A 57188-nucleotide genomic window follows, 5' to 3' on the forward strand; every position below is an offset into this window, starting at 1 on the left:
GTGGTGGAACCGAGAGAAGCGTCCGTCCGCTTTAGTGACGAGCGCATCCAGGCTCTGGCCGCATGGTATTTGCGTGGACGAAGGTACCGTGATGCATTAGCGATTCAAGTCGATTATGTGAAACTTCTGCTTCAAGAGCGTTGGGGCATCCCATATTACAAAGAATGGCCGGAAATTGCCGATCAGCTAAAACGAAAAACGACCCTTGAAGGAGACATGGGACAATTTCTCTATGATTTATCCCATGTATTAAATCAGGAGAATATCAGCAAAAAAACGTGGAAGACATGGTCGAAAAAGATAGATAAACTGCGGGAAGAGGTGGAAGAAGGATGAGAAATGAGCTTGCAGCACTGCTGGAGAAATATGAGCAGCGGATTCTTGGTCAATCTATTAACCTGAAATTCTTGCTGTCTGCGGTTTTGGCAGATGGGCATGTCTTGATCGAAGGAGTGCCTGGGACGGGAAAAACACAGATGGTTCGGACACTGGCTGATTTACTTAGCGGGACATTTAACCGGATCCAATTCACCCCGGATCTCTTGCCAAGTGATATTACCGGCAGCACGATTTATAATATGCAGGAAAGCAGCTTTCAAACGATCAAAGGACCGGTTTTTTCCAATATTTTATTGGCTGATGAAATTAACCGGACTCCGGCCAAAACGCAGGCCGCTTTACTCGAAGCGATGGAGGAAAAACAGGTGACCATTCAAGGAGAGACGTACAAACTCCCGGATGTGTTTTTTGTGGTCGCGACCCAGAACCCGATTGAATTTGAAGGAACCTATCCCCTGCCGGAAGCACAGCAGGACCGGTTTTTGCTGAAACTGCAGATTGACTTTCCTTCTTTGGAGGAAGAAACCAATGTATTGAAACAGGTGCTTGAGCCGGGAGATGCGCAAAAGGTGATCGATGCGGTCGTGGACATCGATACCTTTCAGTCGATACGCCAAGAAGTGGAGGCCTTGACATTGAATGATGAGATGTATGATTACATCATGCAGATCGTAAGGCGCACCAGGGATATGGAGGCTGTCCGGTTTGGTGCGAGTACGCGGGCAGCGATTTCCATCGCCAAGGCGGCAAGAAGCTGGGCGTATCTGACAGGAAGGGAGTATGTCACCCCGGATGATGTGAAAATGGTTGCGAAGCCGGCGCTCAGGCATCGGCTGCAATTGTCGCCGCATACGGAATTGGAGGGAGTTGGCCTGGATGAAATCATTGAAGAACTTGTGGGAGCGGTTGCTGTTCCGAGATAGGGGCATTGTACCTGACGTGCGGCTACTTATCTTGTTTCTCGTGTTTTCTGCTGGCGCGGTTTTCCTGACTGTTTTTGCCGATGTTTCGTGGGTTTGGCTGTTCGTCATCAATGGGCTGCTAATTTTGCTGAGCCTGCTGGATTTGTTGGGGTCTCCGAGAAAAAGGGAGCTTTCATTTAAACGGGAAATGCCGGATGAATTGGAGCGCGGGCTTGCCTCTGACATTAGTATAACTATCAATAATGTCTCACGCTATCCTTGTGATGTCAGGATCATCGACGGGCTGCCGCAGTCGTTCCGTTCTCCATTTCCACTCAAAAGCACTGTCGACGCGCAAGATTCGGTCAAATTGGTTTACCAGCCCATCGCCCCGGAAAGAGGCAAATATGGTATCACGACTATTTTCATCCGATACCGGAGCCGATTAGGGTTATGGCAAAAGCAGCTGGCTGTCCGTGATGAGCACTCCGTCAAAGTAATTCCTGATTTGACCGAAACCAGGCAGTATCTCGAGAGTCCGCAGCAATTTTTATTATATGAAGGAACAAAAATCCGCAAACAGCGGGCGGAAGCTGGGGAATTCGCGCAAGTTCGCAACTATGTGGTTGGAGATGACCCGCGAAAAATCAACTGGCGGCAAACAGCGAAATTGCAGACGGTGATGGCCAATGAGTACGAACCGGAACACGGGAAGTATGTCACGATTTTGATCGACTGCGGCAGGATGATGGGGGCAGAGCTTAAGTCAGGCAATCGGCTGGAAAAGGCGTTGGAAGCAGCAATCACAACAGCCGCCGCAGCACTGAAAAACGGTGATTATGTCGCGGTGCTGGCATTTTCCAAAGAGATCAAGGTCTTTGTGCCACCAGCAAAAGGGATGAATCAGCTGCAAACTATTTTGCAAGCTGTCTACAACTTAAAAGTCGATGCAAGTGAGTCGAATTATTCGGCGGCGATTAATTATTTGTCCGTGGCTTTGAAAAAGAGAAGCCTGGTTCTTTTGTTCAGTGATATCCAGATATTTTTGCATGAAGAAAGTGCCTTGTATCAGCTGAAACGCCTGCGGAGACGCCATTTATTCATGATGATCGGGGTAGAGGACGAGGAGCTTCTGGCCAAAACAAGACAACAGCCGGATCACGCCAAGTCCCTGATGGTCAAAGCCATGGCGCAGCAGCAAATCCAGCTGAAAAAACGCGGCAAGGCAACCTGGGAAAAGCAGGGGCTTTCCATGGTGGAGGCCAAGGAAGAGCACCTGGCAACAGCAGCCGTCTCCGAGTACGTCCGGGTTATGAATGAAGGTTTGCTTTAGCCTGATTCCGCTGAAGAAGCATTTTCCCGCTTGCCATGTATAAAAGAAAAGCAAGCAAAGTCAGAATCGCAACGGCATATTTTGCTTCCAGGGAAAGTGAAGCAGGGGTAATGAACCCTTCAATAATACCGGCAATGATAAACAGCGGGATGGCGCCGAGCAGTAACTGCACCGAGCGTTTGGCCTGGCGCTTTAACTGATAGCCGCGCGAATACGGACCTGGGGCGAACAGTTTGTATCCCATCAGCAAACCGGCACCGCCTGCAATGAAGATGGCCAAGAGTTCGATGACACCATGCGGGACAATGTAAGCCCAGAATTCGTATGTCATACCGTAGTTCCAGAACAAACCTGCCAATGCGCCGACGACGACTCCGTTAAGCACCATAACATAGACGGTCAGGATGCCGAACGTGATTCCTCCTGCGAACGCGAGGAAAGCGACTTGGATATTGTTCGTCATGATTTGCGCAGAAAACAGCGAGGCATCAATAGAACCATGGTTGGCGCCCAATTGTTCCGGATCGACTGCCCCTGCCATTTGTTCGGGGAGAAGCGCATACAGATTCAACGGATCATTCAACACCGCAAGAAAGGCAGCGAGCCACCCTGCAGCAAACAGGATCATGGCCACTGCGGCAGCTTTCCACTGACCCATCAAGAGTCCGATAAACGTCGTTGAGAAAAACGTCCGTATCTGCCGGAAACTGGAGACCTGATCTTTATACAGCAGATTATGCGCTTTGGCCACCAGCTCATTCAAATAGGCGGTCACCTCTTCATCGGCAAAGTACGTCTGACTGTAGGCCAGATGCTGGGCGGCCTTCTGGTAAAGCTGGTTAAATTGGTCGATATCCTGCCCTGTCAGGCTTCGTTTATTTTTATTGAGGCGAGTGATGAAGTGTTCAAGCTGGTTCCAGTTCTCGCGATTTTGCTTAATGAATGTGTTGATATTCACGGCTGCGGCACCCCCTTTCCGACGCTTTGTATCTCAATTATAAATTGTCTTGACGGTAATTGAAACCTTCGAATCACAAAAAGGAGAAAATATAGATGGAACAAGAACAAGTCACGGTGAAAACCCCGGAATATGTATCGCTCAATTTTAAACTTGCCGGTCTTGGCAGCAGAGCCGGAGCGATGATCATTGATCAGCTGATCCTGACAGTGCTCAACATTTTGATCATCGTTGGACTGGTCTTTACCATGCAATCGGATTTTATGGACATCACAACTTCGCTTCTTCCGCTGACCATCACTATTATTTTGATCTTTGTCATCTATTGGGGATACTTCTTCGCTTGGGAATACTTTTTCGGCGGCAGAACACCTGGTAAAAAGGTGCTCGGAATCCGCGTGATACAGGAGAACGGCCACAGCATCACCTTGCTTTCCAGTGTGCTCCGCAATCTGCTGCGGATTATCGACATGCTGCCGTCAGCTTATTTTGTCGGGATGATCTGGGTTTTCTTCCATTCTAAGCATAAGCGGATCGGTGATTTGGTTGCAGGAACCATTGTGGTGCATGAGCGCGGAGGAAAAAAAGATAAAAAATCCGATCCCTTTAATAAGGAAATCAGGGAAAGAGGACTGACGAAGGAAAGCCTGTCCCTCGATGACTGGGCACTCCGCTCGCTTGGAATGAAGGAGTGGAAGCTGCTGCAGACCTACAGGGAACGCGTTTTTCAGGTAGATGATACAGAAAGAGTGGTATTGACAAGAAAATTGGCCGGGGTACTTTTTCCGAAAATCGGCTTAGATCCGGAAACCATGCCGTACCGGGAAATGGAGGATACTTTGCTTGTGTTGTATCTGATTTTAAGTGAAGAATGGGAATTTGAGTGGTGATTTGCGGGGGGAAGCTGTCGGGGGTTGGAAAGGTCCTGGCAGCTTTTTTCTTTTTAATAAACAGGATGACCGTGTTTAGAGGAAGGAGCGAATGAAACATTTTGAGGAGACTGATAATCTAGCGGTAGGAAGCATCGATCGATTATCATTGTTAGGCCTGTCATGAGGAAGAGCAAATTGCCTATTACATTGTAAGAGAATTGCATAACAATATTGAGAAAGAGCAATTAGACCAATAAAGGACGCCTTTGTTCATATCTGGCATTTCTTAAGTTGTATAGTTTACTGCAGAAAAAAACTTTTTTCTTTTTGTGTAGGTAATCTGCACTTATTTGTTTTTATAATTTTATGTCTATTTCTTGAGACGACTTTATAAATACCATTCCTTATACTCTTCGGAATTAATTTTAGAAATAATAAGGGGATAAATAAATTATTAGCATCAGCAAGTAAGTGTATTATTGCTTCAGAATGATAATATCTGTTGTCTTTAGTTATATAAACAATAGTATCTGGTGATACATTATTTTCTTTGTTTTTGATAGCCCATTCTGATTCAAAATCGGTAATTTTTAAATCAGTATTTTGATTGACTTTTAATACAAAGCGAATAAAACCACTACACATATTACATTCTCCGTCATATATTAATATGCTCATATTAAAACCCTTCCCTTACTTATTTTATATAATACCTAAATTCGAATAAAGACATAAGATAGAACCACTCCAGCCATGTTTTAGAGCCACTTTTGCCATAGAGTGAGCCAGCATGCTTTGACATTGATACAGCAACACTTCAATGCAGAAAAAACAGCCTTGAGGACGCCATCCACATAAATGGCGTACCACGTACAATCACTTCTAAGGTGGTTGGTATTATGGTAGTGTTTATCAATGAGTGGCTCACCTTTGTAATAACTGGCTCATTTTCTTGTCACCGATGGATCAATTGCTATTTATCTCTGCCTCCCGTTAGTTTTCTTATTATTTATTTTTGGCTTAGATATTATAACTATAATCAAAGTGAGCAAATTTAAAGCAAAGAAGATTAAATAATATATACTCGTAGTTCCTTCTAAAAGGTAAGTCCCATATCGCAGAGTATTAATTCCTAATACAATCAATAATAAGATAAATATTTTTTTATAATTCATATTTATTCACCACCTATAAAAGTTAGTAAAGGAGCAAGTATTTATAAAAGCTACCTTCGTTCCTATTTTGTAATGATAGAAATGACATCTCACTTTTGCGGTAATGGAAGATAGCTTCTAACGAATTGATTGCCATATTTTTTCTCTAGCATTAGAGTATCCATTGCTTAATGTATACCCTTTTGTTCATTAAGTGATCGAGGTGTCATTGCAATAACTTTATTTTTAACGAAATTATAGGCAAGCTTATATTCCCTATCGTTTAAAAATGCTAAATCTAAAGCCAGCATAATCATTCCAAATTGGACTAAACCCATTAATATTGCAATACCTAAATGAAAACCAATAGACCCAACTAAAACCACGTATCTTGTGTATTTATTGAATACTAAAAACGGAAATAGAAATTGGAGAAACATAGCTGAATACGCTCCAATTGTTAGCAACATCGGAGAACCAGTTACGACCTCGGACAAGAAGCTAGTAAGATTCATATTAAAAGCATCAAGGTTTAATACATAATATAGCGCTGTTCCATGTAACCACATATCTCCTTGTATCTTAAAAAAACCTGCAAAGAAATATAATATACACGTTTGGATCAGAACCAATGAAAGGAAAAGGTTGTGTGTTATTCTACCAAACATACTATAACTTGGTTTCTTAGGGAATAAGGAGAAATAGGCAGAGTTGTTAGTGAAAATCATATACACAAGAACAATAATTAATATGTTACTCCCGCCGTCGCCCAAAAAGGGGCTTGCCTTATATAAAATAAATACAAATATATATACAATAAAATTAAAATAAATTGTTCCTAAACCTAAAGTATAAAGTAACATGATTATAATACCAAAGAAATAAAATATAGTAAAAAATGTAGGGTTATGTAAAAATTCAACGTTTGGGTTCAAAAAATAAGATTGCCAAAGGTCTTCTTTTATAGGATAAGAAAGAAGTAACTGCCATAATAAATGCAATCCTATAGTTACTCTTATTATGCTTAACCCAATTAAATGATGCTGGTTGTTGGTTGCCTTATTGAATAAGATATTGGTTTTCATTTTATCCCCCTCTAACCAGTTGATTTGTTTTAAGTTTAGGTAAATAAAAAAGTTGGTATTTAGATTCCTCTTCTTCCCCATATTCCGCGAAAAATTCAGAAGAGATCCTTATTTGTATATTGGATATATCTGAAAAATACTGTTTATTAAAATACGTATATACTAAACCGTATAGTGAATTGACTGTTCTATTTGTTTCAAGAAAATCTTTAATATCTTTTTTCTCTACTAAACCTTCTATATAACTTGATTGATTGTTATTGGCAGTTTCAAGATTCAACTGCTCCAATATTTGCTTATCTTCCTCTTCGATTGACTTCATAAGGTTTTCAGAGGTTCTTATTACATTACCTTGCATTTGAACTAACGCACCTGAATAAAAATGGTAATGAGAGAAGTAATTATTTCTTGACTTTTCATGAACTAAGTCTGAAAAACTAATCCAACTGGTTTCTTGGTTATCTCCATATGATAATTTCACTTCAGCTTTTACGTTAGTATTTGCTGGATTAGGAGCAAACAGAGTCCAAGTTTGACTAAATAAAGGGGTCATATAAGAGTTGATAACTCCACTAAAATTATTTTTAAGAGGTGTTATTGGAAAATTATAGGCTACAGTAATAGCACTATGAAAAATTACAAAAGACAATAATATATAGAACCAAGTTTTTAGTAATTTATTTTTCATTTTTACTCTCCTTTTTTAAGAAGATAGGTGTTTTATAACAAAATGCAACTGTGAACTGTAAAATATCTACAGTTCACAGTGGCAAATTTTAACATTATCGACCGAATGCAGTAACATTTTCATCCTCAGTAGATTCAAGGCTCTGGCCAAGATAATTCGTCCCTCTCTCATAACTATCTGCTACTGCTTCGTGTCCTCCAGCATCCTGGTAAACGCCATGCATATAGGTAACTGTGCCTTTAACAGCATCGTAGAGTAGACCTCCAGCTAAAGCACCAGCCGCAAAAGCTGGGATAGCCTCTGGGGTTACTTCATTATTCACCAATGCGTTGCTATTGTAATTAACTTCATGCTGTTCAATATCGTCCGTCTCTTCATCAGCTGCGCTAACACTTATTGTTCCTAGAAACACTCCAAGAACAAGAGTAATAGCTGCTAAAATAGTCCATTTCTTTTTCATAGAATCCCTCCGTTGTGTAAGTATAGTTCTTAGCTCTTAGCTCAGGTTTTTAAAACGAGTCTCATAGTTTTTTTCCATGGATTCCCCCCTTCAAGTAAATGGTGCCACAAATAGGTAAAAGGATATTTACGAAATTCGTTTAAAGCTCCAGCACCTGAGAGAACTGACATACAATGACGTCGAATGACTTTTTCTTGTCGTTTGGCGGCAAATTAAAGTAAAGGCAATTGCTGAGTCATCCTGATCGGCGCTGTCCCAGATATCGCCTGTTCAACTAGTATTAATGGCTGGCACTCTATCATCTGATTTTTCTTCATAAGTTCATATTAAATTGTTTACGGGCCTAAAACTTAAAGAGTGAACAAGTAACATTAAATACTATCGACCAAACTCATTCGTGCTAGAAGTTTCTTTAGACGAAATTTCTAGTTGCTCATCCAATTGTTGATTATCACCAGTATGATATATCATCTGATTAGCTACACTAGAGGAAAACCAGCCAGTAAGAGCATCAGGTTGAGCTGCTTCGTCGATTTGTTGATTATCATACTCCACCTCGTACTCATTCATACTATATTTGGAATAACTTGTTCCAGCTACAGTACTACTAATGCCTAGCATTATAACGGCTGACAGTAAGCAACTTATGACTACACTTCTTTTCCTCATGAATGCATTTTCACCTCCTTATGGTTATTAGCAAAATCTAGTTACGATAATTTATTTCCAGTAACCCACCTCCAACTATTAAGGATAATGGTGGTTACATAATTGCTGATCCAATTTGTAACCTATTCTTAAATAAGGTGTAACACTAAAACTCTTAAACCCATTTTACAATAGACAGTTTATATTGAGTAGTGATAAAATTACCACAAGACATTGTTACTTAGAGCAGTTTTTAGAGTCAATTTGATCAACCACAAAAAGGGGGATAAACTATGGTCAAAGGGGAAAAATTACGCTATCATAGAATACAACGTGGACTTACTCAGAAGAAATTGGCCGAGGGAATTTGTGATTTAACTTATGTTAGTAAGATTGAAAACAACAAAATCGAAGCTCCAGAGCAAACCTTAGTTGATTTTTGCCAAAGGCTAAACATTACACTTAAAGAACTCACGGAGGATATAGACGAAGGGTACAAAAGGTTACTTAATGAATGGTATGCTCAGATTAAACATAAAGATGAAAATGCTGCAACATCAAAATTCACCCAACTAAGAGTCGAATTCGAAACAGTAGACGATCCCTTCCTTCTGAGTCATTATCATCTGTTTCGTTTGTATTACTTTCTACAAATTAAGGACCGAAAACAATGCGAAGACACGTTAAATAACATCAAGAACCTACAAAACTATATCACCTCGGAAATCGAATTTGATTATTACTTCATACTTGGTTTATATGAATACCAGTATGGTAGTTTAAACAAATCTAAAGCATACTACACAAAAGCAGAAAAGACCGCTGAAATGCAAAAGATTGAGGATCCGGAATTTTTGTATTACATGTCTTTGACTCTTAGCCGACTTCAAGATGTTACACATTCAACCCTGTATGCATTTAAAGCTTTAGAATTATATAACCAGGCCATGAACTTTGAAAGATGTACAGACTGCCATCTGTTACTTGGTATTAACTTTAATCATGTGAAAAATTACAAGACAGCCGAAGAGTATTTCCAAAAAGTCCTGAATGCGGCAGATTACAATAGAAAAGCAAAAATCATCAAAGGTAAGACCTACCATAACTTGGGCAATATTTATGCCAAACAAGGTGAATCGAAAAAGTCGATTGAATATCTCCTTAAAGCTCTAACATTCAAAACAGAGCCTGGTCAAAAATTGAATACGCTTTATCTGCTAACTAAAGAGCACTACCTAACAGGTGATGAAGGAGATGCTAAGGAATGGCTTTTTAAAGGGTTAAACCATGCAGAAGAATCAAGTGATCAAGACTACCAAATTAAGTTCAATCTACTAAAACTTCAATGGCTCGAAAGTAAGAACTCTGATTTATATCGATCCAAACTTGAGGATGCTATTTCCTTTTATAAAGAGCGCGACCCTGATTTTGCCCATGAGTGTACCGAACTGCTGGCTGAATCTTATGCAAGAAGTCATTTTTATAAACAGGCATTCGAATATCTTCAATCTGCCAAATATATAAAGTGAAGGGGGGTGAATTCAAATGAAAAAATTACTTTCGTCGACTGTGTTAGCTTTTATTTTGGTTTTCGGCATTATTTCCACAGTCAGTGCAGAGGAATCTGATTATCCTGATTCACCGCAACCACCCGTTATCGAAGTTGATTCAAGGTAAGTCTTACTTTCCGCCAGTAAATCTTCTGGCGGAATTTTATTATGGGGAATGACTCAAGAAACACCAATTATATCATGCCAATGAGAGGTTTAGTTATTTTACTGGTATAACATCTAAAATTAATGAATAATTGTGGAGCAAAGGGATAGATTGTATACAATATAATGTGGGTAATACTAAAGCTATGATTTCAATGTTAGAAGATGAAAATGGAGATGGTTTTATGAGCAAGAAGTCTTTTGGAGATTTAATGGATACGTTAAAAACAGCACCAGGTGGTAGCGAACATCTTAATAAACACTCAGTATAATGGGAAAGAAAATATTAAAGCGCAGACTCCATTTGGGGTTAACCCAAAAAGAGGTTATCGAGGCGGTTCGCGCTAATGATGAGAAAATAATACAAGCCACATTATCTAAATTAATTTCCCCATTTGCATTTTCCCCAAAAAAAAGTTATAATGGACAATGCCGTGCTAAGCGGGGAGGTAGCGGTGCCCTGTACTCGCAATCCGCTATAGCGAGGTCGAATTCCCATCCGAGGTGTGGCGGCTTTATGGCTGCCTCAAGGGATTGGTGTTGACGTCCAGGTCCCGCGCAACGGAAACCCATGAATCCTGTCAGGTCCGGAAGGAAGCAGCAGTAAGTGGTCATTTCCGTGTGCCGCGGGGAAGCCTGAGCCGAGCCATGAACTTGAGTAACGCATAGGGCCGTCGCATCAACGGTGGGTGCACGGTTTACATATGTTAAAGAAACCCCTTGTCCATTCCCGGGCAAGGGGTTTCTGATTTATTACCGAGGTGTATTATCAGGCAAACACTTCCTGTAAATCCACTTCCAATCCCTCAAATACCTCGGAGAGAACGATGTCATCTTTTTTATAGCTTTTGCTGTTCGTGATATCATTGTCCTCCAGCACGTAAACCCGAATTTGTTCATTGAGTGGATCGACAAGCCAATATTCCTGAACACCGCATTGTTTATATAAATCAAGCTTCTTTAACATGTCTTTGCTTCGCGTGGAAGGCGATAATACCTCAACAACAAGGGTGGGCGTCCCCTTATATTTGCCTTTCTCGTCCAGGTTGTCCTTGTCGCACATGACCAAAATATCCGGCTGGACTACGTTGATGTTGTCTTCCTCCTTAACGAAAGTCACATCAAATGGAGAGGTAAGCGGCACACAGTTTTTTCCTTTAAACCAGATGTGAAATGCACCGAAAAGTTCCCCTACAGCATACTGGTGCTTGTAGGACGGCGAGGCCAGATTGTAGATGACACCGTCAATTAATTCAAATCTTTGCACCGATTCCTCCGTCAGTTCCAGAAATTCTTCATACGTCACCCAACTCGATGATCGATATTCTGCCTGCCCTTCTTTCAAAACGTCTGCGTCATGACAAGGAATGATTTTGGCTGCATCTTTTCCGTTCTTTGTAACAATAATCTCTTCATTGGCTTCTACAAATTTCAAGTATTTTTCAAAATTTTCCTGCACATTGGTTGAAGGCACTCTCATTTTCCGCACATCTCCTTATTAGCCAATTTATGAATAGAGGATTTTTTCAGTGTGTGTTTCTGATTTTAGGAAGTAAAATGAAATCAAGCAAACACTTCCTGTAAGTCCACTTCCAATCCTTCAAACACCTCGGAGCGAACGGTGTCATCTTTTTTATAGCTTTTGCTATTCGTGATATCATTGTCTCCCAGCACGTAAACCCAAATTTGTTCATTGAGTGGATCAACAATCCAGTATTCCCGAACACCACATTCTTTATATAACTCAAGCTTCTTCAACATGTCCTTGCTTCTCGTGGATGGAGATAATACTTCAACAACCAGGGTTGGCGTCCCCTTATACTTGCCTTTCTCATCCAGTTTGTCTTTGTCGCACATGACCAAAATATCCGGCTGAACCACGTTGATGTTGTCTTCTTCCTTAATGAAAGTCACATCAAACGGAGAGGTAAGCGGCACACAGTTTTTTCCTTTGAACCAGTTGTAAAATGTACCGTGAAGTTCGCCCACTGCATGCTGGTGTTTATAGGAGGGCGATGCCAGATTATAGATGACCCCATCAATTAACTCAAATCGTTGTTCCGAGTCCTCCGTCAATTCCAGAAATTCTTCATACGTCACCCAACTCGATGATCGATATTCTGCCTGTCCTTCTTTGACAACGTCTGCGTCATGACAGGGAAGGATTTTGGCCGCGTCTTTTCCGCTTTTCGTCACAATGATCTCCTCATTGGCTTCCACAAATTTCAAGTATTTACCAAAGTTGTTTTGCAGCTTGGTTGAAGACACTCTCATTTTCCGCACATCCCCTTATTAGCTAATTTATTAATATTATACAAATTATTAGCTATTTTATCAATCGTAATTAGCTAAAACTAAAATTGGCAGGGAAATTTTGGTCACGACAGCTTTGTGTTTAATTTTTCGAAACGGACAAAATAAACCCTGTGAGCGGATGGCAGGCCTTTCGCTTAACCTTACATGAAGGAGTGCTGAGGATGAACGATAACCGGAATGAGCGTCGTAACCGCAATAACCGTCAAAACAACGATAATGTGGAATTTGCGAATGAATTTCTTGACGATCTAAATGAAAATCGCGACAACAACCGAAACAACAATCGTGATAACTTCAACCGTAACGACAAGCGCGACCGCAACAACCGCCGCTAATCGCAGCATACGAAAAACCTGTATCCCATCGTACGGATACAGGTTTTTTACATATATTTAACGTAAAACATGAAACATTTTCATAACCTCCTCCGTATTACAGGTAGCTTGCAATATTGGAGGTAGAAGCATCATGCCAGAACCGGCAATGGAATTAATCAATCTGAGAAAAACAATTGGCAAGAAAGAAATTATCAAAGGATTATCTTTTCAAATTGAAAAAGGAGAAGTATTCGGCTTTATCGGGCCCAATGGTGCGGGGAAAACGACAACGATCCGCATGATGGTCGGACTGATGAAAATTACCGATGGCGATGTGCGAATCCAGGGTTCAAGCATCAAAAGCAACTTCAAAGAGGCTGTCCGGGAAGTTGGGGCAATCGTGGAAAATCCGGAAATGTACCCGTTTATGACAGGTATGCAAAACCTTACCCATTTTGCTCGCATGATCCCAGGTACGACAAGTGAGCGGATCCAGGAAGTCATCGCACTTGTCGGGCTGGAGAAAGTGATCAAGGAAAAAGTCGGGCGTTATTCGCTGGGGATGCGTCAGCGGCTGGGTATCGCGCAGGCCCTTCTGCACCGGCCATCTATCCTGATTTTGGACGAACCAACCAACGGCCTTGATCCGGCGGGCATCCGGGAAATCCGCCAATACATCCGCCGCTTGGCTCAGGAAGAAAATGTAGCGGTAATTATCTCAAGTCACCTGCTGTCCGAGGTGGAGCTAATGTGTGACCGCATCGGCGTGATTAAAAATGGCGAAATGGTAGCGACAGAAAATGTGCGGGACACGGAGGCTGCTGCTTCCGGGGAAGAACGAGCCCACCAGGTACAAATCGAGGTATCCCCTGCAGGAAAAGCGGCAGAACTCTTGAAGTCCGAGTTTGCCATCCCGGCTGCAGAAGAAGATGGCTGGCTCCAATTCCAAAGTGAAAAAGAACAGATGCCGGCGATCATCCAAACCCTCGTCCAGCATGAAATCGCCATTTACCAGGTGAATGTGTCGAAAGCAACGTTAGAGGAGAAATTCTTTGATCTGATTGGAGAGAATACGATTGAATAACTTTATCAAACTTGTTGGCAACGAACTAGGGAAAATTTACATACGAAAATCAACGTGGGCCATGTATATCATTATTGCGGTGCTCGTTATCGGCGGGGCAGCGCTCAGCTATTCATTTGTCGATACCGGCGAGGAATATCAGGGAGATGACTGGCGCGAGGTGATGCAGCAGGAAAACGAGGAAATCATGAGCGAGATGGAAAACGCGGAGTCGCAATCGGGATTTAATGTTGCGATGAACCCGATGCAGTTGGAAAAGAATAATTTCCACCTGGAAAACGACATCCAGCCGACAGGATATGGCACGTGGCAGTATGTGCTGGAGAACCAGGGCCTTTTGTCCATCGTTAGCCTCTTGACGATTATTGTAGCGGCAGGCATTGTCACCCATGAATTCAAATGGGGTACGATTAAGCTGCTGCTGATCCGGCCGATTTCCCGATCTAAGATATTGCTTTCCAAGTTCACCGCCGTGATTATCTTCGCACTGGTGACGCTATTATTTTTACTGGTTTCCTCCTGGCTCACCGGAGCTGCTTTCTTTGGCATCGAAGGCTGGAACCCGTCTGTCGTCATGCAGCAGGGAGGCGAATATGTCCTGGTTGAGGTGGGCAGTGAAATTATAACGGAATATGGATTAGGCATGGTCAATCTGGTGATGATGACGACCTTTGCGTTCATGATTTCCATCGTATTCCGCAACAGCTCTCTGGCCATCGGGACGGCGATTTTCCTGATGCTGGCCGGAAATACCGTTGTCGGGATATTTAACCAATACGACTGGGCAAAATATATCCTTTTCGCCAATACGGATTTGAGTCAGTATACCAATAACTTTGGTCCGCCTATTGAAGGAATGACGATGGGCTTTTCGATCAGTGTGCTTGTTGTGTATTTTGTTATCTTTATGGTGTTGTCGTGGCTTGTGTTTACGAAGAGGGATGTTGCAGGGTCATAGGATGACTTGATTAAGAGAACACAGGGATCTCCTTTACTGGAGATCCCTGTTCACCTACCCTTTTAGATAATAAGGAATAAGGTAAAAAACATGTACATACACCTCTTATGAAGGGGGGGTGTCTATGAGAAAAAATCTTATCGGTTTTGTGATCGTCATCCTCATTTATGGTTCCATTCCAATTTTCGCAAACGTAACAGATAAAACAGTAATTGCTAAATCTGATCAACAAATTAAAAATGAATTAGAAAAAAGTATGGAAGAAACGAAAAAACAAAAAGAAAAGCTCGAACTATTATTTATAAAAAGCTCAAAAGAATTAAATGACAAAGGCTACGAGGTAGGATTAAGTTACTCCCACGCAGATCGTATGTTAACCGCACAAATTAAAGATGAGGCCATCAAAAGTCAGATTGAAAATATAATAGCTGATACTGCAAAAGAGGTAGAATTTGGTGATTTTGAAATAAAGTTTAGGGTTTTGGACAGTAAGATTCCGCTTAATAAAGAGGATGAAAAGTTAAGGGAATCAATCGATAAGGTTTCCAATGTTGTTTCAGATGTATTAAAGGACAAAGGATATGACTTTGCCTATTCCATATTGGTTAAACCAGAGAAAGAAATCATCATTGAAGCGACAGATAAAGGGTTGGCAGAAGATGATGAACTCGAAAACCTCATTTCTAATGCCATTTTATCTGAGACCAATATGGATTTTACCGTTAAATTAGAGGAAAAAAGCGAAAGTGAAATAAGAGATATGGAATGGCACCCTGTATTTGCTGCAATAATGGAGGAAACAAGTAAGAAATTCAAAGAATACAGAGGATTTGCTTCTTCGTTCCATCCTATGCCTTTACAGATCATTATTAAAACCACAATAAATGACAGTTGGTTCGTGAACGCCGATCGAAAGGTTAAGCAAATGGAAAATTATGTAGGTAACATAATTGAGCTGAAAATGGAAGAGTTATCGATTGGGGAAGTTCCATATGAGATTATCATCAGGGATAAAGGCAATGAGAGAATAAATTAAGGAGCAGGCAGCCATCGCCCTATGTTAGATGACCGCCTCCCCTTAGACAAAGGTCATGGGAAACCATGGTCTTTTATACTTGGAAACGCCCGGTTGCAAAGCAAAATTGCGGAATTGTAACTTTATATTGGAAGAAGGGGGGCGTTTTCCTTTGCGAACCTGCCCCTTCCACTTCAGTTTGCAGTACTAAGCCCCCAACACCACCGGAATAGCAACAGCCAAAAGAATAATCAGTACTAAGAATATCCAAACCAATGGCCGGGCAACGTTTATCGTCCATCCTACCCCAAACCGTTTTTCAATAAATAAGGCAGGATCATCATTATTGAAATAAAATTGGCCAAGCTTCCAAAAACGATCGTCATCCCGATCAATGACCCCTTCCTTTTCACCATCACTCGCAACGATTCTGCTTCCCCCCTGCCCCGTTGTAAAAGAAAGCACAATTGCACCGACGGTCACAGCTAAACCAAAAACGAGTGGGACAATGGTTAGAATCTGTGCATTCACCGGAACAATAAACGATAGCTGGATGACAAAGAATAACAGTGTCAGTGCCGTTCCTGTGATAATTATAAACCCTGACCAGCGCCGCCTGAAAATAATGTTTTGCTGCATCGATTTTTCAGGGTTTTCTGCGCTTAACTGCTGCTTTACTTTGCCTATGATCACGTTAATTAACAGGAAAAGCAAGGTCAGGTAAAGCATCATGACTGGCATGACCATTACGGATCGATAGGATTTGGCAGACCAGTTGGTGACGTTGCCATTAAAATCATACTGCATCGGTATTCGTTCTGGAATTCGATCATAGAGTAATAATGTCATGATCAATGTTCCAAATGAAATCAGGAATGGGATCGCAAACCAGCCGTTGGAATGAATCAGCTTTTTATCGCGAAAACGCATATCAACCGCTACCTGCTGTGACCTGTGTTCCGCCCATTTTTCCTCCGCTTTTAATCGCTTCATTTGGTAATGGTACTTCAAATAGACAACAAACATACTCACCAAATAAACAACTAATCCTGCACTAAAACCAATTGCTAAAAAGTCACTGCTTCTTGTCATCGCGTCGGCAAACAGCAGGAAAGCAACGAAAACGATCATGCCGATCATTCCGGTCACCATGGCATATTGCTTACGCATGGCCCTCAGTTTTGAGCTTTGATAAACATCTTCCGGAATAGAAACCCCAAAGCTTTCTGTTCTCCTTGTTAGATAAGGCATAAACATTGTGGCAGCAAACACAGGCAATAGAATGAGAAATAACATAAAAACAACGGATTGCCCCATTTAATTTTCATCCTTTCCGTTTGTAAATTCGCTGTATATTTCACTGCACAGCATCAAAAATTCTTCTTTCCCTACCCCGCGGCAAACGGACTCGGCAATGAGCGGGTGTAAGGTGGCGTAAAGTCTTTCCCTGTAAGCATTGTCTGCCTGCGGGACCCCTTCTGGATTGATTACCACTCCTTTTTGGCGGTGGATTAAAATAAAGCCTTCCTGTTTCAACTGCTGATACGCTTTATTTACCGTGTGCAGGTTGATCCCAAGATCGGCAGCAAGTGCACGGACAGAAGGCAGTCCTTCCCCCGGCAAGAACTCCTTTTTAGCAATACCTGCAATGATTTGATTTTTTACCTGTGCATAAATCGGCTCATCTGCTTGTAAATCAAGAGTTATCATCACAACCTCGTCACATCCTAAATCATTTTGTAATAACTGTTATACATATTATATAACAGTTATCGAAAGTATGCAACCTAAATTTTGTTCATGAGAAAACAGAAAATGAAGTGGACAAAGTTAGTCTGTGAGTAAACATGTATTTTTTCTATAATCGAAATGAAACCATGAATAGGTGGCATATCCGAAAACTTTCCCAAATGTTTTACCACGAAGGTTCACATACACCCCTGAAATCGGGTATAATTAGGAGAGAACCTATAAGGGGAAAATCCATATGAGCTATCAAGCGCTGTACCGCGTCTGGCGGCCGAGGCAATTTGCCGACGTGGCAGGACAAACACATATTACACGAACACTGCAGAATGCGATTGTGCAGGAGAAGTTTTCCCATGCCTATGTTTTCTCTGGTCCGCGGGGGACAGGAAAGACTAGTGCGGCGAAGATTTTTGCCAAAGCGATTAACTGTGAGCAGCGCCCGGTGAAAGAGCCATGCAATGAGTGTGCGGCCTGCCGGGGGATTCAGGATGGCTCGATTTCCGATGTCATTGAGATTGATGCGGCGTCGAACACGAGTGTCGAGGACATCCGCGATATCCGTGACAAGGTGAAATATGCCTCCAGTTCTGTGCCGTATAAAGTATATATCATCGATGAAGTGCACATGATTTCTACCAGTGCTTTCAATGCCCTGCTGAAGACCCTGGAGGAGCCGCCACCGCATGTCGTGTTCATCCTGGCAACGACCGAACCGCATAAAATCCCACTGACAATTCTCTCCAGATGTCAGCGTTTTGATTTCAAGCCGATTTCCAATCAAGCGATGGTCGAGCGAATGCACACGGTGATTGACGCGGAAAACATCTCCGTCTCCGCAGAAGCGATGGAGACCGTGGCCCTGGCTGCAGAAGGCGGGATGCGAGATGCATTGAGCATTCTCGATCAGGCCATCTCCTATAGTGAGGAGACGGTGGAACTGGACGACATCCTGGCAGTGACCGGCGGGGTTTCTCAGGGAATTCTGACAGAGATGGTCCAGGCCATGCACGAGCAGGATGTCCAGCATGCCTTGAAATCACTCGACCAGCTCATCCAAAATGGGAAAGATCCCGGCCGATTTGTCTATGATCTGATCTATTTCATGCGGGATCTGCTGCTGTATAAAAGTGCCCCATCTCTGGAAGGCCTCTTGGAGCGGGCGCGGGCGGAAGAGAGTTTTCGCGTGCTTGCTGAGGCGGTATCGACCGACTGGGTGCAGGAGGCGATTCTCCAATTAAATCAATGCCAGCAGGAGATAAAATGGACAAACAATCCGAAAGTCTTTATTGAGATTGCGATTTTGACGATAACCAATCGCCATCATCAGGCCCAGCAGCCTGCAGCAGGCGAGGATTCCGGAGAAGTTTCCAGGCTGACCAATAAACTGGCTCAGCTGGAAAAAGAAGTTAACCTGCTGAAAGAAAATCCCGCCGTGCACGCACAGCCTGCGCCGAGACGGGAAGCACGCAGACAGGCACCAGCCCGGGGTACAAAAAATGGCTACAAGATTCCATATGACCGGATTCGCGATGTGCTCAAGGAAGCAGCCAAGCCTGAATTGAAGAAAGTGCAATCCGAGTGGGCCAACTTTTTAAATAAATTGAAGACAACCAACGCGCCGGCACATGCGACGATTCAGGACAGCAAGCCGGCCGCAGCTTCCGAAAAGGCGGCGGTGGTAGCATTCAAGTACGATATCCATTGCTCCCTGTTTCTGGATCACCGGGAAACGGTCGAATCTGTACTGGCAAATGTGCTTGGAAAAGAGCTGACGATCATCCCCATTCCGGAACAGGCCTGGACAGAAGTTCGCAGCGATTATTTAAATAACCAGGAACAACAGGCAGCCACAACCGAACCACAGCAGGATCCACTTGTTGATGAGGCACGAAAGCTCGTCGGGGATGACCTGCTGGAAGTCCATGACTAAAACAAAAGCGGAAGCGCCCGGTTAGCGACGTATGGGCTGGACTGAGCCGCAGGAGATAAAGGAAACACGACGAACGTAGTGAGTCGATGTTGACTTATCGTACGGAGGTGAGGGAAGTCCACTAGTCGCTGGGCGCTGGAGCTGGACGTGGCTTACCTTATTGTGAAATTTATAGAGGAAAAACTAGATACTGTTTTATTTCAAAATGAAAAAATCAAAGGAGGTATTTTCCATGAAGGGAAATATGAATAACATGATGAAGCAAATGCAAAAAATGCAGAAGAAAATGATGAAAGCACAGGATGAACTGCATGAGATGAACTTTCAGGCATCAGCGGGCGGTGGCATGGTAACGGTTCACGCCAATGGGAAGAAGGAAATCACCGAGGTAGAAATTAAAGAGGAAGTCGTTGATCCGGATGATGTAGAAATGCTGCAAGATCTGATCCTTACGGCTACGAATGATGTGCTGAGTCAGATTGAGGAGACAACAAACGAAACGATGGGACAATTCACCAAAGGGATGAATATGCCTGGAATGTTCTAACGTTCTAGGAGGCAAATAGATGTATTATCCAGAACCAATTTCCAAACTGATCGACAGTTTCACCAAATTGCCGGGAATCGGTCCAAAAACCGCTGTCCGGCTGGCTTTTTTTGTATTAAATATGAAAGACGATGACGTGATGGACTTTGCCAAAAACCTGGTCAATGCCAAACGGGAACTAACACACTGTTCGGTTTGCGGGCATATCACAGACCAGGATCCATGCGCCATCTGTGCGGATACGTCACGGGATGGCTCAATCATCTGTGTCGTGCAGGATCCAAAAGACGTGATCGCGATGGAAAAAATGAAGGAATTCCACGGGAAGTACCATGTGCTTCACGGCGCCATTTCTCCAATGGATGGCATTGGGCCAGAGGATATCAATGTGCCTGATTTAATCAATCGCCTGAAGGATGAAGAGGTAGAGGAAATCATTCTGGCCACCAATCCGAACATTGAAGGGGAAGCAACCGCCATGTATATTTCACGACTTGTGAAGCCCTCCGGAATCAAGGCCACACGGATTGCCCATGGTCTGCCGGTTGGCGGCGATTTGGAATATGCAGATGAAGTGACATTATCCAAAGCATTAGAAGGAAGAAGAGATATCTAGATACGAAGTCAGGGTGGAGTGCATGGGGAAGAAATTAAAGAAGCGAGACATCGATGACGAACTCCTGGAGGCCTTCTACGCAGCGGAACAGGACTGGAAACAAATCAAGGCACTGATGGAGCATAGCGTTGACGCACCTGCAAGCACCCGTCAGCTGGAAGCCATCGCCCAGGCTAAGTATATTTTTCTGCTGCGGGAGGTTCGCCATCGGAAAATTAATGCGTTTCGGATTAGGAGCTAGTTTTATAGAATACATTGGAGGCAAGGGACATAGGGTGGAGTGTCCCTTGGTTTTTTTGTAGGAGCACATTTATTGCAAACTGTTGGAAGTAAATTTCTAAAATGGAGGGGCTTTCATGAAAAAGCTGCTAATACTGATGGCTTTGTTGCTGCTTATGGCATGTTCTAATGGAGAGACCGAACAGCGTACATACACTGCAGAGACCGAGCATTGGCGGGGGGAAATTGTGCTGGAGATTTATGAACCCGCGGCAGACATAACGGAGAGTGCGCAGATGGAGGCTTACTATACCGGGGAGTCAAATGGTACATTTGAGTACAAGGTGCACGCGGAATGGATGGAAAATAACTATATGACCGGCGAAGGATCGCTTCCATCAAAAGAGGAACCATGGGAGCAGGAATTTAAAAATTATAACTTCCTGGCTGGATACCAACAGGGGCAACAATTCACCATTGAAGTGACGTGGATGGAAAATGGCGAGGAAATGACTGAGACACTGGTATTTAAGGAAAAAGAAAGCTGACGCAGGGGGACATGGGAAGACAACCATGCTCCCTTTTTCTTTTAAAAATTTGTATTAGAATGAAAGCCGATGACGTGATGGCTTGATTATTTGTGTCGTGCAGGATCCAAAAGACGTGACCGCCAGGAAAAAATTCTATAGGACTAGGAGCTAGTTTTATAGAATACATCGACGATAAACAATGTCAAAACACTAATGAACCCCTAACTTTCCTAATTTAGGAAAATTAGGGGTTAAATTAATGAAAAAATGATAAAAAACCACCAAAAACAACTAACATTTTCCCAACAATATTCTATCAATATTTTATTGCAATTTACAAAATTATAGTTTATATTAAAGACATTATATCAAAGGAGGTGACAAATATGACAAGTTTACTAGATCTTCAAAAAATGGTTGTGACTAGATCTTTTAGTAGCGGTGGCGTGTCCCCATTTGGATCATGCACTAGTTACAGTTGCAATGGTCCAGTTCAGACTGGAACATAAAATCCAGAAAAACTAGCAAAAATGTATCCGTTTACATTTAAAAGTGTCATGATTAAAATTCGCTAGTATTCCGGTTCAATTCCTGTTATCTCTGTTATTGTCCATTCAACTGCGCATAGCCAGTGGAGTTAGGTTAAATTTTCATTTAATATCCAGTATGTTAGCTGTTTTAGGGCTATATCAAAAATTGGAATCAAAAAACACTATTTACCGGAGAGTGAATGAATTTAATAAGGCCGAGTATATTATATACTCAGCCTTATCTTTTAATTTATTTTAATAGAATAAGGTGAGAATAAATGTTACCAGTGGAATATTCTAATCATGCCGTAGCCTATAAAAATAACACATCATTTTATATGTTAGATAATACTTTTAGACATCACGAAGATAGTTTTATAAATCTTGTTGATTTCGATAAAAGCAAGGTTGAAATTTATATTAAATACCCTTGGACTATGTTTTTTTTCAATAAAAATATCTCCGAAGAGAGAACAGCAGGTTGGAAAATACATATTTCTTCAACGATTGATAACTATGAAGAAGTGTTTAAGGTTGTAGCAACTTACTGTATCAAAAATGAAATAAACTTCAAGTTCATAGCGGATTTAGACAAATTTAGGGAAATAAATGGAAAGGCGGCTAATAGAGCAAGTCACGGTAAATTCATTGTTCTATATCCTGCTGAAGACTCTATCTTGACAGTATTAGAAGATTTGTATCATAAAACAAAGGATTATGAAGGCCCTTATATTCTTTCTGATAAGCCATATAGAAATTCGAAGGTTTTGTTTTATCGATATGGTGAATTTAGTCCAATTAGAAAAGTTTCAGAACGGGGTACAATAGAAACATTTATTAAAAACAATAAAAATAAACTCGTTCAGGACATGAGAGTACCTTATTATCATATTCCAGAATGGGTTGAAGATTTGAAGGTTCCAATAGAAACAGAAAAGGAATCATTGTTTTTGTTAAAATACATACCTAAAGAGGCCTTAAATTTTTCCTCTAGTGGAGGAGTATATCTTGTAGAAGATCATAATGAAAAAGAATTGATTGCGAAAGAAGCTAGGCAGTATTCAGCCTTGGATTATGCGGGGTTGTATGCACCTGAAAGATTAGTAAGAGAAAAAGAATTTTTAATAAATTTAGAAAAAACTGGAATTACTCCAAAAGTACATGATTTTATTTCAGAACATGGAAATGGATATTTAGTAGAAGAGAAAATTAGAGGTGAATCTTTAAGAGTATATACTTATACAAAAAATCCTTTAATAAGTTTAGAGCGAGATGTAGCGGAAATAAATAAATATTATGATAACATATTTGATATTTTTTGCCAATTAATTGAAAAAGTCAATATTATTCATGCGCACGGTATAGCTCTTTACGACATATCAGATGCAAATGTTATATTGGAGAAAAAAGAAAATGGATCTTTTAATGTTAAATTAATTGATTTAGAACATTCTATGTTTCTTCATGAAACAGATGAACTAAGAGTAGATACAATTGGTTATCGTTCTAAAGAGAATAGTCTAATTAAAAAAGATTTAGACAAGATAATGCTAATAGGTATGGTTATGATATACCCCATTAATAATTTGTATGCATTGGATGAAAACAAAAAAATTGCATTATTAGAATGGGCAAGAAAAAATATTCCTTATTTGTCTGACGAATATATTGATATTTTATTAAACCATTTTCATACTCAAAGTTTGACTAATCATAACAGCAAATTATCTACTAAGTATATAGGAACGGATTTAATAGAACTTACAAATTCAATAGTAGATTTATTTGATTTTTCAACAAAAGAAAAAGGCTATTATATCCCTGCTGACCCACATATTTTTAATACAAATCCGTTCAGCATTTGTCATGGAATCTATGGGATATTGATTGGCACATATCAAACATATAGTAATTTAGGTAAGCCAAATCCCTTTCAATTAAAAGAAATTAGTTTAGAAATTTTCGAAAGAGAGTTTCCTAGTATAAAGAATTTGCCGAGAAGCTTGTTAATCGGAAGCTCAGGAATTATAGTCTATTTATTAAAAATAGGTTTAATTGATGAAGCTCGGGTTTTATACAAGAAAGCAGCTGTGCAACCGGCCCCTTTGTTAAATGATTTGTTTTATGGTAAAGCTGGATTAGTAATTATGCATTTGTATTATTGGTTGAAAACGAAAGATCCTGATTCTAAGAAGCAAGCGTTGATTCTGTCAGATGAACTGATAATAGGGGATGAGCTAGAATACGCCGGTCTTTATGAAGGGAAAGCGGGAGTCTCCCTAGCCTTGTTATTAACGTATACTGTGACCTCTGAAAGAAAATATCTGGAAGCATCAGAAATAATATTAGAAGAAGTTTTGGATCTGCTTTATACAAACAGAATTGGAAATATAACTATTAATAGAAAGAAAATTGGTAGTGGGGAAACTGTAGAGTCCGCATTTTTATATAATGGGCTTTCCGGTATTGGAATGTTATTGATTTCGTTTTATCGTATAACAAGGAATTCAGAACATAAAAAATACCTCGATAAAATTGTGAAGGGTTTAGAACATAAGATTCAATATTTCCCGAGTTTAATGAGAGGACTTGCGGGAGTTGTTGACTTCTTGATCTCTTATTATCAATTGGTCGAAGAGAACCCCCAGGTGTATGAAAGTATAGAAGATAAAATTTCTACATTTAGACTATTTGAAGTGGTTGGTGAAAATGATGGTAAATCTTTAGGGTTTCCTGGGGAGCAAGCTCTTAAAATCTCTCATGATTTTTATACCGGATCAATGGGGATTGTTTCTGTTCTTAGTAGATGGATATCATTTACTAGCCATAAAAAACTAACCACTAGTACTGATGTAGTTTTGTCTATAGCAGAAGAAATAATCAATCATCAAAAAAACAAAATTAGCAACTATTGATTGGGATGAAAGCAATGAAGTTAATGATTAGACACGGGACTGCAAAATATGTAATTTTTGTTTTGATTGGTTTGGTTGTTGTATCCATTGAAGGGTTGTTGTTACCAGAGACCATCCGACTTGTTATTGAAGGATTAGAAAATGGAAGCTTACAAGAACTTGCATTCGGAGTAGGCTTCGGTATTGTAGGTTTCCTGATCCTTGGCCTTGGATCATATTTTTATCAATGGAGCATAGCAAAATTAATAAAGAATTTTAATGTCAGTGTGAAAACAACTGTTTATGAACACCATGTTCATAAACATCAAAAAGGTTCAGAATCTAGATCATCGGATGTACTTTCTTTTCTTCAAAATGATGTTAAATTGTTAGAGAATAATTATATTATGGCTTGGATTATATCGATTCAAACTATTGTTTTAGCAAGTGTAGCCAGTGGATATATTTTATCTGTTAATGTTACGTTAGGTTTTATCTTTATCGTTTTTGCTTTAGTCACAATGATTTTTCCGAAATTAAATCAAAAGAAAATTGAAAACAGCTCTAAAGATTGGAGTAAGGCTAACGAGGATTACACCAATGAATTAGTTGAAGATATAAAAGGTGTTGAAACAATTATTGGTTATCAACGTGAGATAACATTTTTTGAGCGCTTAAAGCTTAGCATTACTAATGCAGAAGTTAAAAATGTTAAGATGACTTTGGCTCAAGCCTTAGCAAGTCTAACTGCCTACATCGCATCACACATCTTAAGCTTGATCCCGGTCTTTATTGGAGGGCTATTTGTCTTTAATGGTTTACTGGAAGTGGAGGCGCTAGTAGCGGTATATATCGCTAGTGACCGCATTGCTAATCCACTATCTGTTGCTGCTGAAAATATTGACAAGTTGTCTACAACTAAGGGCATTCGTAAAAAACTCTCGATAATAGAAGAGGAAAACAACGCATTTAAACAAAACGATAATCATTCTCTTGAAAGTATACTTCCCTTCGAAATTCGAGATGGTATCGTACAATTTGATAATAATTTAATATTAGATAGATTCGATCTGGAGATCAATGCTGGAGAGAAGCTGCTGTTACTTGGTGAGTCTGGATCTGGTAAAACTACTATTTTGAATTTAATTCAGCAAAATATTTCCTTAACAGAGGGACAGATAACATATGGAGGGGAAATTGAGCGAAGTACACGCGCTGTTAATCGAAATATTAGTTATATACGTCAAACGCCCATGATATTTAATGAGACTTTAGAGTTCAATATCACGTTAGGTGAAGACTTTGAACCAGAAGAACTATATCAATCAATTAAGGCTGCGGGCTTGTCATCTGCCGTTAAAGAAAGGGGTCTTGACTTTATCGTCGGAGAAAATGGTCAAAACCTTTCGGGAGGTCAGAATCAGAGAGTAGAAATCGCACGTGCGATCTTAAGAAAACGTGAGTTGTTAATTGCGGATGAAGTGACTGCAGCGCTTGATAAAGAAACTGCCCAGGGCATTCATAATACGCTCTTCAGCTTACCTCAAGCTATTATTGAAGTTAGCCACCATGTTAAGGAAGAGAATTTTGCTGATTATGACCGTGTGTACAAAATTGAAAACAAAAAGTTAAACTCAAAAATATACACAAGAGAGTTCGCGACTGATTAATGGATACTGTTTGCAGCGAGACATTAGTATCTCTGGAATAAGAACTGAAGTAGGGGACATGGGGTGATTTGTCCCTTTTTTTTATAAAGAAAAAATCATCGGAGGACGTTAAATGACGCTCATTAATGCTGATTTTCAAGGACTACATGTCAATACTATAGGTGAAGGAGAACCCATTGTTTTTCTGCACGGCGGGCCTGGAAGCGAACAGCAATTTTTTCTACCTCATGTTCTGCCCCTATCTCAACAGTTTAGGCTGGTTTTTTATGACCAAAGAGGCAGCGGGAAATCAGACCCCTCCATAGACAACCAATATTCGATGGAAGATGAAGTAAACACGTTGGAATTAGTACGGAAAGAATTAAATCTGGAAAAAATGAACCTGTTCGGGGAGTCATGGGGTTCTATGCTGGCTCTCTTATATGCGACTGCTTACCCGGAAAGGGTGAATAAGATTCTTCTGACTGCTGCAATAGGTGTTACGGCGGAAGGGTTTAAAACCTTTGGAGCAGAATTAGAAAAAAGACTGTCAGAAAAAGATAAAACAAAACTCGCCAATTTAGAGGAGGGTCTTAAAAGGGGAGAAGTATCAATGGAAGAGGTTTTATCCATTCTTGACAGATACTATGTTTACTCAGAGGAAGCCTTAAAGCAAAAAGCAAATACAACCATTGACCCAATCGTTAATGATGCGATTGGAAGAGACATCTTGGAATATTATGACGTAACCGATAGAATAGATGCCATTCACCATATCCCTATCTTAGTTGCACAAGGCAGCTACGACATTTTACCTCCCAAATTAATAGACAAATTATTGCTGGAGCATATCCCTTATGCAAAGTTAATAGAAATAGAGAATTGCGGGCATTGGACCGTTGTGGAAAAGCCGGATGAAATGAATAGAATTGCTTTTAATTTTTTCGAGTAACAGGTGCTGTTAAATTTGGAAAAGCTGTTCTTTAAATCCTCTTCTCGCCATAAAAATAAGGTGAGGTGGAGGAATGACAAAGCAGCAGATTTCTATATTACTTTTAGCCGCAACCTATGTCGGAACGGTCGTTGGGGCAGGGTTTTCATCAGGGAAGGAAATTGTCACGTTTTTTAGTGTCCATGGTGCTTTAGGGACCATCGGCATTGCAATCAGCGGAATTTTGTTTATTGTGGTCGGGATTAAGATGATGATTATTTCCTCCCGCATACAGGCCTATTCGTATCAGCAATTAAACGAGTATTTATTCGGCAGGAAGGTCGGCAAAATCGTCAACCTCTTCATTTTTGTCGTGGTTATTTGCGTCACTTCTGTCATGCTATCAGGGGCGGGCGCTGTGTTTCAGGAACAGCTCGGCCTTCCCTTCCAGATGGGGATTATCGCCACACTCATCTTCTGTTACATCGTTGTATTGAAAGGGCTAAAAGGTATTTTTGCCATCAACTCCTATATCGTACCATTGATGATTTTGTTTGGGATATTTGTGGCGGCTTCTATCATCAGCCAGCATCCACATGAACTGATCGGACAAGTTCTTCCTACAAAGCTTCCGGAAAGCATGTCCTGGGTTGGTTCTCCATTCGCCTATGCTGCATTCAATTTGATGACGGCTCAAGTCGTGCTCGTGCCACTGGGAAAAGAAATCCGGGATGAACATGTTCTTAAATGGGGCGGTTTTTGGGGCGGATTGGCTCTCACTTTTATATTGCTGGCCATTCATCTTTCATTATCTTTTTTCCCGGAAACATTTCGGCACGATATTCCGATGGCTGAGATCATCAGACATTTTGGCATGGTCATTCATATCTTGTACGTATTCGTGATTTATGGGGAGATATTCAACACAGTTGTTGGAAACATTTTCGGGGTTTCACGCCAGATGAAGGCAGCACTTGGTCTTTCTTTTCGCACGAATGTTTGGATCATTCTGTTCGTGATCTTTGTCATAAGTCAGGCAGGGTATGGCACGCTGCTTTCAGTATTGTACCCGCTGTTCGGTTATATGGGGTTGGTCTTCCTGTTCTTTTTACTGTTTAAGAAAACGCCGGAAAGATAACTCCTCAGGGGGGAATTCATTTGGAATGGATAGAGATTTTGACCAAAATTCTCGTGATCAATTTAATTTTAAGCGGAGATAATGCGGTCGTCATCGCTATGGCAAGCAGAAACCTTCCGGAACATTTGCAGAAAAAGGCAATTCGCTGGGGAACGCTCGGAGGGATTACTTTACGAATTCTGTTTACGTTTCTGATGGTTTTTCTCTTAAATTTGCCGTTAATTCAACTCATTGGCGGTATCCTGCTTCTGCTTGTTTCCTATAAATTGCTGGTGGACAAGCATGAGGAAAAAAAGATAAAGGTCGGGAATTCCCTGCTGGATGCTGTTATGATCATTATTCTCGCTGATTTGATTATGAGTTTGGACAATGTGCTCGCCATTGCAGCAATTGCCAACAATGATTTGTTTCTTATCATGATTGGCATTACCCTCAGCATCCCTATCATCCTCATTGCAAGCCAATTTATGATGAGACTCATGCAAAAATATGCAATCATTATTTATATCGGCGCCGGACTGCTTGCCTGGACAGCAGGAGATATGATGCTAAAAGAACCACCCGTACGTCAGTTCTTTGAAACAAATGGAGTGTCTGAGTTGCTGTTTTTAACTGGGGTTACGGTGATTATCATGGTGTTGGGATGGATTAGACGGAAGCAATTGGAGCTTCATCGGCTTTGATTGCATCCCCATCCTCTAGTAAGAGGGTGAACAACACTTTACCACCCCAACTATTTCTTGTTCTTTTTCCTCTTCTCCCATCATAAGTACTAAAAAGGGACAAGTTAAAGGGGTGGGTTTGCGTTGAGTTCTGCGATTGTGATTTCGGTGATGATTGCGCTTGTTGTTGTGTTGCTCGTCATTGGGGCGCCGTCCAAGCCGATGCGATTTATTGGGCAGTCTGCGGTGAAACTGGGGATCGGCATCCTGTTTTTATTCTTTTTAAATGTATTTGGCGGCGCGATTGGGCTGCATATTCCGATTAACTTCTTCACTGTTGTGGTGGCGGGATTTTTAGGTGTATTTGGGGTAGCTTCTCTTTCTGCCATTCATTTGTTTTTGCTGCCATAAACCAAAAACAAGCCGTCTGTCGTGGACGGCTTGTTTTCATTTTATCTCCCTGTAAAACTGCTTCAGGAAATCCTCCATGAATTGGTGGCGTGCTTCCGCTAATTCATAACCTTTTCCTGTATTCATCAAATCCTTCAATTTCAGCAGCTTCTCATAAAAATGGTGAATGGCTGTGGATTCGCCGTTGCGATATTCCTCCACGGTCATCTCCTCCCGCACTGGCAACTGCGGATTATGGATGGCTTGTCCTTTCTTGCCGGAATAGACGAAGCAGCGGGCAATGCCAACAGCGCCGATCGCATCAAGCCTGTCCGCATCCTGGACAATTTTCCCTTCCAGCGTTTCCATGGCTTGTGAGTTTCCGCCCTTGAAGGACATGGTCTGGATGATGGAAAGAATATGCTCCCTGTCCGCCTGGCTCACCTCCTGTTGCGTGAGCCAATCGCTGATAAAACGCAATCCCTCTTCCTCGCTGGCGACGACTTTATCATCGGCCAGGTCATGCAGCAAGGCAGCGAGGGTTACAATGAATGTATCTGCTTTCTCATCAGCCGTGATTTCCCTGGCATTTTTGACGACCCGTTCAATGTGATACCAGTCATGACCGGATTTCTCTTCCTGCAGTTTTTCGTGGACCATTGATTCAGTCTTTGTGATTATGTTTTGCTTGTCCATTCAAATGTTCCTCCCATTTTAACTCCTTCCTATTCTTACGTTGTTCTTCCTAACTGGTTTCGTCTCATTTGAATTTTGCGCCCGCTAATCTAATCGTGTCATTACTATATCAAGAAGAATAGACTCCCATCAAATCCACGGACGCTATTTAATTCACTTCGCTTCACTAATATTAATTAATTCAGGAATGGTCACAAATTCCATGCCTGCTGCCTGCAGACGCGGAATAATCACATCTAAAGCATCTACGGTATCTGTTAAATCCGCTGTCTCATCCCCGCCATCATGCATGAGGATGATGGAACCCGGCGCGGTATTCGCTAAAACGGTGTTGGTAATCGCGTCAGTGCCCAATTCCATCCAATCCAGAGAATCAACGTTCCAGAGAATCACCGCATTGCCCATATCTCCCAGTAATTCGACAATCTCCCGGTTTAAAAAGCCGTAAGGAGGCCGGAATAATCGGGGGCGGAATCCCAATATTTGCTCAATTGTTTCCTCCGTTGCTGTTACTTCCCAATGCACTCTTTCCAAAGATTCTTCTGTTAAATTAGGGTGCCAATACGTATGATTCCCGATGGCATGCCCTTCTGCTTGAATTCTCCTGACAATATCTGGTCGTTCCGCTGCTCTTGCGCCCATCAGGAAAAACGTAGCATTCACTTGATAGTTATTAAGAACATCCAGCACTTGCGGGGTAAAGCGGATATCCGGACCATCATCAAACGTTAAAGCTACCCTATTGTCATAAGTTGAACCGCTTAAAACAACAATGTTGGGGTACTCACGCTGTAAGACCGAATGTGCAACTAAATCAGGCTGCCTGCTAATACTTTCTGATCCTCTTTGTCTGTAGGAGCCATTCCAATGCCGCCAAGAATCACCATAACGAAAGTACATATTTAACCTCCATATTTACCTATATCTTTTATTTATATGAAGGTTATGGTTAGGGAGTTACACAAACATCTTATCCCATAAAATACGTGCGGTCGGGTTTATCGAACGCACGTATGACAATAAATTAATAAACACTCGGACATGTTCCGGCTTCCGGTTCATAATAACAATGATTTTTATACTGACCGGTAAAAGGTTGACCGTACCATGTTGGAGGGCATGGAGCATATGGGTTAAAATACCAAAGCGCATATTTCGCCGGGTGTTGTCTCCAATAATTCAAATTCTTTCTCGCTAATTTTTTCTCAACCTCTCTCGCTCTTCTATAAAATAGGCTGCCTTTTTGAACAGCTTCAAACGAATAGTTTCCTCCTTGTACTTGAAAAATGACATCGCGAATTGCTCTTACATCCCTGAAATCTAAACAATCCGCTACCGCCCGATTAACAATGACATTTCCCACATACATCATTCCTTGTTTTCCTTCACCCACGGCTTCCGCTCGCATCATCCTTGCCATTAAATCTACATCTGAATCCGTGTATGCTACTCTCATTTTATCACCCCAAAAATAGTTTATGAATTTTCCTGTGTTGCCTTGCATGTTATCGTGAAATTTAAAGGCAGAACCCATAAAAGGACCTGCCTTTTTGCTGACTATGGCTATATTCGCGCCATCAAATCTTTGGTGATTTTGATTACTTGCATCTCATCAAATGTATAATGATCTTCTATGATTTCCAGAGAGTTTCCAGCAGATTTTAAGTGCTTTACTCCTTTTTTCATATAAGCTTTATAATCACCATTGATCCGATTTATCTCACTTGCATATCTTTCATCTGTTCCGGGAGTGACCAGCTCTTCATAAAGGTCAACTATTGATTCTGAGTCACTGTCTGGAAAAAACTCATGCGGGTCTGTGCTGTCAAACATGCAAAAATCCAGATCCCTTACGATCAGCATATCGATACTCCCGGGGTGGAAGCTGCAATGGTAAAGTTCAATATCGAAGCCATGCTGCTTCGATGCCTCGCCGATCTTTTTCATGAAGGTGGATTTGCCGGTTCCTGCTCTGCCTTTTACATGATAAACAGTTGAAAAGTCTTCTTTGAGATACGGGATTTCATTAACAACGCCCTCAGAAGTATTTGTGCCGAATAAGCGGTGGGATTCATGTGCTGTCCGCTCAACTTTCGGAACACCTGTAAGCAGATTGGAAATGAATGTTGCTGTGAGCGTATCCGCTTTGTCAAAATCCATTTCTGCGATATAAATATCCTCCAGGTCATCATGGATGCGAAGTCCTGTTGCAAAAGCACTGTATGCTGCTTGTTGTTCACCCAGATAATTATTTCTTGCTTCCAGGAAATCGTCTGTTAGGTATAAGGAATCCGTCACGTACTGGCTTAGATCGAATTTTTCTGAGGTGTCCCTGGTCTGAGCCGTTTCCGTAATAATAGCAACAGATTTTTCCCGTAGGATAAACCCATCCAGATAATCATATCCATGGGGGCTTAATAGAATTTCTATCTGGTAATTCTTTTCAAGGTTGCTGATTAGTTGTTGCAATACCGCCGTTTTCAATTTTTCGGATGGATGTTCCAATGTAATAACTTTCTCCACTCCATTTAAATTGGAAGGGAAATAATTAGTAAGTCCTTCAGCAGTATTCCCACGCACATAATACCTTTGATTATTAGCCAAGGAGACACATCCTTTTGGTTATTTGACTTTGGTATTATATGAACAGTAGCCTAGATATGTGTTTTTAACAAATTAAAGGAATCCGCTTTGGAAAAATGACCAAAACGGATTCCTTTCTGACAGATGTAAGTTTTTTAAAGGAGTTGATCATAGCTCAGGCTTTTCACCATCAATCCTTCAAAAACGTTAGAAGTTCTTGATTGAATTCTTTCGCATGCGTTGCATTCAAACCATGCGGACCGCCTTTTATCAAGGCTAATTTACTTCCGGGAATCGTTTCATGTGTTCGTTTTCCGCTAGCCTCAAATGGCACAATCCCATCTGAATCGCCGTGAATAACAAGGGTCGGTATAGTAAATTTAGCCAAATCATCTCGAAAGTCTGTCTTTCCGAAAGCAGCAATACAATCCAGCGTCCCCTTTGGTGAAGCCCATGCCGCCATATCTTTAATATAGGATCGGAAGGGTTCGCTCACCAGGTCCGTCTGATCACCAGCAGCGAAAAAGTTTTGCGTAAACCCATCCAGAAATGCAAGACGATCATTTTTCACGCCGCTTTCAAATTCTTCCATTGTGGCATCATCCAACGCACCCTCGGGGTTATCTGCTGCGTTGTATAAATAAGGCGGGACAGCTGCAGCAAATACAGCTTTTTCCACTCGGTCTGTTCCGTAGGTCGCAATATAACGAGCTACCTCACCGCCACCCATGGAAAAACCAACAAGGGTTGCGTCATGAAGATCTAAATGTTCTATTAACTGATGTAAATCTGCAGCAAAGGTATCATAATCATACCCGTTCCAAGGTTGAGAAGAATTGCCAAATCCCCGGCGATCATACGTAATAACTCTATAGCCAGCTTCTACGAGAGCGGGAACTTGGTATTCCCAGGAGCGGCCGCTTAATGGCCAGCCGTGAATGAGTACAACGGGTTTTCCGGTACCGTGATCCTCATAATATAGTTCGACGGGTGTCCGATTTTCTGTTCCTACCGTGACTTTTGCCATTTAAAAACCTCCAAAATTAAGTGTGTTTTTCTCCATAAATTGGGTATTGGTTATATTATTACCCTTTAACTTGTTTGGGAAACTTGCATTGCTTTTTGGTCATTGTATAGTGGAGATTTTCGCTCTCAAGCTATATCTTTCACGAGACGTATGGAAACAACAATATTCCCGTTGTGATTAGCGCCCAAAGGATCAAGTCCTCTTCTAAATACTCACATCCCGCTTATTAAAAAACCCAAATGCCAAGACCAAAAACACCACAAGATATACCACCAGCACAACAACAGAAAATCCCAGCGTCATCCCCTCAACCATCGGGCCACCGCGGAAATACTGTTCGAGATTGGTATTCGCAAACAGGGAAAATTTCGCCCAGTCCGTCAACAAAGCAAGAATGTTGGTGGCCATCGTTCCTGCAAACAGCAGCATGACCGAAATGGCGATGGCAATCGAATCATTCCGGAACACCGTGGAAATCATGAAGGCAAAAGCTGCCAGCATTAACATCGTAACGGAACCGGCCAAATAGGTTACCCCAAGATAGATGATTCGCGACCATTCTATCACTTCGCCATTGCTTGCTGTGATGTGAATGGTGCTTCCATCAAAGCCGAAAACGATGGCTCTGACGGCAAACGACATGGCAAAGAGCGAGACGAGCAGGAACAGACCGAATAATAGCGTCACTGCAAATTTGGCTGCAAGTACTTGTGTCCGTGAAGCGGAGCGAACCAGCAGCAATTTAATCGTGCCTTGTTTGAATTCCTGCGCCACAATGGACGCGGCCACAATAATAACGAGCATGCCGATAAATTGAATCAGACCCGTATTGCTGTCCATGTATGTCCAGACATTTTCCGTCTCATAAGGTGATAGATTATGTTCCAGCCGATAGTTGTTGATGGCTTGCTGGTTGATCGCATCCGACTCGATATAATAGTTGTTCGTCTCCGCTTCCTGCTGGGCCAAGGTCTCATTCTCGCTCTGCAGTTCAGCCTGCCACTGCTCCTGTGAGGGAAGTTGCTGGTCCTGCTGCTGGTAATACGTGAAAATCGCCGTAGTCAGCACTCCTGCTGCCAGAAGCCCTAACATCACATAAGTGCTGGTCCGATTAAATAACTTCATCCATTCGTTTTGCACAAGTTTCAAAAACATCAGGACACTCCCCTTTCTGTCGCCTGCAGGAAACGATCCTCCAGCGTCTGTTTTTCCCTTACAGACTGGTAAACCATCACACCCTGGCTTGTCAAAAACATAATCAGCTGGCCAACTTGCTCTTTCGCCGCTTTAATATGCAGCCAATTCTCCTTCTCATGAATAACAAGCTTGGGAAATTCTCTAACCGCCAGCTTGTGCGCTTTGGCCAGGTCGCTGACTTCCAATTGGTATCGATTCATCTCTTCCGGCCTGTCTTCATCTGATACACGCTCGACCTGGACCAGTTTTCCTTCCTGAATGATGGCAAACCGGTCACAAATAAGTTCAATTTCCGCTAAAAGATGGCTGGAAATGAAAATCGCCACTCCCTCTTCCTTTGCAACTTTGCGGAGGTAGTCCCGCATTTCTCTCACGCCGGCTGGATCAAGCCCATTTGTCGGCTCATCTAGAATCAGCACTTTTGGCCGATGAATCAGCGCCTGGGCAATCCCAAGCCTCTGTTTCATCCCGAGGGAAAATTTACGCACCTTCTGATTCCGTACATGGTCCAGTCGTACCAGTTTGAGGCGTGAATCGATGTCTTCTTTTGTGACATTTTTGCTCATTCGGGCGAAATGGAGCAAATTCTTTTCCGCGGTCAGATACGGATACAATTCAGGATTTTCCACAATGGTGCCGACATGCTGAATGGCACTTTTGTAATCACTCGTAATGCTTGCGTCTGCAATCCGGATGTCGCCTGATGTGATCTTTGTCAGCCCGGTGATCATGCGGATGGTGGTAGTTTTCCCGGCACCATTGGGACCGAGGAAGCCATAGATTTCCCCGGGATAGACATCCAGCGATACCCCATTGACGGCCAATTTCTTTCCTAATTTCTTGTGTACGTTTTGCAATGATAAAATAGATTCCATGTTTGTCACTCCCTCTTAAAAGTCCTTCCGCTCATAAAGCTTCACGGACAAAGCGTAGGATAATAGTGTAATAATCAAGGTAATGCCGGCAAACAGCAGGATGAAGGCATTTGGGTTTGCTATGATGTTCTCAACCGTGCTGTCGAGTGAGGTCATACTCGGGTTATGATAAATATTTATAACCATCTGGACCCCAATCATTATTGCCCCTCCTGTTATCGCCGTCAGGGTTGTTGCTGCAATATAGCCTAAAGAGATAAGGAGCGGATAGAAAAAAGATATCAGCAAATAAAGTCCAGCAAGTGCCAGCAGTAAATCCCATCCAGTTATCAACCGGGCTGGAAATGGTGCATAGGTGACAAACAGAAAAACATAGATGAACACAATTACCGTGGCCGGAATGGACCACATCAGCGGAGCCAGGTATTTTGCGGTAACGATTTTCTTCCGGGTAACAGGCAGGCTATTGAGAAGCGCATCCCTCTCATAATAAGGCGCTATGAGCGGAACCCAGGAAGAAAGGACAATAATTAGCAAAATATGCCGGATTGGCACACCGCTTGTAAAAAAACCCGTAAATGGGATAAATGAAGAAAATGCTAAAACATAGTTGTAAGCTTTCTGACTGAACATTTCATTACGCAATAGTTGAATGACCATTTTTACGCTCCTTTACCGTATAAAACATAATGTCCTCAAGCGATGGCCGCTCCAGCAGCACTTGACCGTCCGCTTCTCCGGCAAGCCGTTGTTTCTCTGTAAGCAGCCCCTCAAACCCGATATCCGTTTCCTTTACGCCATGCAACAGGCGACGCCGTTCTGCCGTGAGCCACTCTTTCGGCCCTTTCACCACTGCATGCTGTTCTAAAAGCGCATCCTTTTCCTCACTTGCTACGATTTTTCCATTATCGATAAACGTAATAAAATCGGCTACCTTCTCCAGATCTTGTGTAATATGGGTCGAGAAAAATACCGCTTTTTCTTCGTCCTGAATGATGTCCTGCAAGAGCTCCAGCAATTCTCTGCGAAACACGGGGTCCAGTCCTGAGGTGGGTTCATCCATGATAATCAGTTCCGGATTGTGGGAGAGTGCCATTGCCAGGGAAAACTTCATCTTCATCCCTTTGGAAAGATGGTCCACCTTTTTCATGCGCGGCAGCTCAAACCGCTCAATATAATGAGCAAATAACTTCTCATTCCACGTCTGATAAAAAGGGGCAATCAGCTTCTTGTTCTGTTCCAGCGACAAATGCCCGTAAAAGAAGCTCTCATCCTGAACAAACCCGATGCGCTGCTTGATGTTCTCCGTGTCCTCTTCATGTGTCTTGCCAAAAATCCGCACCTTCCCATGATCGGCCCGGGTCAGGTTCATAATGCAGCGGATGGTCGTGCTCTTACCCGCTCCATTCGGGCCGATGAATCCGGTAATAAAGCCTTTTTTTACCGTTAAATTGACTTCTTTCAATGAAAAATTGGAAAAGTATTTCTCCAAATTTTTCACTTCGACTATATTTTCCATCTGGCTCACTCCTCGTATAGCAATGTCATCATCTCGATCAGTTCATTGAGGGGAATGTTGAAGGCTTTGCTGTCTTCCAGCATTTTGGCCATTTGATCCTCAATGAGTTTCAGCTGTTTTTCTCGCAGCAGCTCGGAATTTTGCGAGGCAACAAACGACCCCTTGCCCGGAAACGTTTCAATGAAGCCCTCTTTTTCCAGCTCTTCATACGCCTTCTTTGTGGTAATCACACTTACCTGCAGATCTTTCGCCAGCTTGCGAATCGACGGCAGACTTTCTTTTTCCTGCAGCTGGCCATGAAGAATCTGCTCTTTCATCTGATTTTTGATTTGCACGTAGATCGGTTGATCCACCGCATTGGAAATAATGATATTCAACGCATCACCTGCTTTGCTTGGTGTTATTACTGTATATGTATAATATATACAGTATGTACGGTGGTGTCAAGGGGTTTTATGTAAAATATTCTTAATGTAAAAAGGGTTTGACATTTAGCTAGGGACATTTATAATTAAAATATCAAATACTTTTTACATTTTGGGTGGAGGGAGTAAAACATGGGTTGGATTCTTATCGTGGCAATTTGTGTGGTTTCGATTATCGTTACGCTTGCTGCATTACCTCAATATGGAGATGAAAGAAAAATCCATATCAAGATGAAAGCACAGTCATATGCATTTACTGCGGTTATTGTGATGTTAATAATTGAAGTGGCAAAGAACATTTATTTAACTTTCTGGGGAAATAGTTCTTATGAAGGGATTAGTCCATTTCCATTTCTTGCAGCGATTTCGATTGTATATCTGATCACCTTGCTCATTTATAAAAAGAGGTACAGCGTTTAAATGAAAAATCGAATTCGTGAACTTAGAAAAACTTCGAAATTATCTCAGGAAGAAGTGGCGAAGCTCTGTAAAGTGTCAAGGCAGACCATCAATGCGATTGAGAATAATAAATACGATCCAACGCTGCAATTGGCGTTTAAATTGGCCTATGTCTTAGACACGACGGTGGATGAGCTTTTTAGGAATGATTCTAGTGAATAATGCCGGTGTGTTATAATAATGACAAGAATCTGGTTACATGAGGAGGAGCAGGTTTGGAGTTGGAATTTCTAATTATTATTGCTTTATTAATCTGGTTGCTTGTAAAAAATGATGGGGACCGGAAAGCGCTGGAAGCAAGGTTGAAGCGTACAGAGTTTCAACTTGAACGTATCGCAGAGAAGGTTGGCGTACGGGAACATCCGGTTAACGAGAGACTGAGACAGCTGAAGGAAGAGGGGAAAAATGTCGAAGCGGTCAAAGAAGCCCGGGAGCAGTTCGGGTATTCATTGGTGGAAGCGAAGAAATATGTAGATGAGTTGTAAGGAAGGGGGCACCGCCCATATGGTGGAAAATATCATTGTTTCCTGGAGCGGTGGAAAAGATAGCGCGCTGGCAGTTTATGAGCTGCTGCAAAATGACAGTTTTGAGGTGAAAGGTTTATTATCGACGACATCCGATGCTAGCGGACGACTGCCCATGCATGAGGTGAAGCGAGAGCTGATCCAGGCCCAGGCTGACTCTATGGGTATCCCTTTATATGAAGTCAAGCTGCCTGCGAATGTGGATAACGACACATATGAACGAACGCTCCATCAGCAATTTGACGTGTTTAAGAATCAGGGAATTCACTCGATCGCTTATGCGGATTTGTTTCTGGAGGATATTAAAAATTATCGTGACCAGCTTCTGGCCAGTACTGGGATGCAAGGCATCTATCCGTTATGGAAAAGGGATATAGCTGCGGTTGCGAAGGAGTTTATTGAAAAAGGGTTCAAAGCAGTGGTTACAACCGTTGATTCGGAAAGGCTGAATCCTTCGTGTCTCGGGAAGGTTTTTGATCATCAATTTATTGAATGTCTCCCTGCAGATGTCGATCCATGCGGGGAAAACGGGGAGTTTCATACATTAGTTTTTGATGGGCCAATTTTTCAGAAACAGGTAGATGTGAAGCCTGGTGAGGTTTTTGAAACAATGTCGGGCAGGTTTTTGCATGTGGAATTGGGATGGGTTTGAGCCGGATGGGCTTTGCCGTAGTGTGTTACGATTAGAGAGAAAGCTTACTGCGGGGCAAAAGCACTGTTTTTTCATGTAGTCAGGGGGATTTCCAGTTTTGAGTGATAACAACGATTCACGTGGCTCGGTGTTCTTTAAGAAAACATTTTCATTCTCTATGTTTGCTCTTTTTATTATTATCATTTTAACCATGCTCATTGGTATTTATTTCTTCGGCTTGGCGGGGATTTTTCATTTATTCGGGGTACAGTATGACTCGATCGGATCGCTGGTATGGTTTGCGATATGGTTCTTTTTGCTTGGATTTTTGCTGGATTTGTTCGCAATGGCTTTTCATACCATCATCAAAGAAAATATTTCGGGTAAATATCAAGTTGCTGTCATTCGGATTGTGACAGATACGCTGGCTAACTGGCTGGCGCTGTTTACGGTGGATGAATTTATGACAGGGATTACCGTTTCGGTGACAGCAGAAGTGGCGGCGGCCTTGTTGATGGCGTGCATCGAATTCGCACTGGAAGATAAAAATAATAGGAAGAGATTAGACAGGAAGGACGGAAATACATAATGAAACGTTTTTTAAATTGTACGGCTTCTGATTTTGCCGAGATGAATGGGGTTCAGCTAAAACAGTCGATTCAGGCTTCGGAGGGCAGGGTGATGGTATCGGAGGTGTTTGGTAATGCATCGCTGTATCCCGGGCTGACCAATGCTGAGTATGCCGCTGCTTTCGGGGCGGATCTGATTTTGCTGAATCTGTTTGATGTTAATCAACCGAGTATCGAGGGAGTGTCTGTGGAAGATCCGATACAAGTGGTAGGTGAGTTGAAACGATTGATCGGCAGACCTGTCGGGATCAATTTAGAGCCGGTTGATCCATCAGCAGATGAAGCCGAAACCCTTGATCTTCTACCGCAAGGACGCACGGCCTCTCCGGAGTCGCTGGATCAGGCAAAAAAACTTGGCGTTGATTTTGTCTGTTTCACCGGTAACCCGAAGACAGGCGTGACCAATGATGCGATATTGCATTCGGTGAAGCAAGCCAAAGAGCTATTCGGGGAAGACGTGATGATTATTGCCGGAAAAATGCACGGTGCTGGCGTCAAAAATGAGGTGGGAAGCGGAATTGTGAGTCCTGAAGTGGCAGCGGGATTTGCCAAGGCCGGAGCGGATGTCGTGCTGCTTCCATCTGTTGGCAGTGTGCCTGGTGCAACGCTTGAGACAACCCAGCAGCTGATTCAAGCTGTTCAATCGCAGGGAGCGTTAGCCATGACTGCGATTGGCACGAGTCAGGAAGGCGCCGCTAAAGAAACGATCCAACAAATGGCGCTGTACAATAAAATGGCCGGCGCAGACCTGCATCATACTGGTGACGCGGGAGAGCACGGCATCTCTGTACCGGAAAATATCATGGACTATTCCATTGCCATTCGCGGAAAGCGGCATACGTATGTGCGGATGGCGGCTTCGGTTAATCGATAAAACGTGGTTTAGAGGTTTTACTGTTTTATAGTAAGGATGATTCAGTCCAACACTCAATGGTTGATGGAAAGTGGATTATGAAAGATAGAAAGCTAAGCTGATGTTGATAGACGAAGAAGCAGTAGAAAGCAGATATAACCAAATCGCAGAAGGGTTTTTGCACTATTTGAAAAAAGGCGGGATTGAGGATTGATGAATGTCGAATTAACCAGATTTAAAGTAAAAGAAGGTAAATCAACTTTAGTAGATGAATGGGTAAAGTTTTTAAACGATAATATGAAGGATGTTCTAATCACCTTAGAAGGCGAGAAAATGTATGTTGAGACTATTTTCAGAGAAGTAATTACCGGTGATGAGTATTTATATTGGTACTCTGTACAAGGGGACGATGGTCAAGACGTCGAGCAATCAGAGCATTGGATTGATAAAAAGCACCTACAATATTGGGATGAATGTATAGATCCGGATTTTAAACCGGTAGACCTTACGATGGAGGTTGTAATGATACCGGAAAAGATTAGAGGAGTGATGGGGTCAAAATTTTGATCTCATCTCTGGCTCCTCACTTTTTCTGTTCTCTTTTCTGGTCTAGATACCTTCATATTGGCTTTTTTATTTTGTTAAATTTGAATTTTCGAATAAATTTCTTTCGGTCTAACATCCATATGCTCAAGCTCATTAATATCTACCCAAACTGGCTGATGCGTTCCTCTGTTTCTCGTCCCATCAGTAAATTCTTCGCCCTGTCCCGTGCCGAATGTTCCACTGACAATAGAAGCCAGAAAAAAATATTGCTTTCCCTGATATACAACTTTATCGAGCAATTTATGAATGCAAATTTTAACACCTAATTCTTCATATGCTTCCCCTTATTGCAGCTTGCTCAGGTGACTCTCCTTCTTCTATACCGCCCCCAGGGAAAACATGGTAAACCTGTCCATCCCTGACTCGTTTAATCAGAGCTACTTGGTTATTTTCTAAAATAATTGCTGAACCTCTATTTCTCATCTGAGTCCCCTCTTAAACTTTTAAATTTTGTTGGCGGTGGGAGCACGATGTGGAACAGCACGGAAAGAAATCTGAAGTCGAGCAACCTCCATCCCCGTTATTTCTCCGGATACATTCCCCTCAAAAACTCTACAGACTGCCTAATCATCTTCCGCAAAACCTCGACATCAATATCATCCACCTTATTAATATAAACACATGCTTTCCCCGTAGTATGCTTCCCAAAATCCTGCAGCAGAACTTCCCGGTCAGGATCTCCTGTTGCCATGTACAGGCTGATTTTTGCTTTGCGTGGAGAAAAACCGACGAGCGGGGCGTCGCCTTCATGACCGGACTTGTATTTATAATGATAGGAGCCGAAGCCGATGATGCTCGGTGCTTTTTGGGGTCCCCACATTTTTGCTGGATAGCCTGTTGTTTCGGTGAAGATATCCAATAACCGGTAGGCGTCCTCCCGCTTTTTTGGACTCTCCACCTGCTCGATAAACTCTACGACACTGTTGTCATTTTGCTTTGTTTTCAATTTATACAAAACATTTTCCTCCTTCCATCATATACTGTTTAGATGTTACTTCCATTTTACCGGAATTCGGGCATTTCGCAAGCCAATTATCTGACTTCGCAATGACTCCAACCCGGTTATGAAACCCATTTCAATGTTTCAAAGTTTTTTTGTATAAGTTCTGCAAGATTGGGAGATACTAATTTCTATGGGAGGTGGGAAAATGGAACAGGCAAAACAGGCATTACCAATGGAGCGGTGCGGCATTTGTGAAGAGGAAAAGGCAAAGGGCATTCATCTTTATACGACGTTTATCTGCAGCGAATGTGAGCATAACATGATCCACACCGAACCAAGAGAAGAAAAATACAATTATTATTTACGGAAATTAAAAAATGTGACTAAGCCAAAATTATATTCTTAGATAAGTCTTTGCGGTCTTTGCTTGCAAAGGCTTTTTATTTTTCTTCATAAAAAAGCGAAGACCCTTCCCGAAAAGAGTCTTCGCTTTGTTTTTACAGAAATTCCCTTACCGCACCTTCCGCTTAACCAGCAAAAACGGCAACGCCGCCAGAGATGCTCCAGCCGCGGCCAAATACCATTTGCCCCTGAAAGAGGAGGACTTGCTGCCATCACGATTCTCGCTTTCCTGTTCTTCCCTCGCGTGCTGTTCCTTGGACTCCTCAGAAGCCTTCTCCCGGTCTTCCTGGTTGACGCCTAAGCCCTTCAGAAAGGCAGTGAGGACATTTAACCCTTCCACTACCTCCGGATCTCTCAAAGCGCGGAGAAGGTGGGGGTAACCGCCCCTTTCCCTCTCATAATGCTCATATTTGGCCACTTGGGAAATTGCAGTATTTATTTTTAAAATAAGCGGTTCGAGTTCCTCCATGTTCATCTTTCCCAAAGTGTCAAACACCAGCAGCGCGTTTTTGATTGACTGGGTGGTATCCGTGTTGTCCACGAATTTCACCACGATATCCAGGACTTGTTGACTTTCGGCCAAAGCAGCATTCCCTGCCTCAAGGAATTTTTTCTTCTCCAGATGCTGCAATAATTCTATCGCTTCCGTCAATGCCTGCTTATTTTGCAAGAGAGCCGTTTCAATTTCTTCCCAGTCGCGTTTTCGCTGTTCTTCTTTGGACAGTTCCATGCGATGGATGAGCTTGGTTGCTTTAGCCATGGGTGCTGGACCTCCTTGCCCTCACGACATCGCCTGGGAAGGTGTAATCCTTGCGTGCCCATTTGCGTTCCACCCCTACTCCGATCTGTGGCTGCGGGTTACCATAGCGATGGTTGATTTTCGGCAGCGGGCTCTCTCCCTTGGGTTCGAGCACTTCCATGTTTACCCATGCTTCTTTATAAGCTGGCGTATCGGTATCCTTATCCGCATGGAAGCTCGTCAGGTAGTTGATTGCGCCCTCGCCCTGAGCGTTCATCGGTAAATATAATTCATACCCTTTCACCCGGTCGGTCACAATGCAAGAAACCTTTACCTTGCCATATGGAGAGGTCAGACGGACAACGGTGCCATCTTCCAGTCCGCGTTCTTCGGCCAGTTGTGGAGACACTTCGAGAAAGACACTCGGCGTTTTTTTCGAAATTCCTTCCGACTTGTATGTCAGGTTGCCTTCATGAAAATGCTCAAGCAGCCGGCCATTATTGATATGTAGGTCATATCCCTCCCCGAAGTCAATCGGTTTGGTCCATTCCACCGGGTAAAGACGTGCTTTGCCATCCGGAAACGGAAATTCCTCTTCAAACAGAAGCGGTGAATCCGTGCCATCTGCTGCCACTGGCCACTGCAGGCTGTTGTAGCCTTCCAGCCGCTCATAGCTGACACCTGCAAACATTGGTGCAAGAGAGGCAGCCTCGTCCATGATTTCACTTGGATGCTCATAATCCCACTCCGCACCCAGACGGTTGGCGATTTCCATAAGGATCTGCCAGTCCGGCTTGGATTCACCGAGTGGTTCAAATACTTGGTACAACCGTTGGAAACGGCGTTCAGTATTGGTAAAGGTGCCGTCTTTTTCAAAACTCGGGCTTGCTGGCAGGATGACATCGGCAAACTCTGCCGTTTTGGAGAAAAAGACATCCTGCACGACAAAGAAATCGAGCTTTTCAAACGCCGCCTGTACATAGTTGGCACTGGAATCAACAATAGCCATCTCTTCTCCCTTTAAATACAGGGCTTGCAAGTTGCCGTCATGGATCGCCTTGACCATCTCATGATTATTCAGTCCTGGCTCACTTGGCAGCTCGGTGCCCCAGCCTTTTTCATAGCGGGCGCGAACCTCCTCATCACTGACAAACTCATAGCCAGGGAAGCGGTCCGGCATGCTGCCAAAGTCGCTGGCACCCTGGACATTGTTATGGCCGCGCAGTGGATAAGCGCCAGCACCCGGCTTCATGTAATTACCAGAAATCAGCAGCAAATTAGAAATCGCCGTGCTTGTATCACTGCCGCCGCCATGCTGGGTAATTCCCATGGCCCACAGGAAGCAAGTGGACTTTGCTTTATGAATCGATTCGGCAATCTCGATCATCTCATCTTTAGGCACACCGGTCACACGCTCGGCATATTCCAGGGTGTATGGCTCGAGACTTTGAATATAATCCTCCATGCCATTCACATGGTTTTTTAGAAAATCCTTGTCATGCCAGCCCTGGTCGACCAAATATTTCGTGACAGCAGAGATCCAGACAAGGTCGCTGCCACCGGATGGCTGGATGAATAAATCCGCGCGGTCGGCCATTTCATGTTTGCGCAGATCTGCCACGATGACTTTTTGCCCGTGCAGTTTCTGCGCACGCTTGACTCTGGTGGCCAGCACAGGGTGGGATTCGGCGGTGTTGGATCCGGTAATAATCACCAGTTCCGCCTTTGCAATGTCGGTGATTGAGCCGGAATCGCCGCCATAGCCGACCGTGCGCCACAGTCCCATGGTCGCCGGAGATTGGCAGTAGCGGGAGCAATTGTCGATATTGTTTGTCCCGACAACGGAGCGGCCCAGCTTTTGCATTAAATAGGATTCTTCATTGGTGCATTTGGAAGAAGAAACGAAAGCCAGCGAGTCCGGGCCGTTTTTCTCCATCTTTTCGGTAAATTTCCTTGCGATTAAGCCGTAAGCCTCTTCCCATTCCGCTTCCCGAAAACCTTCGCCGTCACGGATGAGCGGCTTGGTCAAACGTTCTTCGCTGTTGACAAAATCCCAGCCGAATTTACCTTTAATACAGGTGGAAACACCATTGGCCGGTGCTTCCTGCTGCGGTTCGACCTTTAATACCTGACGATCCTTTGTCCACACATCAAAGGAGCAGCCTACCCCGCAGTACGTGCAGACGGTTTTGGTTTTCTCAATCCGGTGCTCACGCATGGAAGCTTCCACATCGGAGACCGTCATCAGCTGGTCATAACCAGTTTCAATTTCTTTGGTGATGTTGATCATCGGCCGCATGGATGATTCCGCCAGCCCGGTTAAAAATCCGGCCTCGCCTTCCATGCCGACTTCCATCATGGCGTTGCACGGACAGACCGTCGAACAATGCCCACAGTTGACGCAGGAGGAATCCTCAATTGGCGAGTCCTTATCCCAGATGACGCGCGGACGATCCCTTTCCCAGTCAATCGTCAGGGTCTCTGTCACCTGTAAATCCTGACACGCTTCGACACAGCGACCGCACAGGATACACTGATCCGGGTCATAGCGGTAAAAGGAATTGCGGTCCACTTCATACTCTTTCTCGGCAAAAGGAGTGGTCTGGTGATTGATTTTCATTTCTTTGACAGTGTTATGTATCTCGCAATTGCCGTTGTTATAGTCGCAGACCGTGCAGTACAGCTCATGATTGCCAAGCACCTTGTCGAGCGCAAGCAGCTGTGCCTCATGGGCCTCGCCATCGGTACGAATCATATCCCCATCTTTCAGCTCGGTGGAACAGGAGCGCACCATCTCGCCATTCACATTGACAATGCATGTGTCACATGTTTCAATCGCCCCAAGACTGGGATGGTAGCACAAACTCGGGACCTCCACATTATGCTCGGCCATCACATCCAATGCCGACTGATTTTTCCCAATGGTGACCTGCTTGCCGTTGAGCATGATTTCTTTGGCATTCGGCATAAAACCTCTCCCTTCTGGTTATCCAGTTTTTTCATTTGGTGGGAAAAAGAGTATATGGATAGTTTTTCCCTTTTATATATGGATTAAAACGCTGAATGTAAATAAGTTTCTTTTGTTTCGGAAAATTTCAGGTTATACTTATTAGGTGAAGGGAGGAGAGAAAAAATGTCGTCTAATTATGACAACATTAATACTCAATTGGAGAATCAAGAGGCAAATGAAAAAACTAAGCGCTATGTGGAACTTGTACTCCATTCTATTGAATTGGAAAAGAAGAGAGCAGCAGCATACAGTGAACTTGGCGATGGAGAGGAGGGAGAGGCGAATCGAATACTGAAAGAAATGACAACACCGTATCTGCCTGAGTTCTTGCTTGTAAGTGAAGTATCCGCCTTGTTAGGTGTTTCACATCAAATGGTAAGAAGGTATTGCACAGAAGGCAAAATAAAAGCCAAACAGCGACTGGAAGGAAGCGGGAAATGGCTTATACCAACGGAGCAATTTCTCGCAACACCAGAATTTATCAAATATATCCAAGAGAAGGAAGTTCAACGAATAAATTCTATTAAAGTGGCAGAAACGATGCTGGAAATGCTGGAAGAAGATACGGAGGAGGATAGAAAATAAAACAGCGCCAAATCCCCCTATTTGACGGTAGACAAGAATTCCATTCCAACCACCCACTTCTTTCCGCGTCCCGGGCCATAAAAATTCTACAGATTTTTTCATCACCACTGCCGCTAATTCTGACGGAACTGCCAGCGCTGGATGACCTGAATGCCACAAGTGGTTGATAGCCAAGGCTGAGGAGCCTGGCGGGGGAATTTTCGCGCGGAACATACTTTTTTCTGACTGGCAGCAGTACGGCAGCCAACCTTACGATGATTGTAAAGGCATGAATATAAAAACTGCTTTATGTGCCCCAAATCTATAGATTCAAATCCTAAACCATCTACTACAGAATAGATGACTTTTTTTAAGTTGATAAGATCATTAGAAGATAACTACCGGCCCAAAGAATATATGCAAGTTGGGTTATTATATACATTGCATATTCAAAATTGGAAAGTTTCCTTTCTCGTTTAACTTTCCGTAGATGCAAGAAATAAAATAATGAACTTAAGAGTAGTAGTAATACAGAGGCGTCATTTACAAGCTCTAGAATGTTAATAAACTCTCATCCCTTCACCTTGAATTATCATAATGTGTAAAGTATCGTAAAAAGCTACTCAATTAACATGGTTTCTTATTTATCATTGCCCCCATAAATTATGGCTATGCTGTTCTCATAGATGATAAGTATACCATACATATTTTAACATTATTTAGCAAACAAGTAGAAAGAATCTCTTAACGAATTCTAGAATTACGAAAAGAGATTCCCCCATTTTATTTATTTACGTTAATTTTTGTTAAATCTTTTGGTATTTACTACGGTCAGGTTATAACTCTTATTCAACAGGGTTTGCTCCACATGTTAAAGAGAAAATAAATATTGATATGGGGTGTACAGAAATACCAGCTAATGCAAGGATTCCTGCTGCTGCAATCCAGTCCTGATTTTCTACATAGCCTAAGAATTCATCTAATACAGCGCCGCTAATACCAACCGCATCAGCCCAGCACCTTTCAAAAACATTACTCTGAATAGAGATTGCTCCCCTACTGTTCATATAGTCAGCAAAACCTTCGATGCTTGCTTTCTCTACATCACTATAGGACGAGTTGTTCAACTCTTGATGATTAATAACATAATCACCAGTAGCTTCGTCTTTAACAGCAATTTCTGTGAAAATGTATTCTAATTCCATTGCCATAGCTTCTATTTCTTCAAGAGTAGCATCACTCACACGCTTATCATTTATGGTAGCAGCTGAAGCAAGAGTCGGCATAATAGCTACGGAAAAAATAATCACCAAGGTCAAAAGTCTTTTTAACATAATAATTTTACCTCCAGTATTTATAAAATTTACTAGCAATAGGGATAGCACATTTAATTATTACTGTAGATCCCTTTTCCCACGAATTCTAGTGATACCTAGATCAAACAGTCCTTAAACTATGATGAATAACAAGTCTATTATTATACTATCCCTCCCTCGTAAGCCACTCATATTTTAGTGTTGGGTGCTGACCCGGAAGATGGGATTGTATTCGGTAACCCCACTGCTGGTATGAAAAAGGAGCCCAACTTTCAGTTTCAGGGAATATTAACTCACACTTACAATGCTATCGAAACTGGCACTCCGAATTATTTTCATTTGCTCCCAAAATAACTAAGTTGCTTTCACTATTAGTTTATCTATCATTCGAAAATTAGTATATATATGAAACTAACGACAAAATCCGACAAGATAGCAAGCAAGCAATCTCTGCTGAGGGGACTTTAGTCTTGGTAAGGGCTCCACTGACTGTTTTCGCACATGTTAGATGTTCAATAATCAACAAGCGTTTTACCATTTATCTTTACTAAACGTCCCCTAATGTTTTACCCTTCATCTTAGACATACTTATTAAACCCCAATACGATTAAATAACTGGAGAGACCAAAAATGATACAGTACAAAATTCCTCTATTTGAAGCACTGCAACAATTCCATCAAAACGAACCCACCTCCTTCCACGTCCCGGGCCATAAAAATGGCAGCATCTTTCCGAAACAGGCGGAGAATTTTTTTGCATCACTGCTGCAGCTGGATCTGACCGAGCTGCCAGGGCTGGATGACCTGCATGCCCCAAGTGGCGTGATTGCCGAGGCAGAGGAGCTTGCGGCGGAATACTTTCGCTCTGAACATACCTTTTTCCTGGTTGGGGGCAGTACGGCAGGCAATCTGGCGATGATTCTGGCTACTTGCAGCGCCGGAGATAAGGTGATCGTGCAGCGCAATGCGCATAAATCGGTGATGAACGGACTGGAACTGAGTGGCGCCCGACCGATTTTGATCGCCCCGGAATTTGACGCAAGCACCGACCGCTATACCGGCCCAGACAGCACCTCTCTGAAAAAGGCGCTCGAGCAACATCCTGATGCGAAAGCTGTGGTGCTGACCTATCCTGATTATTTCGGTTGCACATATCCGCTTAAAGAAATGATTGACCTCGCCCACCGGTGGGGAATTCCAGTGCTTGTCGATGAGGCACATGGCGTGCATTTTTCCCTTGGAGAGCCGTTTCCTCTCTCTGCTGTCGATCTTGGAGCAGATGCAGTCGTGCAATCGGCACATAAAATGGCGCCGGCAATGACGATGGCGGCTTATTTACATATGAATTCAGGGCTTGTATCCAAGCAAAAAATCGCCCACTATCTGCAGATGATCCAGTCAAGCAGCCCGTCCTATCCGCTATTGGCATCACTGGATCTGGCGCGCGCCTTCCTGGCAGAGATGACACCGGAGCGGCTGAAGGAGATTCTCCTTAGCGTGAAAAAGCTGAACGAAACGTTGGCCGAATCGGACCATTGGGAGCTCATTCCTGCAAACGATCCCTTGAAAATAATGCTGCAGATGAATCCCGGCATATCCGCCCAGCAGACAGCCTGGCTTTTTGAACAGGAAAATATTTACCCTGAGCTCGCGACGCATAATCAAATCCTGTTTATCCATGGGCTGGCGCCGTTTGAGCAATTGCCCGACTTGAAAAAGAAACTGGAACGGATAAATACACAATTAAAAAACACGGCTGGTCATGCTACAATAGAAACGGCAAAACTATTTTTTGAGCCAGTCCAAGAACTGGAAATGTCTTATCAGGAAATGAATCAGCTGACAGATAGATTGGTTCCGCTCCGGGAGAGTGCCGGTCATATAGCGGCAGAGGCTGTGATCCCGTACCCGCCGGGAATTCCGCTGATCCTGAAAGGGGAACGCATAACGCAAGTACATATTGACAGCATCGTGAGCCTGCTGGAGACAGGAGTTCGCCTGCAGCAGCGGGAAGAAGGCATACGGATTTATTGAATCAATGCAGGAGAAGAACTATAACTCAAGTGTTGCGAGGTCGCATCAAAAATAGATTTACTGAAGCAATGAGGGAGACGAACCGACGTGAAGGGACATTTTATTACAGTGGAAGGCGGCGAGGGTGCCGGAAAAACTTCTATTATACATGCTTTGAATGAAGAATTGTTAAAGCGGGGCTATCAAGTGCTGCTGACACGGGAACCGGGCGGGATCGACATCGCCGAACAAATCAGGAAAGTCATCCTTGATCCAGCGAACATCAAGATGGAAGAGCGCACCGAAGCACTTTTATATGCGGCAGCACGAAGGCAGCACCTCGTGGAGAAGGTATTGCCTGCTCTGGAGGCGGGGAAAATTGTCCTCTGCGACCGTTTTGTTGACTCAAGCCTTGCCTATCAGGGACATGCCAGGGGACTTGGAATGGATGAGGTTTTCACCATTAATCAATTCGCCATCCAGGATTGCATGCCGGACCTGACATTATTCTTTGATATTACGCCAGAAAAAGGGTTGGCGCGCATTGCAGCCAATAAAAACAGGGAACAAAACCGGCTGGATCTGGAAAACCTGGAGTTTCATGAGCGAGTCTATGAGGCTTATCAGCTGCTGTTGGAGCAATTTCCTGAGCGTATTCGGCGAGTGGATGCGGACCAGCCGATGAGGGAAGTGGAGAGAGAGGCTGTCGGGGTGATAACGGAGTATCTAGATTAGAGAGTAGGGATGATTTGTCCCCGCTCTTTATTTGTAGGAATGGAGCCCACTTACCTTCTTTTGCTCGTGCTTCAAATGAATTATTGTTAAAATATTGGTATATCCTTATAGTGAATTGGGGTGAAGTATAATGGGAACAAGTTGGGAATCAACAGGAATTTCAACACGCTTTATTAACGAATTGCAAAGTTATTGTGCGAATAATGACCAAATAGAAAAAGTCGTTTTATTTGGGTCGCGAGCAAGAGGTGACTTTCAGAGTTCTTCTGATATCGATTTGGCTTTCTTTACTATAAATAGCTCTCATTCTCAACAGAACCTAATCGCACAATTCATAGATGAACTTCCCACCCCATTAAAAATTGATGTGGCTTTTATGGATCGGCTATCTAAAGAAAAGATGATCTTTAATATACAAAAAGAGGGAGTGGTTATTTATGAACAAGGAAAGGCTCTACGAGAAGCTTGGTGATTACAAACGCGCGAGCAACAAGCTGGATGAAGCGACGAAAATTCAATTAGATTATGATATTATTTACGACGCGGTTATTAAGAGATTTGAATTCACCTATGAATTAAGCTGGAAGTTAATGAAAAGGTATTTGCAATATACGGGAATTAGTGAACTCAAAAGTCCGAGGGCAACCATAAGAGAAGCATATGCCTACGGGTTAATTGATGACGGGGAACAATGGATTGATATGATGGAAGACCGTAATAAAACTTCCCATCTCTATGATGAAGAGGAAGCCAGACTGATTTATGAAAAAGTGAAAAATACCTACAGCCATCTTTTGTCTAACCTGGGTAGTACTTTGGAAGAAGAATTGAAAAAGATAAGATAGAAGAAAGCGTACTCTTGAAATCAGATCGGATTGTATGGGGGGATGTTAATGATCGATACAATTATATTAATTGGCCCTATTTGTGCCGGTAAGAGTACAGTAGGAAAAGCCATCTCTGACAGATTAGGGGTCCCTCAACGGCCCATGGATGACTTACGGTTTGATTATTATAGGGAAATCGGTTTCAACAAGAAAAAACAAGATAAGATACTTGAGAATGACGGCTATAAAGCTATGTATAAGTATTGGAAGCCATTTGAGGCTCACGCTGTTAAAAGAGTATTGGAAGATTACCCAGACCATGTTCATGATTTCGGTGCAGGACATTCTGTTTATGAAGATGAACATTTATTGAAAGAAGTAAAGGCTGTTTTAGATAGATATAAAAATGTTTTTTTGTTACTGCCAAGCCAAAATGAACAAGAGTCGATAAGTATTTTACATGAAAGGCTTAAGGATGTTACTGCGAATAATGCCGTGTATGAGCTAAATGAGCACTTTGTTAAACACAAGTCTAATAAGCTGTTAGCAAAGCATGTTATCTATACAAAAGGAAGATCTATTAAGGATATTGCTGAAGAAATAATTGAAGTATCAACTAATGATTTTTAACAAATAGAGCGTCCGGTTTATTATTATCAACGGAATGACGGAGTAAGCCTTGTAATTTTATATTATCCGGAAGGTCAAACATCGCACCATAACCGCCAGGAAAGAAAACAGCATCGTAATCCTCTGTTGTAACCTCATCTAACGGTATCGTTTTTTCTAAATATATTTCAGCATCTAAAAGGTCCTGAGATGTATTTTCATCTATACTAGTCGGATCAAAAGGCCCTTTTCCTCCGAGCGGGCTTGCTACAGTCACCTTATAATCACGCTTCGTGAATTCATAATAAGCTTCAGCAAACTCAGAAAGCCAAACTCCTGTTTTTCCTCCTTGAAAGCTATCATGGCTTGTCACCACTATTAATACGGATTTATTTTTGGTCATTATTATTTCTTCCTCGTTCCAGGATGTCTTTCAAATTTGCTCATGCTTTCCCTGGAGCTACCTTCATTATACAAAATGTAAAATTGAATGTAAGTACGCACTTTTGTAACACATACTGTCGAAAAGGATAGTGTTAATAGGGTTTTATGAAGCTCCACCTAAAAAATCACGCTCCTTCAAATGTTTAAAGGAGCGTGTTCGCAAATTCTTATAGCACTTAACGATAATTTATGCTTCAAATTCCTTAATCCTGGCATCCGGGTTTAAAACTTTTTCTGAGTCAAACGCTGCTAACGGCGTTCCATTTTTGACTTTGCTGACCCAATCATGGTTAGCCAGGGCGCCTTTACCTAAGGTAACCACTTCCGCTTCTCCACTTTCAATGATTTCCGCAGCTTTTTCTGGACCCTCTAAATGCCCGTTGGCGATGACGGGAACATTTCCGTATTTTTTTGCGAGAGAGGCCAGTGAGGGTCCATTTGTATCGAACGCTGGCTCCCATGCTTTGTGTTCCGTGACATGGATATAGTCAACATTAGCTTTTCCTAATTGACCAAAGATGATTTCAGCGTCCTGTTCTTTTCCTGCCCACTTGTGTGAGAAATCATTTACTTTCGCCTGGGAAATCCGAATGCCAATGGTGAATTCATCCCCGACAGCTTCCCGAATTGCTTTAGCTATTTCAGATGATAAACGGACTCGGTTTTCTGTGGAGCCGCCGTATTCATCTTTGCGCTGATTCGTATAATCAGTAAGGAATCCATCAAGTAAATAACCATTGGCACCATGGAGTTCAATTCCATCAAACCCAACCGATTGAGCATGTTTAGCAGCATGAACAAAACTGATTATAACCTCTTGGATCTCTTCTTTTGCCGCTTCTCTTGGAGTCTGGAATTGACCTTCGCCTAAATACATTGCCAATTGTTCCCCTTTTGGCTGAACAGCAGATGGAGCAATCGTTTCCCCGGCAAAACGGTTTCCTTGAGAAAGGGCACCCGAATGCTGTAATTGCATAAAGATTTTTGCTCCTGCTTGATGAACCGAATCTACAACTTTCTTCCATCCCTCCACTTGTTCATCATAAACGATGCCCGGTTGATGAGGATATGTTTGACTATATTTGTCATCAATATAATTTCCCTCCGTAATGATCAACCCAAATCCGCCTTGAGCAAAAGACGTGTAGTACGATACCATCTGATCGGTTGCCAATCCTTCAAATGTCGCGCTGATACGTGTCATGGGTGCAACCCCTACCCGGTTGTTTAATACTGTATTACCTAATTTTACAGGCTCAAATAATTTATTGGTATTTGCCATTGTAAATTTTCTCCTTTATGTCTATTTTCAACTACCTGCTGGAAATGAATACAGCCATATTGTAATTGAATACGTTTGTTTAGTAAAACAGATGAAAATATAAACCAAAAGCTTGTAACTTCCTCCCACACCGAGTATAATGCGATAGTCAAATGATACATTTCGTTGGCGGAAAAGGGGAACACACATGACGACGCAACCGTATAACAAAGTATTGATGGCTGCTCTGTTGCTGACGGGTTCATTTATCGCGATTTTGAACCAGACGCTGATGATTACAGCTATTCCTCCCATCATGGAAGAAATGAATATATCGGCGAATACAGCGCAATGGCTGACCACTGTCTTTATGCTCGTCAATGGGATCATGATACCCGTCACCGCGTTTTTAATTGAACGGTTTACTACACGCCAGCTGTTTTTAACGGCAATGAGTGTATTTGTACTTGGAACGATTGTTGGAGGGCTTGCCCCAAATTTCGCCGTATTGCTGACAGGCAGAATTATTCAATCGGCCGGAGCAGGGATAATGCTGCCACTCATGCAGACTATTTTTCTATTAATCTTCCCTTTGCATAAACGTGGGGCAGCCATGGGCTATGTCGGGCTTGTTATCTCGTTTGCGCCAGCTATTGGACCGACTTTGTCCGGCTGGGTCACGTCTAATTTGTCCTGGAGATTTTTATTCTTGCTCATTCTGCCTTTAGCTATTTTAATTATTATTATTGCTTATTTCATATTAAAAAATGTTACCGAGCTTACGTATCCGAAACTCGATATTCCATCGATTATCTTATCTTCCATCGGCTTTGGCGGGCTGCTGTTTGGCTTTTCCAGTGCCGGAAATTATGGGTGGGACAGCTGGATAACTATTGTCACGCTTGCCGTTGGTGCCATTTCCCTGACCATCTTTATTCTAAGACAATTAAGCATGCACCAGCCGATGCTGGAATTCCGGGTATTCAAATTCCGCACCTTTACCATTGCAACCATCATCGGCATGATCACGTTCCTTGGCTTGATCGGCACGGAAACGTTAATTCCGCTTTATATGCAGAATATGAGAGATTTCACAGCTGTGGAATCCGGTCTGGTTCTTCTTCCTGGGGCGATCATCTCCGGATTAATGTCGCCGATTACCGGGCGAATCTTTGACCGGGTTGGCGCCCGCTGGCTGGCGATTATCGGCTTGGTTATTATGACTGGTTCTACCTTGGCCTTTGGCTTCCTGGGCACCACTACGACGCTCACGTTCCTGATCGTTATGTATGCGATTCGCATGTTTGGCTTTTCGATGGTGATGATGCCTGTCACGACAGCAGGTTTGAATCAATTGCCGAGAAAATTGATCCCTCACGGTGCGGCGATGAATAATACGATGCGGCAGGTTTCAGCATCCGTCGGGACTGCCATCCTCGTTGCAGTGATGACGATGACGGCACAAAGCTCCCAGCAAAATCCTCAGGTCGCAAATCCTGACATTCACGGAGCAAACGTAGCTTTTTGGGTGATTGCTGTTTTATCGCTGATTGGAATTATCTTATCTATGTTTCTTAAAAAGACTTATCCTGCTGATGAGGAAATTGAAGCAGCGGAAACAGATGATAGGAAAAGAGCGGAAAATATGTAATAGCAGAGGGAGATATTCCGTTTTCCAGTGCGTTGCGGACAAACAAGGGGGATAAAATTGTCGTTGCAATAGAAATATACATGAGAAGAAAAGGACCAGAATGTTTAGGGAAGTAGATTTAATGGAATGAGATGATAAAGGAGGGCACACACATTGGCACGTTTACAAGATAAAGTTGCGATCATCACCGGTGCAGCCAGCGGTATTGGTTTAGGAAATGCAAAGCTCTTTGCAAAAGAAGGAGCGAAAGTTGTTGCCACTGATGTCCAACATGATCTTTTAACAGAAGAAGCAAAGAAGATTAGTGAGAGCGGAGGAGAAATCACTGCTCTTTACTTAGACGTCACTTCAGAAAATCAGTGGAAGGAAGTTGTTCAGAAAACAGTGGAGACCTATGGACAGATTGATGTCCTCGTGAACAATGCAGGCATCCATATCCCAAATAAAATCTTAGAAACTTCATTGGATGAATGGCACAACGTATTAAATGTAAACACAACGGGCATCTTTCTCGGCATGCGCGAAGTCATTCCTGAAATGCAAAAGGCTGGCAAGGGTTCCGTGATTAATATCGCATCGCTTGCAGCATTGACAGCTACAGGAGCGGCAAGTGGAAATGGGACAGCTTACAGCGCGTCAAAAGGAGCGGTACGTTCATTAACCAAACACGTTGCAGCACATTTTGCAAACGAAAAAATTCGCGTGAATAGTATCTTCCCTGGTCCTATTAAAACACCAATTATGGGTGATCGGCAGGCAACGATCGCTGAAAGAAACAAAGACGTCGTTCCCCTTCCTCCGCATTATGGAGAAGCGAGTGATATTGCATATGCAGCACTATATTACGCTTCAGAAGAATCCCGGTTTGTCACTGGAGATGAAACGGTTATTGATGGTGGATCGGTTATATAATCGTTTTGAATAGCAGGGCTTATACGACAGAAGAAGTCATCGAAATGATTGATCAGGAAACAAGCTAATACCTTGTGTAGAATAAAGCTTACAGAGGGAGGTTTACTCC

63 protein-coding genes, 1 other RNA gene and 1 pseudogene (1 of these 65 only partly in view) are annotated in these 57188 nt (G+C 42.5%); 38 read left to right on the forward strand and 27 right to left on the reverse strand.

Annotation, left to right across the window (positions count from 1 at the left end):
• The 3 genes in view from CEG13_RS10090 to CEG13_RS10100 are tightly spaced (each overlapping or abutting the next) and all read left to right on the forward strand, a layout consistent with a single transcriptional unit that may run on beyond the window.
• Nucleotides 1–336: the final stretch of a DUF4350 domain-containing protein gene (locus CEG13_RS10090; RefSeq protein ID WP_100011751.1), read on the forward strand. It extends 783 nt beyond the left edge of the window; only the last 336 of its 1119 coding nucleotides appear in the window; its start codon lies beyond the left edge, outside the window; its stop codon occupies nt 334–336.
• Nucleotides 333–1262 carry an AAA family ATPase gene (locus CEG13_RS10095; protein ID WP_100011752.1) on the forward strand — a complete coding sequence of 310 codons (930 nt, stop codon included), beginning with the start codon at nt 333–335 and terminating at the stop codon, nt 1260–1262. Before CEG13_RS10090 ends, CEG13_RS10095 begins: the two co-directional genes overlap by 4 nt.
• Nucleotides 1216–2574, forward strand: a complete 1359-nt coding sequence (locus tag CEG13_RS10100; protein WP_100011753.1) for a DUF58 domain-containing protein — start codon at nt 1216–1218, stop codon at nt 2572–2574. Before CEG13_RS10095 ends, CEG13_RS10100 begins: the two co-directional genes overlap by 47 nt.
• Here the strand turns inward: CEG13_RS10100 and CEG13_RS10105 are convergent.
• Nucleotides 2552–3532, reverse strand: coding sequence for a stage II sporulation protein M (locus CEG13_RS10105; protein ID WP_100011754.1), 981 nt, complete (start codon nt 3530–3532; stop codon nt 2552–2554). The two genes, CEG13_RS10100 and CEG13_RS10105, sit on opposite strands and share 23 nt — an antisense overlap.
• A gap of 95 nt (nt 3533–3627) precedes the next feature.
• Here CEG13_RS10105 and CEG13_RS10110 point away from each other — a divergent pair, with 95 nt between their 5' ends.
• Nucleotides 3628–4422: an RDD family protein gene (locus CEG13_RS10110; protein ID WP_100011755.1), complete on the forward strand. Its 795-nt coding sequence runs from the start codon at nt 3628–3630 to the stop codon at nt 4420–4422.
• A gap of 282 nt (nt 4423–4704) precedes the next feature.
• Here CEG13_RS10110 and CEG13_RS10115 read toward each other — a convergent pair whose 3' ends face one another.
• The 5 genes from CEG13_RS10115 to CEG13_RS10140 all read right to left on the reverse strand — a co-directional run bounded on the left by CEG13_RS10115 (nt 4705) and on the right by CEG13_RS10140 (nt 8460).
• Nucleotides 4705–5082, reverse strand: coding sequence for a thiol-disulfide oxidoreductase DCC family protein (locus CEG13_RS10115; RefSeq protein WP_100011756.1), 378 nt, complete (start codon nt 5080–5082; stop codon nt 4705–4707).
• A gap of 664 nt (nt 5083–5746) precedes the next feature.
• On the reverse strand, nt 5747–6643 hold the full coding sequence (locus tag CEG13_RS10125) for an HTTM domain-containing protein (RefSeq protein ID WP_100011758.1): 897 nt from the start codon (nt 6641–6643) through the stop codon (nt 5747–5749).
• A gap of 1 nt (nt 6644) precedes the next feature.
• Complete coding sequence (locus tag CEG13_RS10130; protein WP_100011759.1) at nt 6645–7331, reverse strand: DUF5819 family protein; 687 nt, start codon at nt 7329–7331, stop codon at nt 6645–6647.
• 94 nt (nt 7332–7425) lie between these two features.
• Entirely contained in the window at nt 7426–7791 is a 366-nt protein-coding gene (locus CEG13_RS10135) for a hypothetical protein (protein WP_100011760.1), read from the reverse strand.
• A gap of 378 nt (nt 7792–8169) precedes the next feature.
• Nucleotides 8170–8460: a hypothetical protein gene (locus CEG13_RS10140; RefSeq protein ID WP_100011761.1), complete on the reverse strand. Its 291-nt coding sequence runs from the start codon at nt 8458–8460 to the stop codon at nt 8170–8172.
• A gap of 272 nt (nt 8461–8732) precedes the next feature.
• Between CEG13_RS10140 and CEG13_RS10145 the strand changes: the two genes are divergently transcribed.
• From CEG13_RS10145 to ffs, 3 genes are all read left to right on the forward strand, one after another.
• Nucleotides 8733–9968 (forward strand): helix-turn-helix domain-containing protein, encoded by a 1236-nt coding sequence (locus CEG13_RS10145; RefSeq protein ID WP_100011762.1) that lies wholly within the window; start codon nt 8733–8735, stop codon nt 9966–9968.
• 16 nt (nt 9969–9984) lie between these two features.
• Nucleotides 9985–10116 (forward strand): hypothetical protein, encoded by a 132-nt coding sequence (locus CEG13_RS19255; protein ID WP_275661804.1) that lies wholly within the window; start codon nt 9985–9987, stop codon nt 10114–10116.
• Nucleotides 10117–10586: 470 nt separating this feature from the next.
• Nucleotides 10587–10851, forward strand: an RNA gene (ffs, locus tag CEG13_RS10150) — signal recognition particle sRNA large type.
• 72 nt (nt 10852–10923) lie between these two features.
• Here ffs and CEG13_RS10155 read toward each other — a convergent pair.
• Both CEG13_RS10155 and CEG13_RS10160 read right to left on the reverse strand, forming a co-directional pair.
• On the reverse strand, nt 10924–11634 hold the full coding sequence (locus tag CEG13_RS10155) for a type II toxin-antitoxin system prevent-host-death family antitoxin (RefSeq protein ID WP_100011763.1): 711 nt from the start codon (nt 11632–11634) through the stop codon (nt 10924–10926).
• Between the two features lie 83 nt (nt 11635–11717).
• Complete coding sequence (locus CEG13_RS10160; RefSeq protein WP_100011764.1) at nt 11718–12428, reverse strand: type II toxin-antitoxin system prevent-host-death family antitoxin; 711 nt, start codon at nt 12426–12428, stop codon at nt 11718–11720.
• A 203-nt stretch (nt 12429–12631) separates the two neighbouring features.
• Here CEG13_RS10160 and CEG13_RS18905 point away from each other — a divergent pair, with 203 nt between their 5' ends.
• The 4 genes from CEG13_RS18905 to CEG13_RS18910 all read left to right on the forward strand — a co-directional run bounded on the left by CEG13_RS18905 (nt 12632) and on the right by CEG13_RS18910 (nt 15865).
• Nucleotides 12632–12805, forward strand: a complete 174-nt coding sequence (locus tag CEG13_RS18905; RefSeq protein ID WP_239984620.1) for a hypothetical protein — start codon at nt 12632–12634, stop codon at nt 12803–12805.
• A 133-nt stretch (nt 12806–12938) separates the two neighbouring features.
• Complete coding sequence (locus CEG13_RS10165; RefSeq protein WP_100011765.1) at nt 12939–13871, forward strand: ABC transporter ATP-binding protein; 933 nt, start codon at nt 12939–12941, stop codon at nt 13869–13871.
• Nucleotides 13864–14829 (forward strand): ABC transporter permease, encoded by a 966-nt coding sequence (locus CEG13_RS10170; RefSeq protein ID WP_100011766.1) that lies wholly within the window; start codon nt 13864–13866, stop codon nt 14827–14829. Before CEG13_RS10165 ends, CEG13_RS10170 begins: the two co-directional genes overlap by 8 nt.
• A 124-nt stretch (nt 14830–14953) precedes the next feature.
• Nucleotides 14954–15865 (forward strand): hypothetical protein, encoded by a 912-nt coding sequence (locus CEG13_RS18910; protein WP_239984621.1) that lies wholly within the window; start codon nt 14954–14956, stop codon nt 15863–15865.
• A gap of 186 nt (nt 15866–16051) precedes the next feature.
• Here the strand turns inward: CEG13_RS18910 and CEG13_RS10180 are convergent, their stop codons facing one another.
• Nucleotides 16052–17161 carry a DUF1648 domain-containing protein gene (locus CEG13_RS10180; protein ID WP_100011767.1) on the reverse strand — a complete coding sequence of 370 codons (1110 nt, stop codon included), beginning with the start codon at nt 17159–17161 and terminating at the stop codon, nt 16052–16054.
• Nucleotides 17162–17557 (reverse strand): GntR family transcriptional regulator, encoded by a 396-nt coding sequence (locus CEG13_RS10185; RefSeq protein WP_100011768.1) that lies wholly within the window; start codon nt 17555–17557, stop codon nt 17162–17164.
• A gap of 274 nt (nt 17558–17831) precedes the next feature.
• Between CEG13_RS10185 and dnaX the strand changes: the two genes are divergently transcribed.
• The 11 genes from dnaX to CEG13_RS10240 all read left to right on the forward strand — a co-directional run bounded on the left by dnaX (nt 17832) and on the right by CEG13_RS10240 (nt 29650).
• Complete coding sequence (gene dnaX, locus CEG13_RS10190) at nt 17832–19523, forward strand: DNA polymerase III subunit gamma/tau (protein ID WP_100011769.1); 1692 nt, start codon at nt 17832–17834, stop codon at nt 19521–19523.
• A 232-nt stretch (nt 19524–19755) separates the two neighbouring features.
• Nucleotides 19756–20070 (forward strand): YbaB/EbfC family nucleoid-associated protein, encoded by a 315-nt coding sequence (locus CEG13_RS10195; RefSeq protein WP_100011770.1) that lies wholly within the window; start codon nt 19756–19758, stop codon nt 20068–20070.
• Between the two features lie 19 nt (nt 20071–20089).
• A complete protein-coding gene (gene recR, locus CEG13_RS10200) occupies nt 20090–20686 on the forward strand; it encodes a recombination mediator RecR (protein WP_100011771.1) in 597 nt (198 codons plus the stop codon).
• A 22-nt stretch (nt 20687–20708) separates the two neighbouring features.
• Entirely contained in the window at nt 20709–20927 is a 219-nt protein-coding gene (locus CEG13_RS10205) for a YaaL family protein (RefSeq protein ID WP_100011772.1), read from the forward strand.
• Nucleotides 20928–21042: 115 nt separating this feature from the next.
• Nucleotides 21043–21453: a hypothetical protein gene (locus tag CEG13_RS10210; protein ID WP_100011773.1), complete on the forward strand. Its 411-nt coding sequence runs from the start codon at nt 21043–21045 to the stop codon at nt 21451–21453.
• A 790-nt stretch (nt 21454–22243) separates the two neighbouring features.
• Nucleotides 22244–24880 (forward strand): class III lanthionine synthetase LanKC N-terminal domain-containing protein, encoded by a 2637-nt coding sequence (locus tag CEG13_RS10215; RefSeq protein WP_100011774.1) that lies wholly within the window; start codon nt 22244–22246, stop codon nt 24878–24880.
• 14 nt (nt 24881–24894) lie between these two features.
• Nucleotides 24895–26529, forward strand: coding sequence for an ATP-binding cassette domain-containing protein (locus tag CEG13_RS10220; protein ID WP_158234670.1), 1635 nt, complete (start codon nt 24895–24897; stop codon nt 26527–26529).
• Nucleotides 26530–26641: 112 nt separating this feature from the next.
• A complete protein-coding gene (locus CEG13_RS10225; RefSeq protein ID WP_100011776.1) occupies nt 26642–27460 on the forward strand; it encodes an alpha/beta fold hydrolase in 819 nt (272 codons plus the stop codon).
• Between the two features lie 73 nt (nt 27461–27533).
• Nucleotides 27534–28577, forward strand: a complete 1044-nt coding sequence (locus CEG13_RS10230) for a YkvI family membrane protein (protein WP_100011777.1) — start codon at nt 27534–27536, stop codon at nt 28575–28577.
• Between the two features lie 20 nt (nt 28578–28597).
• Complete coding sequence (locus CEG13_RS10235) at nt 28598–29260, forward strand: YjbE family putative metal transport protein (RefSeq protein WP_100011778.1); 663 nt, start codon at nt 28598–28600, stop codon at nt 29258–29260.
• A 123-nt stretch (nt 29261–29383) separates the two neighbouring features.
• A complete protein-coding gene (locus tag CEG13_RS10240) occupies nt 29384–29650 on the forward strand; it encodes a pro-sigmaK processing inhibitor BofA family protein (protein ID WP_100011779.1) in 267 nt (88 codons plus the stop codon).
• A gap of 36 nt (nt 29651–29686) precedes the next feature.
• Here the strand turns inward: CEG13_RS10240 and CEG13_RS10245 are convergent, their stop codons facing one another.
• The 10 genes from CEG13_RS10245 to CEG13_RS10290 all read right to left on the reverse strand — a co-directional run bounded on the left by CEG13_RS10245 (nt 29687) and on the right by CEG13_RS10290 (nt 37903).
• The gene (locus CEG13_RS10245; protein ID WP_100011780.1) at nt 29687–30325 is read right to left on the reverse strand and encodes an HD domain-containing protein; all 639 of its coding nucleotides are present in this window, start codon (nt 30323–30325) and stop codon (nt 29687–29689) included.
• Between the two features lie 153 nt (nt 30326–30478).
• Complete coding sequence (locus CEG13_RS10250; RefSeq protein ID WP_100011781.1) at nt 30479–31225, reverse strand: polysaccharide deacetylase family protein; 747 nt, start codon at nt 31223–31225, stop codon at nt 30479–30481.
• Between the two features lie 124 nt (nt 31226–31349).
• A complete protein-coding gene (locus CEG13_RS10255; RefSeq protein WP_100011886.1) occupies nt 31350–31781 on the reverse strand; it encodes a cell wall hydrolase in 432 nt (143 codons plus the stop codon).
• 107 nt (nt 31782–31888) lie between these two features.
• Nucleotides 31889–32929: a hypothetical protein gene (locus CEG13_RS10260; RefSeq protein ID WP_100011782.1), complete on the reverse strand. Its 1041-nt coding sequence runs from the start codon at nt 32927–32929 to the stop codon at nt 31889–31891.
• A 169-nt stretch (nt 32930–33098) separates the two neighbouring features.
• On the reverse strand, nt 33099–33935 hold the full coding sequence (locus CEG13_RS10265) for an alpha/beta fold hydrolase (protein WP_100011783.1): 837 nt from the start codon (nt 33933–33935) through the stop codon (nt 33099–33101).
• Between the two features lie 204 nt (nt 33936–34139).
• Entirely contained in the window at nt 34140–35090 is a 951-nt protein-coding gene (locus tag CEG13_RS10270; RefSeq protein WP_100011784.1) for an ABC transporter permease, read from the reverse strand.
• Nucleotides 35090–36007: an ABC transporter ATP-binding protein gene (locus tag CEG13_RS10275; protein ID WP_100011785.1), complete on the reverse strand. Its 918-nt coding sequence runs from the start codon at nt 36005–36007 to the stop codon at nt 35090–35092. Before CEG13_RS10275 ends, CEG13_RS10270 begins: the two co-directional genes overlap by 1 nt.
• A gap of 15 nt (nt 36008–36022) precedes the next feature.
• Nucleotides 36023–36667: an ABC-2 transporter permease gene (locus CEG13_RS10280; RefSeq protein ID WP_100011786.1), complete on the reverse strand. Its 645-nt coding sequence runs from the start codon at nt 36665–36667 to the stop codon at nt 36023–36025.
• Nucleotides 36645–37526, reverse strand: a complete 882-nt coding sequence (locus tag CEG13_RS10285) for an ABC transporter ATP-binding protein (protein WP_100011787.1) — start codon at nt 37524–37526, stop codon at nt 36645–36647. Before CEG13_RS10285 ends, CEG13_RS10280 begins: the two co-directional genes overlap by 23 nt.
• Nucleotides 37527–37531: 5 nt before the next feature.
• A complete protein-coding gene (locus tag CEG13_RS10290; RefSeq protein ID WP_100011788.1) occupies nt 37532–37903 on the reverse strand; it encodes a GntR family transcriptional regulator in 372 nt (123 codons plus the stop codon).
• 180 nt (nt 37904–38083) lie between these two features.
• On the opposite strand from CEG13_RS10290, the gene CEG13_RS10295 reads away from it, so the two are divergent.
• From CEG13_RS10295 to CEG13_RS10325, 7 genes are all read left to right on the forward strand, one after another.
• Nucleotides 38084–38371 carry a hypothetical protein gene (locus CEG13_RS10295; protein ID WP_100011789.1) on the forward strand — a complete coding sequence of 96 codons (288 nt, stop codon included), beginning with the start codon at nt 38084–38086 and terminating at the stop codon, nt 38369–38371.
• Complete coding sequence (locus CEG13_RS10300) at nt 38372–38572, forward strand: helix-turn-helix transcriptional regulator (RefSeq protein ID WP_100011790.1); 201 nt, start codon at nt 38372–38374, stop codon at nt 38570–38572.
• A 53-nt stretch (nt 38573–38625) separates the two neighbouring features.
• On the forward strand, nt 38626–38895 hold the full coding sequence (locus CEG13_RS10305) for a hypothetical protein (protein WP_239984622.1): 270 nt from the start codon (nt 38626–38628) through the stop codon (nt 38893–38895).
• A 19-nt stretch (nt 38896–38914) separates the two neighbouring features.
• Nucleotides 38915–39586, forward strand: a complete 672-nt coding sequence (locus CEG13_RS10310) for a Dph6-related ATP pyrophosphatase (protein WP_158234671.1) — start codon at nt 38915–38917, stop codon at nt 39584–39586.
• A gap of 97 nt (nt 39587–39683) precedes the next feature.
• The gene (locus CEG13_RS10315; RefSeq protein WP_100011792.1) at nt 39684–40154 is read left to right on the forward strand and encodes a YrvL family regulatory protein; all 471 of its coding nucleotides are present in this window, start codon (nt 39684–39686) and stop codon (nt 40152–40154) included.
• A complete protein-coding gene (locus CEG13_RS10320) occupies nt 40154–41068 on the forward strand; it encodes a DUF7916 family protein (protein WP_100011793.1) in 915 nt (304 codons plus the stop codon). The genes CEG13_RS10315 and CEG13_RS10320 overlap by 1 nt, the downstream gene beginning before the upstream one ends.
• A gap of 192 nt (nt 41069–41260) precedes the next feature.
• Complete coding sequence (locus CEG13_RS10325; RefSeq protein WP_100011794.1) at nt 41261–41614, forward strand: DUF6176 family protein; 354 nt, start codon at nt 41261–41263, stop codon at nt 41612–41614.
• Between the two features lie 74 nt (nt 41615–41688).
• On the opposite strand, the pseudogene CEG13_RS10330 reads toward CEG13_RS10325, so the two are convergent.
• Both CEG13_RS10330 and CEG13_RS10335 read right to left on the reverse strand, forming a co-directional pair.
• Nucleotides 41689–42076 (reverse strand): annotated as a pseudogene (locus CEG13_RS10330) (NUDIX hydrolase).
• Between the two features lie 97 nt (nt 42077–42173).
• A complete protein-coding gene (locus CEG13_RS10335; RefSeq protein WP_100011795.1) occupies nt 42174–42608 on the reverse strand; it encodes a DUF1801 domain-containing protein in 435 nt (144 codons plus the stop codon).
• Nucleotides 42609–42801: 193 nt separating this feature from the next.
• Between CEG13_RS10335 and CEG13_RS10340 the strand changes: the two genes are divergently transcribed.
• Entirely contained in the window at nt 42802–43002 is a 201-nt protein-coding gene (locus CEG13_RS10340; RefSeq protein WP_192869538.1) for a sigma factor G inhibitor Gin, read from the forward strand.
• A 105-nt stretch (nt 43003–43107) separates the two neighbouring features.
• On the opposite strand, the gene CEG13_RS10345 is transcribed toward CEG13_RS10340, so the two are convergent.
• Nucleotides 43108–43758 (reverse strand): helical membrane plugin domain-containing protein, encoded by a 651-nt coding sequence (locus tag CEG13_RS10345; RefSeq protein WP_100011796.1) that lies wholly within the window; start codon nt 43756–43758, stop codon nt 43108–43110.
• Nucleotides 43751–46705 (reverse strand): formate dehydrogenase subunit alpha, encoded by a 2955-nt coding sequence (gene fdhF / locus CEG13_RS10350; protein WP_100011797.1) that lies wholly within the window; start codon nt 46703–46705, stop codon nt 43751–43753. The genes CEG13_RS10345 and fdhF overlap by 8 nt, the downstream gene beginning before the upstream one ends.
• Nucleotides 46706–46870: 165 nt before the next feature.
• Here fdhF and CEG13_RS10355 point away from each other — a divergent pair, with 165 nt between their 5' ends.
• The gene (locus CEG13_RS10355) at nt 46871–47332 is read left to right on the forward strand and encodes a helix-turn-helix domain-containing protein (RefSeq protein ID WP_100011798.1); all 462 of its coding nucleotides are present in this window, start codon (nt 46871–46873) and stop codon (nt 47330–47332) included.
• Nucleotides 47333–48156: 824 nt separating this feature from the next.
• Here the strand turns inward: CEG13_RS10355 and CEG13_RS10365 are convergent.
• A complete protein-coding gene (locus CEG13_RS10365; protein ID WP_100011800.1) occupies nt 48157–48645 on the reverse strand; it encodes a hypothetical protein in 489 nt (162 codons plus the stop codon).
• Between the two features lie 612 nt (nt 48646–49257).
• Between CEG13_RS10365 and CEG13_RS10370 the strand changes: the two genes are divergently transcribed.
• From CEG13_RS10370 to CEG13_RS10390, 5 genes are all read left to right on the forward strand, one after another.
• Complete coding sequence (locus tag CEG13_RS10370; RefSeq protein WP_100011801.1) at nt 49258–50661, forward strand: aminotransferase class I/II-fold pyridoxal phosphate-dependent enzyme; 1404 nt, start codon at nt 49258–49260, stop codon at nt 50659–50661.
• 87 nt (nt 50662–50748) lie between these two features.
• Complete coding sequence (tmk, locus tag CEG13_RS10375; protein WP_100011802.1) at nt 50749–51375, forward strand: dTMP kinase; 627 nt, start codon at nt 50749–50751, stop codon at nt 51373–51375.
• A gap of 130 nt (nt 51376–51505) precedes the next feature.
• Complete coding sequence (locus CEG13_RS10380; protein ID WP_100011803.1) at nt 51506–51847, forward strand: nucleotidyltransferase domain-containing protein; 342 nt, start codon at nt 51506–51508, stop codon at nt 51845–51847.
• On the forward strand, nt 51813–52220 hold the full coding sequence (locus CEG13_RS10385; RefSeq protein ID WP_100011804.1) for a nucleotidyltransferase substrate binding protein: 408 nt from the start codon (nt 51813–51815) through the stop codon (nt 52218–52220). Before CEG13_RS10380 ends, CEG13_RS10385 begins: the two co-directional genes overlap by 35 nt.
• A gap of 48 nt (nt 52221–52268) precedes the next feature.
• Entirely contained in the window at nt 52269–52832 is a 564-nt protein-coding gene (locus tag CEG13_RS10390) for a shikimate kinase (protein ID WP_100011805.1), read from the forward strand.
• On the opposite strand, the gene CEG13_RS10395 is transcribed toward CEG13_RS10390, so the two are convergent.
• Together CEG13_RS10395 and CEG13_RS10400 are read right to left on the reverse strand one after the other, a co-directional pair.
• Nucleotides 52819–53214 (reverse strand): DJ-1/PfpI family protein, encoded by a 396-nt coding sequence (locus CEG13_RS10395; RefSeq protein ID WP_100011806.1) that lies wholly within the window; start codon nt 53212–53214, stop codon nt 52819–52821. The genes CEG13_RS10390 and CEG13_RS10395 overlap by 14 nt on opposite strands.
• 228 nt (nt 53215–53442) lie before the next feature.
• The gene (locus CEG13_RS10400) at nt 53443–54537 is read right to left on the reverse strand and encodes an oxidoreductase (RefSeq protein WP_100011807.1); all 1095 of its coding nucleotides are present in this window, start codon (nt 54535–54537) and stop codon (nt 53443–53445) included.
• A 187-nt stretch (nt 54538–54724) separates the two neighbouring features.
• Between CEG13_RS10400 and CEG13_RS10405 the strand changes: the two genes are divergently transcribed.
• Nucleotides 54725–56167, forward strand: coding sequence for an MDR family MFS transporter (locus CEG13_RS10405; protein ID WP_100011808.1), 1443 nt, complete (start codon nt 54725–54727; stop codon nt 56165–56167).
• A gap of 153 nt (nt 56168–56320) precedes the next feature.
• Nucleotides 56321–57079, forward strand: coding sequence for an SDR family NAD(P)-dependent oxidoreductase (locus CEG13_RS10410; RefSeq protein WP_100011809.1), 759 nt, complete (start codon nt 56321–56323; stop codon nt 57077–57079).
• The last annotated feature ends 109 nt before the right edge of the window (nt 57080–57188 follow it).

Source organism: Lentibacillus sediminis, assembly GCF_002763455.1.
In the GTDB taxonomy this organism is placed as follows: domain Bacteria; phylum Bacillota; class Bacilli; order Bacillales; family Amphibacillaceae; genus Lentibacillus_D; species Lentibacillus_D sediminis_A.

Bases quoted from the DNA above. Each gene is read 5' to 3' on its own strand.
- CEG13_RS10095 (WP_100011752.1), top strand. From the start codon at position 333: ATGAGAAATGAGCTTGCAGCACTGCTGGAGAAATATGAGCAGCGGATT.
- CEG13_RS10100 (WP_100011753.1), top strand. From the start codon at position 1,216: ATGAAATCATTGAAGAACTTGTGGGAGCGGTTGCTGTTCCGAGATAGG.
- CEG13_RS10110 (WP_100011755.1), top strand. From the start codon at position 3,628: ATGGAACAAGAACAAGTCACGGTGAAAACCCCGGAATATGTATCGCTC.
- CEG13_RS10115 (WP_100011756.1), bottom strand. From the start codon at position 5,082: ATGAGCATATTAATATATGACGGAGAATGTAATATGTGTAGTGGTTTT.
- CEG13_RS10125 (WP_100011758.1), bottom strand. From the start codon at position 6,643: ATGAAAACCAATATCTTATTCAATAAGGCAACCAACAACCAGCATCAT.
- CEG13_RS10130 (WP_100011759.1), bottom strand. From the start codon at position 7,331: ATGAAAAATAAATTACTAAAAACTTGGTTCTATATATTATTGTCTTTT.
- CEG13_RS10135 (WP_100011760.1), bottom strand. From the start codon at position 7,791: ATGAAAAAGAAATGGACTATTTTAGCAGCTATTACTCTTGTTCTTGGA.
- CEG13_RS10140 (WP_100011761.1), bottom strand. From the start codon at position 8,460: ATGAGGAAAAGAAGTGTAGTCATAAGTTGCTTACTGTCAGCCGTTATA.
- CEG13_RS10145 (WP_100011762.1), top strand. From the start codon at position 8,733: ATGGTCAAAGGGGAAAAATTACGCTATCATAGAATACAACGTGGACTT.
- CEG13_RS19255 (WP_275661804.1), top strand. From the start codon at position 9,985: ATGAAAAAATTACTTTCGTCGACTGTGTTAGCTTTTATTTTGGTTTTC.
- CEG13_RS10155 (WP_100011763.1), bottom strand. From the start codon at position 11,634: ATGAGAGTGCCTTCAACCAATGTGCAGGAAAATTTTGAAAAATACTTG.
- CEG13_RS10160 (WP_100011764.1), bottom strand. From the start codon at position 12,428: ATGAGAGTGTCTTCAACCAAGCTGCAAAACAACTTTGGTAAATACTTG.
- CEG13_RS18905 (WP_239984620.1), top strand. From the start codon at position 12,632: ATGAACGATAACCGGAATGAGCGTCGTAACCGCAATAACCGTCAAAAC.
- CEG13_RS10165 (WP_100011765.1), top strand. From the start codon at position 12,939: ATGCCAGAACCGGCAATGGAATTAATCAATCTGAGAAAAACAATTGGC.
- CEG13_RS18910 (WP_239984621.1), top strand. From the start codon at position 14,954: ATGAGAAAAAATCTTATCGGTTTTGTGATCGTCATCCTCATTTATGGT.
- CEG13_RS10180 (WP_100011767.1), bottom strand. From the start codon at position 17,161: ATGGGGCAATCCGTTGTTTTTATGTTATTTCTCATTCTATTGCCTGTG.
- dnaX (WP_100011769.1), top strand. From the start codon at position 17,832: ATGAGCTATCAAGCGCTGTACCGCGTCTGGCGGCCGAGGCAATTTGCC.
- CEG13_RS10195 (WP_100011770.1), top strand. From the start codon at position 19,756: ATGAAGGGAAATATGAATAACATGATGAAGCAAATGCAAAAAATGCAG.
- recR (WP_100011771.1), top strand. From the start codon at position 20,090: ATGTATTATCCAGAACCAATTTCCAAACTGATCGACAGTTTCACCAAA.
- CEG13_RS10205 (WP_100011772.1), top strand. From the start codon at position 20,709: ATGGGGAAGAAATTAAAGAAGCGAGACATCGATGACGAACTCCTGGAG.
- CEG13_RS10210 (WP_100011773.1), top strand. From the start codon at position 21,043: ATGAAAAAGCTGCTAATACTGATGGCTTTGTTGCTGCTTATGGCATGT.
- CEG13_RS10215 (WP_100011774.1), top strand. From the start codon at position 22,244: ATGTTACCAGTGGAATATTCTAATCATGCCGTAGCCTATAAAAATAAC.
- CEG13_RS10220 (WP_158234670.1), top strand. From the start codon at position 24,895: ATGAAGTTAATGATTAGACACGGGACTGCAAAATATGTAATTTTTGTT.
- CEG13_RS10225 (WP_100011776.1), top strand. From the start codon at position 26,642: ATGACGCTCATTAATGCTGATTTTCAAGGACTACATGTCAATACTATA.
- CEG13_RS10230 (WP_100011777.1), top strand. From the start codon at position 27,534: ATGACAAAGCAGCAGATTTCTATATTACTTTTAGCCGCAACCTATGTC.
- CEG13_RS10245 (WP_100011780.1), bottom strand. From the start codon at position 30,325: ATGGACAAGCAAAACATAATCACAAAGACTGAATCAATGGTCCACGAA.
- CEG13_RS10250 (WP_100011781.1), bottom strand. From the start codon at position 31,225: ATGTACTTTCGTTATGGTGATTCTTGGCGGCATTGGAATGGCTCCTAC.
- CEG13_RS10255 (WP_100011886.1), bottom strand. From the start codon at position 31,781: ATGAGAGTAGCATACACGGATTCAGATGTAGATTTAATGGCAAGGATG.
- CEG13_RS10265 (WP_100011783.1), bottom strand. From the start codon at position 33,935: ATGGCAAAAGTCACGGTAGGAACAGAAAATCGGACACCCGTCGAACTA.
- CEG13_RS10270 (WP_100011784.1), bottom strand. From the start codon at position 35,090: ATGTTTTTGAAACTTGTGCAAAACGAATGGATGAAGTTATTTAATCGG.
- CEG13_RS10275 (WP_100011785.1), bottom strand. From the start codon at position 36,007: ATGGAATCTATTTTATCATTGCAAAACGTACACAAGAAATTAGGAAAG.
- CEG13_RS10280 (WP_100011786.1), bottom strand. From the start codon at position 36,667: ATGGTCATTCAACTATTGCGTAATGAAATGTTCAGTCAGAAAGCTTAC.
- CEG13_RS10285 (WP_100011787.1), bottom strand. From the start codon at position 37,526: ATGGAAAATATAGTCGAAGTGAAAAATTTGGAGAAATACTTTTCCAAT.
- CEG13_RS10295 (WP_100011789.1), top strand. From the start codon at position 38,084: ATGGGTTGGATTCTTATCGTGGCAATTTGTGTGGTTTCGATTATCGTT.
- CEG13_RS10300 (WP_100011790.1), top strand. From the start codon at position 38,372: ATGAAAAATCGAATTCGTGAACTTAGAAAAACTTCGAAATTATCTCAG.
- CEG13_RS10310 (WP_158234671.1), top strand. From the start codon at position 38,915: ATGGTGGAAAATATCATTGTTTCCTGGAGCGGTGGAAAAGATAGCGCG.
- CEG13_RS10320 (WP_100011793.1), top strand. From the start codon at position 40,154: ATGAAACGTTTTTTAAATTGTACGGCTTCTGATTTTGCCGAGATGAAT.
- CEG13_RS10325 (WP_100011794.1), top strand. From the start codon at position 41,261: ATGAATGTCGAATTAACCAGATTTAAAGTAAAAGAAGGTAAATCAACT.
- CEG13_RS10340 (WP_192869538.1), top strand. From the start codon at position 42,802: ATGGAACAGGCAAAACAGGCATTACCAATGGAGCGGTGCGGCATTTGT.
- CEG13_RS10345 (WP_100011796.1), bottom strand. From the start codon at position 43,758: ATGGCTAAAGCAACCAAGCTCATCCATCGCATGGAACTGTCCAAAGAA.
- fdhF (WP_100011797.1), bottom strand. From the start codon at position 46,705: ATGCCGAATGCCAAAGAAATCATGCTCAACGGCAAGCAGGTCACCATT.
- CEG13_RS10355 (WP_100011798.1), top strand. From the start codon at position 46,871: ATGTCGTCTAATTATGACAACATTAATACTCAATTGGAGAATCAAGAG.
- CEG13_RS10365 (WP_100011800.1), bottom strand. From the start codon at position 48,645: ATGTTAAAAAGACTTTTGACCTTGGTGATTATTTTTTCCGTAGCTATT.
- CEG13_RS10370 (WP_100011801.1), top strand. From the start codon at position 49,258: ATGATACAGTACAAAATTCCTCTATTTGAAGCACTGCAACAATTCCAT.
- CEG13_RS10380 (WP_100011803.1), top strand. From the start codon at position 51,506: ATGGGAACAAGTTGGGAATCAACAGGAATTTCAACACGCTTTATTAAC.
- CEG13_RS10385 (WP_100011804.1), top strand. From the start codon at position 51,813: ATGAACAAGGAAAGGCTCTACGAGAAGCTTGGTGATTACAAACGCGCG.
- CEG13_RS10390 (WP_100011805.1), top strand. From the start codon at position 52,269: ATGATCGATACAATTATATTAATTGGCCCTATTTGTGCCGGTAAGAGT.
- CEG13_RS10395 (WP_100011806.1), bottom strand. From the start codon at position 53,214: ATGACCAAAAATAAATCCGTATTAATAGTGGTGACAAGCCATGATAGC.
- CEG13_RS10400 (WP_100011807.1), bottom strand. From the start codon at position 54,537: ATGGCAAATACCAATAAATTATTTGAGCCTGTAAAATTAGGTAATACA.
- CEG13_RS10405 (WP_100011808.1), top strand. From the start codon at position 54,725: ATGACGACGCAACCGTATAACAAAGTATTGATGGCTGCTCTGTTGCTG.